This window comes from Dyella flava (assembly GCF_016904955.1).
Classification (GTDB): domain Bacteria; phylum Pseudomonadota; class Gammaproteobacteria; order Xanthomonadales; family Rhodanobacteraceae; genus Dyella_B; species Dyella_B flava.
On sequence record NZ_JADIKE010000038.1, the window covers coordinates 395,859 to 453,529 of the forward strand.

Annotated in this window: 49 protein-coding genes (2 of these 49 cut by a window edge); 20 read left to right on the top strand and 29 right to left on the bottom strand. The window is 61.9% G+C overall.

Annotated elements, in window-relative coordinates; genetic code table 11:
- Positions 1-267, top strand: partial view of a c-type cytochrome gene (locus tag ISP19_RS17620; protein WP_204683703.1) — the final stretch only. Its footprint begins 1,026 nt before the window's first position; only the last 267 of its 1,293 coding nucleotides appear in the window; its start codon lies beyond the left edge, outside the window; it ends in the stop codon at positions 265-267.
- Positions 268-271: 4 nt separating this feature from the next.
- Here ISP19_RS17620 and ISP19_RS17625 read toward each other — a convergent pair whose 3' ends face one another.
- From ISP19_RS17625 to ISP19_RS17635, 3 genes are all read right to left on the bottom strand, one after another.
- Positions 272-1,456: an efflux RND transporter periplasmic adaptor subunit gene (locus ISP19_RS17625; protein ID WP_204683704.1), complete on the bottom strand. Its 1,185-nt coding sequence runs from the start codon at positions 1,454-1,456 to the stop codon at positions 272-274.
- Between the two features lie 10 nt (positions 1,457-1,466).
- On the bottom strand, positions 1,467-4,649 hold the full coding sequence (locus ISP19_RS17630) for an efflux RND transporter permease subunit (RefSeq protein WP_204683705.1): 3,183 nt from the start codon (positions 4,647-4,649) through the stop codon (positions 1,467-1,469).
- A 217-nt stretch (positions 4,650-4,866) separates the two neighbouring features.
- Positions 4,867-5,421, bottom strand: coding sequence for a mismatch-specific DNA-glycosylase (locus tag ISP19_RS17635; RefSeq protein WP_204683706.1), 555 nt, complete (start codon positions 5,419-5,421; stop codon positions 4,867-4,869).
- A 168-nt stretch (positions 5,422-5,589) separates the two neighbouring features.
- Here ISP19_RS17635 and rng point away from each other — a divergent pair, with 168 nt between their 5' ends.
- The 4 genes from rng (at position 5,590) to ISP19_RS17655 (ending at position 13,113) form a co-directional block, all read left to right on the top strand.
- The gene (gene rng, locus ISP19_RS17640; RefSeq protein WP_204683707.1) at positions 5,590-7,095 is read left to right on the top strand and encodes a ribonuclease G; all 1,506 of its coding nucleotides are present in this window, start codon (positions 5,590-5,592) and stop codon (positions 7,093-7,095) included.
- Between the two features lie 18 nt (positions 7,096-7,113).
- Complete coding sequence (locus tag ISP19_RS17645) at positions 7,114-11,004, top strand: YhdP family protein (RefSeq protein WP_204683708.1); 3,891 nt, start codon at positions 7,114-7,116, stop codon at positions 11,002-11,004.
- Positions 11,005-11,089: 85 nt separating this feature from the next.
- Positions 11,090-12,529 carry a metalloprotease TldD gene (gene tldD, locus ISP19_RS17650; protein WP_204683709.1) on the top strand — a complete coding sequence of 480 codons (1,440 nt, stop codon included), beginning with the start codon at positions 11,090-11,092 and terminating at the stop codon, positions 12,527-12,529.
- A 59-nt stretch (positions 12,530-12,588) separates the two neighbouring features.
- Positions 12,589-13,113: a Rossmann-fold NAD(P)-binding domain-containing protein gene (locus tag ISP19_RS17655; RefSeq protein WP_204683710.1), complete on the top strand. Its 525-nt coding sequence runs from the start codon at positions 12,589-12,591 to the stop codon at positions 13,111-13,113.
- A gap of 1,444 nt (positions 13,114-14,557) precedes the next feature.
- Here ISP19_RS17655 and yjgA read toward each other — a convergent pair.
- Positions 14,558-15,088 carry a ribosome biogenesis factor YjgA gene (gene yjgA, locus ISP19_RS17660; protein WP_204683711.1) on the bottom strand — a complete coding sequence of 177 codons (531 nt, stop codon included), beginning with the start codon at positions 15,086-15,088 and terminating at the stop codon, positions 14,558-14,560.
- Positions 15,089-15,100: 12 nt separating this feature from the next.
- Positions 15,101-15,340, bottom strand: a complete 240-nt coding sequence (locus ISP19_RS17665) for a DUF1653 domain-containing protein (RefSeq protein WP_204683712.1) — start codon at positions 15,338-15,340, stop codon at positions 15,101-15,103.
- A gap of 108 nt (positions 15,341-15,448) precedes the next feature.
- On the opposite strand from ISP19_RS17665, the gene pmbA reads away from it, so the two are divergent.
- The 3 genes from pmbA to ISP19_RS17680 all read left to right on the top strand — a co-directional run bounded on the left by pmbA (position 15,449) and on the right by ISP19_RS17680 (position 17,777).
- Positions 15,449-16,819 (top strand): metalloprotease PmbA, encoded by a 1,371-nt coding sequence (gene pmbA / locus ISP19_RS17670; RefSeq protein WP_284385214.1) that lies wholly within the window; start codon positions 15,449-15,451, stop codon positions 16,817-16,819.
- An 88-nt stretch (positions 16,820-16,907) separates the two neighbouring features.
- Positions 16,908-17,333 (top strand): DUF4870 domain-containing protein, encoded by a 426-nt coding sequence (locus ISP19_RS17675; protein ID WP_239556893.1) that lies wholly within the window; start codon positions 16,908-16,910, stop codon positions 17,331-17,333.
- Positions 17,334-17,405: 72 nt separating this feature from the next.
- The gene (locus ISP19_RS17680) at positions 17,406-17,777 is read left to right on the top strand and encodes a DUF4870 domain-containing protein (protein ID WP_239556894.1); all 372 of its coding nucleotides are present in this window, start codon (positions 17,406-17,408) and stop codon (positions 17,775-17,777) included.
- A gap of 74 nt (positions 17,778-17,851) precedes the next feature.
- Here the strand turns inward: ISP19_RS17680 and ISP19_RS17685 are convergent, their stop codons facing one another.
- Positions 17,852-18,736 (bottom strand): polyprenyl synthetase family protein, encoded by an 885-nt coding sequence (locus ISP19_RS17685; RefSeq protein ID WP_338082391.1) that lies wholly within the window; start codon positions 18,734-18,736, stop codon positions 17,852-17,854.
- The gene (locus ISP19_RS17690; RefSeq protein WP_204683715.1) at positions 18,720-18,977 is read right to left on the bottom strand and encodes an exodeoxyribonuclease VII small subunit; all 258 of its coding nucleotides are present in this window, start codon (positions 18,975-18,977) and stop codon (positions 18,720-18,722) included. The genes ISP19_RS17685 and ISP19_RS17690 overlap by 17 nt, the downstream gene beginning before the upstream one ends.
- A 198-nt stretch (positions 18,978-19,175) precedes the next feature.
- Between ISP19_RS17690 and ISP19_RS17695 the strand changes: the two genes are divergently transcribed.
- On the top strand, positions 19,176-20,465 hold the full coding sequence (locus ISP19_RS17695) for an MFS transporter (protein ID WP_204683716.1): 1,290 nt from the start codon (positions 19,176-19,178) through the stop codon (positions 20,463-20,465).
- Here ISP19_RS17695 and tilS read toward each other — a convergent pair.
- From tilS to pyrH, 17 genes are all read right to left on the bottom strand, one after another.
- Positions 20,407-21,720: a tRNA lysidine(34) synthetase TilS gene (gene tilS, locus ISP19_RS17700; RefSeq protein ID WP_284385213.1), complete on the bottom strand. Its 1,314-nt coding sequence runs from the start codon at positions 21,718-21,720 to the stop codon at positions 20,407-20,409. The two genes, ISP19_RS17695 and tilS, sit on opposite strands and share 59 nt — an antisense overlap.
- Positions 21,713-22,471: an NYN domain-containing protein gene (locus ISP19_RS17705; RefSeq protein WP_204683717.1), complete on the bottom strand. Its 759-nt coding sequence runs from the start codon at positions 22,469-22,471 to the stop codon at positions 21,713-21,715. Before ISP19_RS17705 ends, tilS begins: the two co-directional genes overlap by 8 nt.
- Positions 22,472-22,516: 45 nt before the next feature.
- A complete protein-coding gene (locus ISP19_RS17710; RefSeq protein ID WP_204683718.1) occupies positions 22,517-24,061 on the bottom strand; it encodes an adenosine deaminase family protein in 1,545 nt (514 codons plus the stop codon).
- Between the two features lie 61 nt (positions 24,062-24,122).
- Entirely contained in the window at positions 24,123-25,079 is a 957-nt protein-coding gene (locus ISP19_RS17715; protein ID WP_204683719.1) for an acetyl-CoA carboxylase carboxyltransferase subunit alpha, read from the bottom strand.
- 304 nt (positions 25,080-25,383) lie between these two features.
- The gene (dnaE, locus tag ISP19_RS17720; protein WP_204683720.1) at positions 25,384-28,932 is read right to left on the bottom strand and encodes a DNA polymerase III subunit alpha; all 3,549 of its coding nucleotides are present in this window, start codon (positions 28,930-28,932) and stop codon (positions 25,384-25,386) included.
- A 259-nt stretch (positions 28,933-29,191) separates the two neighbouring features.
- Entirely contained in the window at positions 29,192-29,851 is a 660-nt protein-coding gene (rnhB, locus tag ISP19_RS17725) for a ribonuclease HII (RefSeq protein WP_204683721.1), read from the bottom strand.
- A gap of 56 nt (positions 29,852-29,907) precedes the next feature.
- Positions 29,908-31,119 carry a lipid-A-disaccharide synthase gene (lpxB, locus tag ISP19_RS17730; protein WP_204683722.1) on the bottom strand — a complete coding sequence of 404 codons (1,212 nt, stop codon included), beginning with the start codon at positions 31,117-31,119 and terminating at the stop codon, positions 29,908-29,910.
- A gap of 55 nt (positions 31,120-31,174) precedes the next feature.
- Positions 31,175-31,948 (bottom strand): acyl-ACP--UDP-N-acetylglucosamine O-acyltransferase, encoded by a 774-nt coding sequence (gene lpxA / locus ISP19_RS17735; RefSeq protein WP_204683723.1) that lies wholly within the window; start codon positions 31,946-31,948, stop codon positions 31,175-31,177.
- Positions 31,945-32,418, bottom strand: coding sequence for a 3-hydroxyacyl-ACP dehydratase FabZ (gene fabZ / locus ISP19_RS17740; RefSeq protein ID WP_204683724.1), 474 nt, complete (start codon positions 32,416-32,418; stop codon positions 31,945-31,947). The genes lpxA and fabZ overlap by 4 nt, the downstream gene beginning before the upstream one ends.
- Entirely contained in the window at positions 32,411-33,439 is a 1,029-nt protein-coding gene (lpxD, locus tag ISP19_RS17745; protein ID WP_204683725.1) for a UDP-3-O-(3-hydroxymyristoyl)glucosamine N-acyltransferase, read from the bottom strand. Before lpxD ends, fabZ begins: the two co-directional genes overlap by 8 nt.
- Before the next feature lie 138 nt (positions 33,440-33,577).
- On the bottom strand, positions 33,578-36,013 hold the full coding sequence (gene bamA, locus ISP19_RS17750) for an outer membrane protein assembly factor BamA (protein WP_204683726.1): 2,436 nt from the start codon (positions 36,011-36,013) through the stop codon (positions 33,578-33,580).
- 223 nt (positions 36,014-36,236) lie between these two features.
- Entirely contained in the window at positions 36,237-37,577 is a 1,341-nt protein-coding gene (gene rseP, locus ISP19_RS17755; RefSeq protein WP_204683727.1) for an RIP metalloprotease RseP, read from the bottom strand.
- A 35-nt stretch (positions 37,578-37,612) separates the two neighbouring features.
- Positions 37,613-38,770, bottom strand: a complete 1,158-nt coding sequence (locus ISP19_RS17760) for a 1-deoxy-D-xylulose-5-phosphate reductoisomerase (protein ID WP_239556895.1) — start codon at positions 38,768-38,770, stop codon at positions 37,613-37,615.
- Positions 38,771-38,780: 10 nt separating this feature from the next.
- A complete protein-coding gene (locus ISP19_RS17765) occupies positions 38,781-39,605 on the bottom strand; it encodes a phosphatidate cytidylyltransferase (protein ID WP_204683728.1) in 825 nt (274 codons plus the stop codon).
- 33 nt (positions 39,606-39,638) lie between these two features.
- Positions 39,639-40,376 (bottom strand): polyprenyl diphosphate synthase, encoded by a 738-nt coding sequence (gene uppS, locus ISP19_RS17770; RefSeq protein ID WP_204683729.1) that lies wholly within the window; start codon positions 40,374-40,376, stop codon positions 39,639-39,641.
- A 296-nt stretch (positions 40,377-40,672) separates the two neighbouring features.
- Positions 40,673-41,230, bottom strand: coding sequence for a ribosome recycling factor (gene frr, locus ISP19_RS17775; RefSeq protein ID WP_204683730.1), 558 nt, complete (start codon positions 41,228-41,230; stop codon positions 40,673-40,675).
- A gap of 109 nt (positions 41,231-41,339) precedes the next feature.
- Positions 41,340-42,059: a UMP kinase gene (gene pyrH, locus ISP19_RS17780; RefSeq protein WP_204683731.1), complete on the bottom strand. Its 720-nt coding sequence runs from the start codon at positions 42,057-42,059 to the stop codon at positions 41,340-41,342.
- Positions 42,060-42,214: 155 nt separating this feature from the next.
- Between pyrH and ISP19_RS17785 the strand changes: the two genes are divergently transcribed.
- On the top strand, positions 42,215-42,625 hold the full coding sequence (locus ISP19_RS17785) for a VOC family protein (RefSeq protein ID WP_204683732.1): 411 nt from the start codon (positions 42,215-42,217) through the stop codon (positions 42,623-42,625).
- 129 nt (positions 42,626-42,754) lie between these two features.
- On the opposite strand, the gene tsf is transcribed toward ISP19_RS17785, so the two are convergent.
- On the bottom strand, positions 42,755-43,633 hold the full coding sequence (gene tsf, locus ISP19_RS17790) for a translation elongation factor Ts (protein WP_204683733.1): 879 nt from the start codon (positions 43,631-43,633) through the stop codon (positions 42,755-42,757).
- Between the two features lie 64 nt (positions 43,634-43,697).
- A complete protein-coding gene (gene rpsB / locus ISP19_RS17795; protein ID WP_204683734.1) occupies positions 43,698-44,591 on the bottom strand; it encodes a 30S ribosomal protein S2 in 894 nt (297 codons plus the stop codon).
- Positions 44,592-44,898: 307 nt separating this feature from the next.
- On the opposite strand from rpsB, the gene map reads away from it, so the two are divergent.
- The 8 genes from map (at position 44,899) to ISP19_RS17835 (ending at position 52,954) form a co-directional block, all read left to right on the top strand.
- Positions 44,899-45,663: a type I methionyl aminopeptidase gene (map, locus tag ISP19_RS17800; RefSeq protein ID WP_204683735.1), complete on the top strand. Its 765-nt coding sequence runs from the start codon at positions 44,899-44,901 to the stop codon at positions 45,661-45,663.
- Positions 45,664-45,787: 124 nt separating this feature from the next.
- Positions 45,788-48,439 carry a [protein-PII] uridylyltransferase gene (glnD, locus tag ISP19_RS17805; protein ID WP_204683736.1) on the top strand — a complete coding sequence of 884 codons (2,652 nt, stop codon included), beginning with the start codon at positions 45,788-45,790 and terminating at the stop codon, positions 48,437-48,439.
- Between the two features lie 128 nt (positions 48,440-48,567).
- A complete protein-coding gene (locus ISP19_RS17810) occupies positions 48,568-49,071 on the top strand; it encodes a PepSY domain-containing protein (RefSeq protein WP_204683737.1) in 504 nt (167 codons plus the stop codon).
- Between the two features lie 81 nt (positions 49,072-49,152).
- On the top strand, positions 49,153-49,980 hold the full coding sequence (gene dapD, locus ISP19_RS17815; protein WP_204683738.1) for a 2,3,4,5-tetrahydropyridine-2,6-dicarboxylate N-succinyltransferase: 828 nt from the start codon (positions 49,153-49,155) through the stop codon (positions 49,978-49,980).
- An 8-nt stretch (positions 49,981-49,988) separates the two neighbouring features.
- On the top strand, positions 49,989-50,762 hold the full coding sequence (locus ISP19_RS17820; RefSeq protein WP_204683739.1) for a hypothetical protein: 774 nt from the start codon (positions 49,989-49,991) through the stop codon (positions 50,760-50,762).
- Complete coding sequence (locus tag ISP19_RS17825; RefSeq protein WP_204683740.1) at positions 50,759-51,118, top strand: arsenate reductase; 360 nt, start codon at positions 50,759-50,761, stop codon at positions 51,116-51,118. Before ISP19_RS17820 ends, ISP19_RS17825 begins: the two co-directional genes overlap by 4 nt.
- Positions 51,119-51,123: 5 nt before the next feature.
- Positions 51,124-52,275, top strand: coding sequence for a succinyl-diaminopimelate desuccinylase (dapE, locus tag ISP19_RS17830; protein WP_204683741.1), 1,152 nt, complete (start codon positions 51,124-51,126; stop codon positions 52,273-52,275).
- Between the two features lie 28 nt (positions 52,276-52,303).
- Complete coding sequence (locus ISP19_RS17835) at positions 52,304-52,954, top strand: MAPEG family protein (RefSeq protein ID WP_204683742.1); 651 nt, start codon at positions 52,304-52,306, stop codon at positions 52,952-52,954.
- Between the two features lie 58 nt (positions 52,955-53,012).
- Here ISP19_RS17835 and ISP19_RS17840 read toward each other — a convergent pair whose 3' ends face one another.
- Together ISP19_RS17840 and ISP19_RS17845 are read right to left on the bottom strand one after the other, a co-directional pair.
- Positions 53,013-55,421, bottom strand: a complete 2,409-nt coding sequence (locus ISP19_RS17840) for a penicillin acylase family protein (RefSeq protein WP_204683743.1) — start codon at positions 55,419-55,421, stop codon at positions 53,013-53,015.
- Complete coding sequence (locus ISP19_RS17845; RefSeq protein WP_239556896.1) at positions 55,418-56,230, bottom strand: phosphodiester glycosidase family protein; 813 nt, start codon at positions 56,228-56,230, stop codon at positions 55,418-55,420. The genes ISP19_RS17840 and ISP19_RS17845 overlap by 4 nt, the downstream gene beginning before the upstream one ends.
- 92 nt (positions 56,231-56,322) lie before the next feature.
- Between ISP19_RS17845 and ISP19_RS17850 the strand changes: the two genes are divergently transcribed.
- Both ISP19_RS17850 and ISP19_RS17855 read left to right on the top strand, forming a co-directional pair.
- Positions 56,323-56,811, top strand: a complete 489-nt coding sequence (locus ISP19_RS17850; protein ID WP_204683744.1) for an NUDIX hydrolase — start codon at positions 56,323-56,325, stop codon at positions 56,809-56,811.
- Positions 56,808-57,227 (top strand): NUDIX hydrolase, encoded by a 420-nt coding sequence (locus tag ISP19_RS17855; protein WP_204683745.1) that lies wholly within the window; start codon positions 56,808-56,810, stop codon positions 57,225-57,227. Before ISP19_RS17850 ends, ISP19_RS17855 begins: the two co-directional genes overlap by 4 nt.
- 111 nt (positions 57,228-57,338) lie before the next feature.
- Here the strand turns inward: ISP19_RS17855 and ISP19_RS17860 are convergent, their stop codons facing one another.
- Positions 57,339-57,671, bottom strand: the 3' portion of a protein-coding gene (locus ISP19_RS17860; protein WP_204683746.1) for a beta-ketoacyl-[acyl-carrier-protein] synthase family protein. 885 nt of this gene lie beyond the right edge of the window; only the last 333 of its 1,218 coding nucleotides appear in the window; its start codon lies off the right edge, out of view — the gene reads right to left on this strand; the stop codon is at positions 57,339-57,341.

The following is a 57,671-nucleotide window of genomic DNA, read 5'->3' on the forward strand; positions in this document are numbered from 1 at the left end:
GTGCCGGGCGTTTACCCGCCGCTGGATGGCAATGCGACCGTGGTCGAACCCACCGGCATCAATGCAACGCGCGCCGTGCTGCTGGGTGGGTTCGCTCCGGTTACCGCGGGCAATCCACGCCCATATTCCATGCCACCTTATGCGCAGCAGTTAAGCGACGCGGATGTGGCCGCCGTGGTCACCTATATCCGGCAGGCGTGGTCCAATCATGCGGCGCCGGTTCTAGAGCGTGATGTAATCAAGTATCGGCATACGCCGATCGACTAAACGCTCACTTGGCCATCGTTTGCTGCAGCGCCTTGCTCTGTTTGGCGATGCTCACCTGTTGCCCTTCGTACAACGAATCAGGCGGGCTGAGTACGATGTGATCGTTATCGTTCAAGCCTTCGATGACTTCGACCGTGCTGCCAAAATCGCGACCGAGGGTTATCGGTTGCAGATGAATGTGCTGGGTAGCATCCACCAGCGCTACACGCAGGCCCTCGGCGCGGAACAGCAGCGTGTTGGCCGGCACGATGAAGTTTTGCGTGGAGGTAGACACCGCCAGTTTCACATTGGCATAGACGCCGGGCACCAGTTCCTGTGCCTTGTTGTCGACGTCAATTTCCGTGCGCAGCGTGCGGGTGTTCGGATCAATCGCATCGGCAGTGCGAGCGACCGTGCCGGTAATCGGCTTTGCGCCGTAGGTGTTAAGGCTTACCTCAGCCGGCATGCCGATATGCACGCCGGCCGCATAGGTTTCCGGTACGTCGATAAAAACGCGCAGCGTGCTGGTGTCGGCAATCACAAACATGTCGGCGCCGGTGGAGCCCGCATCGACCAACGCACCTATGTCCAGATTGCGCTGGGTGATCACGCCGTCAAAGGGCGCGATGATGTATTTGAAGTCTTCGAGATTTTGCAGATGGGCCACGTTGGCTTCATCCGCCTCGACCGTAGCGACATCCGCCTTGTACTGCGCGACGTATTGGTCACCTGTCTGCGTGGCCACCAGACCCTGCGTCACCAGCTTCTCATAGCGGTCGGCGGTGACCTTCGCGAAGTTCATGTTCGCGATGTCCGTGCGCATCTGCGCCTTGCCCTGCAACAGCTGGTTATCGACATCCGGCGTGTCCAGATCAGCCAACCGCTGGCCTTTCTTCACCTTGGTGCCGATATCGACGTACCACTTCGCGACATAGCCGGTGGTGCGCGCGTAGATCTGCGCGTCCTGCCAGGACGTGACCGTGCCAGGCAACGTCAACGCCTGATCTTTCGGTGCTGCTTTGGGCGCCACCGTGGCGACCGTCGCGATCGCGTTGCGGTCGGTTTCCTGGGTCAACTCGTGCCGCGCATGCACCCGCTTGGCGATGCCAAATGCGGCCAGGCCGACCAGCACGACGCCGAGTCCGATAAGAATGAGCCGTGCCCCATGGGATGGCTTGCCGGGATACCGCTGAACATTTGTGCTGGACATGTTCGTGATCTCACGCTGTTGCTGCATCGCCGTTCACATTATGGCTGCGATGCATCAAACTGAAGAAGGTTGGGACAAAGAACAAAGTGGCTGCCGTTGCCAGCAACAGACCTCCGATCACCGCACGGCCCAACGGCGCGTTTTGCTCGCCACCTTCGCCGAGGCCGAGCGCCATGGGCACCATGCCGATGATCATCGCGAAAGCCGTCATCAATACCGGACGGAAGCGCTGGAAACCCGCTTCGACAGCCGCCTTGACCGGATCGTCATGCAGGGCAAGCCGTTCACGCGCAAAACTGATCACCAGAATCGAGTTGGCCGTCGCCACGCCCATGCACATGATCGCGCCCATCAAGGCGGGGACCGACAAAGGCGTGCCGGTGAGGAACAGCATCCACACCAGGCCGGCCAATGCCGCCGGCAAGGCCGCGATGATGATCAGCGGATCGAGCCAGCTCTGGAAGTTCACCACGATCAGCAAATACACCAGCACGATCGCGAACAGCAGTCCGCCGATCAAGCCCTTGTAGGACGACTGCATGGTTTGCACCTGGCCGCGGATATCGATGTTGACGTCACGCGGCAAATGCTTGGAATGCGCATCCACGATCTTTTGTACATCGCGCGCCACGCTGCCCAGATCGGTGTTGTCGACCGAACCGTACAGATCCATGGTGGGACGAGTGCTGTAATGGGTCACGACGGCCGGCCCATCGCTGCGCGAGAAGCTGGCCAGGTTTTCCAGGATCTGGCTTGCCGCGCCGCCGGAGCTGCTGCTGCTGGCGGGAGCGCTGCCGGTGCTGGTGATCGGCAGATTCTTCAACTCCTGCAGCGTATCGATGCGGTACTGCGGCGTCTGCGTGGCAATGAAGTAGCTGATGCCGGTTCTCGGATCGACCCAGAAGGTGGGATTGACCTGGGTCGAACCGGCCAGCGCGGTAAGCAGGTTGCTGGCAACGTCATTGGTCGTTAGTCCGACCAGGCTGGCGCGCGTACGATCCACGTCCACATTGATCTGCGGCAGGTTGAGCGCCTGCTGGATGCGCAAGTCGACCAGTCCCGGTACCTTGATCAGATCGCGGTAAAGCTCCTTGGCGACCTTGGCCGAGGCATTGGCGTCGTGGCTGGACACCTGCACGTCGATGGGTGCCGGTGCGCCAAAGTTGAGGATCTGGCCCACCATGTCGGCGGGCAGGAACGAAAACACGACGCTGGGATACTTCTGTCGCAACTGTTCACGCAAGCTGCGCACGTAATTGATGGTGGGATGGTGATCCTCGTTGAGGGTCACGAAAATATCGCCGTCCGACGTGCCGATGACGCCGGTATTGCTGTACGACAAATTGATACCGCTGTAAGGCAAGCCCAGTGTGTCGACGATACTTGCGAGCTCACTCTTGGGAATGGTTTGTCGAATCACGCTTTCAATGCCATCGGCAAGGCGTGCGGTTTCTTCGATGCGCAGGCCGGTCTGCGCCCGGAAGTGCAACTTGATCTGGCCACCGTCCACGTAGGGGAAGAAGTCGCGTCCGAGCCACGGAACCAGCAGGCTGATCGACAAGGCGCAACTGGCGAAGAACAGGATCGCAAACAGGCCGCGATGGCGCTCGGTCGTTTCAAGTGCGCCGCGATAGCCTTCGCGAATGCGTTCAAAACGGCGTTCGAAGCCGCGCTGGAAATGACCGAGCGGGCCGTTGGGCTGGGCATCGTGCTCGTGTTTCTTCAACCAGAACAGCGATAGCGTCGGCACCAGCGTTCGGGACAGCACGTAGGAGGCCATCATCGCAAACACCACGGCTTCGGCCAGCGGCGCGAACAGGTATTTCGCGACGCCGCCCAGGAAGAAGATCGGCACGAACACGATACAGATCGACAGCGTCGATACGAAGGCGGGCACCGCAATCTGGTGGGCGCCCTCCATGATCGCGTCGTAGACCTCCTTGCCTTCTTCCAGGTGCGAGTTGATGTTCTCGATCGTCACCGTGGCATCGTCGACGAGAATACCCACGGCCAGCGCCAGGCCGCCGAGCGTCATGATGTTGATCGTTTCGCCCAGCGATGACAGGGCGATGATCGAGGCGAGAATGGACAGTGGAATCGAGATCGCGATGATCAGGGTCGAACGCCACGAACCCAAAAACAGCAGGATCATCAGACCGGTCAGGCCGGCCGCGATCACACCTTCGCGGATCACCCCGGAAATCGCCGCGCGCACGAACAGCGACTGATCGGAGAGCGCGTTGATGTGCAGGTTCTCCGGAATTGCCGCGCGAATTGCCGGCAGCATGCTTTTCAGGGTGTCCACGATATCCAGGGTGGACGCGTCGCCGATCTTGAGGATCGACATCAGCACCGCGCGTTGGCCATTCACGCGCACGATATTGGTTTGCGGCGGCGAGCCATCGTGCACATGGGCGACGTCGCGAATATAGGTGGTGATGCCGTTGACGGTCTTGATCGGCGCGTTGTTGAGTTCGTTGATCTGCAGTGGACTACCGTTCAACACCACGCTGTATTCGGTATCGCCGATTTTCTCCGTGCCCGCCGGCAGGATCAGGTTCTGATTGCTGATCGCCGTCACCACGTCGCTGGGCGAAAGACCGTGCGCCAGCAAAGCCTGGGGATTGATATCGACCTGCACCTGGCGCTGCTTGCCGCCGTAGGGATAAGGCGTGGCGGCGCCGCGCACGGACGTCACAAAGGTGCGCACGATCTGGTTTGCGTCATCGAAGATCGTGGTTTCCGATAACTCATGCGACGACAGAGCGAACTGCAGTACCGGCACGGTCGATGCGTTGTAGACCAGGATCAGCGGCGGTGTAGTGCCTTGCGGCATCGATTTCAGCACAGTCTGCGAAATGGCCGTGACCTGTGCCACCGCCATATCGATTTTCACGTTCGGCTGGAAGAACACCTTCACCAGGCCAACACCGTTGAGCGACTGCGTTTCGGTGTGCTCGACATCGTTGACGGTGGTGGTGAGCGAACGCTCGAAGCCGGTCACGATGCGGTTGTTCATGTCCTCGGCAGGCAGGCCGGTGTACTGCCACACCACCGAGACCACCGGAATATCGATGTTTGGGAAGATATCGATCGGCGTGCGAAGAATCGCCAGCGGACCAAGGATCAATAGCAGCAGCGCCAGAACGATAAAGGTGAGCGGCCGCTCAAGCGCGATTTTGACGATCCACATAACCGATGTTTTCCATCAGCCTGACGGATGGCGTGGCCATCGTTACAGGCTGACATAGGGGTTGCCGGGAAAATAGAAGCCTAGACAATTTTCGTGATGGCAACCATATGCCAGAGGGAATGCGTTTTTTCGTAGGTAATTGCGGATTTTTGCGGCCCAGTGATGGCACTCATAAGCAAATACATTTGCTGTCGCCGTTGAGACGGAGTGAGCCTCATTACTTGATGCTTGATACGTTATTGTGATGAAAGCGGGCCGGTCTTGTTGTTTCTGACACGCATTCGGCGAGCTTCATCCAAGGTGCCATGTCCCAGTGGCCGCGTGCCTGCCCGGAAGGCGAGGGCAGCACAAAGAATTGGGTGCGCCCAACGGTCTGCGATTGCAGCCCATAAGCCGCCGCCACACCCAGCGCCGCGCGCGCTGCATTCTTGCTGGTGAAGGCCACCACCCCCGGCGCATAGCGTTTGATTTTGGCGATCAAGCCCGGCACATCGAAGGCGTCCTTGGGTAGTTCGTCGTCATTACCGGCGTGGCGTTTGGCCAGATCGGTGAGGCCGATGCCGAACTCGGGCAGCAGGGGAAATTCCGCTGGGGCCAATAGCCGCGGGGTCAGTCCGGATTGGAACAGGGCACGCCAGAACAGGTTGCCTGGGTGGGCGTAGTACGCCCCTTCCGCGGCGGAACGCTTGCCGGCGGCTGTTCCACAGAACACCAGTTTCAGGCCGGGCCGCAGTACGTCCGGCAGGATCGGGCTGGCGGGGGTTCTCGGCATGGTCCAGGCAACGGGGGCAACGGGAGTGGCCGTCACTTTACCGAACGCGGGAGTACAGCAGGAGCTGTGCGTTGCGCATCGACAGCTCTCGCGTGCAGCCGCTATAAAGAACGACATTGGGACACCCGGCGCGTTGGCTGGGGTGTCCCCGAAACTTCGGGGAAGTCGGTGAGCGAAGAAATTCTGATCAATATGACCCCACGCGAGACTCGGGTCGGCGTGGTGGAAAACGGCATGCTGCAGGAACTGCATGTCGAGCGGACCTCCCGGCGGGGCTACGTGGGGAATGTCTACAAGGGACGGGTGCAACGGGTGATGCCCGGCATGCAGGCCGTGTTCGTGGATATCGGCCTGGAGCGCGCGGCGTTCCTGCATGCCTCGGATATCGTCCGGCCACCGCTGCCGGAGGCGGCCGAGGTGCCTTCCGCAGGTGGCGGCAATGGCAACGGACACATGCCATCGATCAGCGAGCTGGTGCACGAGGGCCAGGAGATCGTGGTGCAGGTGGTCAAGGATCCGATCGGCACCAAGGGCGCCAGGCTTTCCACCCATCTGTCGATTCCCTCGCGCTACCTGGTGCTATTGCCGCACGCACGCACTTTGGGCATTTCGACCCGGATCGAGGACGAGCCGGAGCGCCAGCGTCTGAAAGATGTGCTCACCCCATTGATCTGCGAGGACGTGCCCGGTAGCCCCAGGCTCGGTTACATCGTGCGTACCAACGCCGAAGGGCAATCGGCCGAATCGCTGGCGTTCGATGTCACCTACCTCGGCAAGGTGTGGCGCGTGGTGCAGGAGAACATTGCCAAGGCCAAGGTTGGCGAGCGCGTCTACGAGGAACTTTCGCTGCCGTTGCGCGCACTACGTGATCTGCTCAACGACGATATCGAGAAAGTGCGGGTGGATTCGCGCGAGACCTTCGAGAAAGTGGCCAAGTTCGTGCACAAGTTCATGCCGAGCCTGGACGATCGCGTAGAACATTACGCCGGCGAACGGCCCATCTTCGATTTGTATGGCGTGGAAGACGAAATCCAGCGCGCGTTGCGCAAGGAAGTGCCGCTGAAATCCGGTGGCTACCTGATCGTCGACCAGACCGAGGCGATGACCACCATCGATGTCAACACCGGTGGCTATCTCGGTACACGCAATCTGGAGGAAACCGTTTACCGAACCAATCTGGAGGCGGCGCAGGCGGCGGCCCGGCAGCTCCGTTTACGTAATCTTGGCGGCATCATCATCATCGACTTTATCGACATGACCGACGAGGAGCACAAACGCCAAGTCATACGCATGCTCGAAAAGGGTCTCGCCCGCGATCATGCCAAGACCACGGTGTACCCCATGTCGCAGCTCGGCCTGGTGGAAATGACCCGCAAGCGCACCACCGAAAGCCTGGAGCGACAGCTGTGCGAGCCGTGCCCGGCCTGCATGGGGCGCGGTACGGTGAAAACATCCGAGACGGTCACCTACGAAATCTTCCGCGAGATCACGCGTGCGGTGCGCCAATTCAATGCGCAGAAACTGCTTGTGATGGCCAGCCCGAAGGTGGTCGGCCGCATCCTCGAGGAAGAGTCCACGGCGGTGGCCGAGTTGGAAGAATTCATCTCCAAAAGCATACGCTTCCAGGCCGAGGAGCATTACTCGCAGGAACAGTTCGATGTTGTACTGCTTTAAAACGACGATGGGCGCTTGGTGAGCGTCCGACGGCGACATTGGGCGCACCGCATTGCGCGCGGCCTCGGTTGGGCGCTTGGCGTGCTGGTCATTACGCTTGCGCTGAGTGCCGCGCTGGCGCAGGTGCTGTTGCCGTTGCTGGCCAAACATCCGCAGTGGGTGGCGGCGGAACTTAGCAGTAGATTCCAGCGCCAGGTCACCTTTACCGCGCTGGAGGGGCGTTGGGAGCCATCCGGTCCGCGGTTCGTCATGAAGGACTTTACGGCGGCAGCGGAAGGTTCCGGCAGTCCGCTGCGTATACCCGAAGTCGACCTGAAGCTGGATTTCGGCGGTTGGCTGTTTCCGTCCAGGCATCTGCTCAATCTTGAAGCGCGTGGCCTGGAACTGGATCTGAGCCGTGATGTGGATGGCAGCTGGCACATCAACGGCTTTGGCGTGGCAGGTGCTTCCCAGCGGCAGAATATTTCGTTTGGCCATCTTTCTGTCGAGCTGTGGCTGGACGATCTGCGCGTCGATATCACTGATGCGCTCCAGAAGCAGCAGTACACCTTGCTGGCCGATCAACTGCGCATTACTCATCAGGGCAACCACATTCACGTCGGAGCACGTTTGCACCGGCTGGGTGCCAGCGGCGAATTGCAGGCAGCCGGGCGATTCCGCGATGACGGCGCCACCGGCCAGTTCTGGTTTGCCACGCAACAGGCCGATCTGCACGGCATGCTCGCGGGTGTCGATTTGGGCGGCTATACCGTCAATAGCGGTAGCGGAGATGTCGCGGCGTGGCTGGGTTGGCAGGGCGGCAAGATCGTGCGTGATCTGCTCCAGTTCGATCTGAAAGATCTGGCCATCACCAATCCCGCAGGCGTGAAAGTAAGCGTGCCGGCGTGGAGCGGCCTTGGCGAACTGGCGCGCAATGACAGGGGTTATACCGTTCGTTGGGCGGGCGATGATGGCGGCGCATTGAGGGCTGAGCTGGACGGCTTTGGCACCCCGCAGGCACGTCTGGCGGTCGTCGCCAACGATCTGCAATTGGCGCCGCTGGTGCCGTGGCTGGGCTTGAAGCCGGGACTGTCACCCGGCGTTGCGCAATGGCTCGCCGCAGGACAGCCGCATGGCCAGGTGCAGCACGCCGTGGTGCATTGGAGCGCCGCCGCCGGCTTGCAATCGCTGGATGCGACGTTCGACAACCTGGGCATCACCTCAGTCGGCAAACTGCCGGGCATTGGTCAGTTGCACGGCGAAGTGCTTGGCGATGCCGAGGCGGTTTCGCTGGAGCTGCCGGCTCAGGCAACGTCGATCAGCCTTCCGCATACGTTTCGTCAGCCGTTCGTGCTGAGCAATCTCGCCGGCGACTTCGCTTTCTGGCATGACCAGGATGCCACTCATATCGGTATCGCCAACCTGGATTTTGCAGGTCAGCAATACGGCGGCAACGCGCAGGGCGAAATCCAGCTGCCCAATGATGGCGGGCGTCCGTTCCTGGACGTCTATGTGGCCCTGGGGCCAACCGATCTCTCGGCGGCCAAATTGTTCTGGCCGGTCGACTCGATGCCGCCATCGGCCGTGGAGTGGCTCGATCAGGCTTTTGTCACCGGCAAAATGGATAGTGCCGCGGTGCTGATCCGTGGCAGCCTTGCCGACTGGCCGTTCCATCACAACGAAGGACGCTTCGAGGCGCGCGCCGAGATCAGCGATCTCACCCTCAGCTATGGCAAGAGCTGGCCGGTGGCCGAGCACATCCAGGCCGTCGCCAACTTCATCGACGCCGGCATGCTGGTGCAGGCCAGCAGCGGCGATTCGCTGGGCGTGAAAGTAAACAATGCCGTGGCGGTGATTCCCGAGCTCGCGCATACCGTACTCGACCTCAATGTCAGCGGCGGCGGCAATGCGGCGGATCTGCTCAACTTTGTGAGCAAGAGCCCGATCGCGAGCAAGCAGGCGGATGTCCTGGCCAAGTTGCAGCTGGGCGGCACCGGCAGTTTTGATTTTCATCTGTCGCTGCCCACGCACGACATGGCGCATACCTTCCTGCTCGACGGCAATGCGCAACTGAAAGACGTCGACCTGAGTGCGCCGCAGTGGAATCTGCAACTGAGCAAACTCAACGGTCCGGCCACGTTCGATGGACATGGTTTTCATGCCGGTCCACTGAACGGTGGATTCCGTGGCGAACCGTCTCAGCTTGATATGTCCATCGCGCAAGCGACCGGCGATCCCAACACCGTGTTCGCCGCCACGATGACCGGCAGCTACAGCGTGCCCGAGTTGCTGCAGGGGTATCCGGACTTGAAATGGCTGGGTGATATTGGCAGCGGACGCAGCCAGTTCACCATCGGCTATCAGATTGCGCACGCCAGCGACGGTGGTCCCGACGAGCAGACCCTCAGCATCGATTCGCCCATGTCAGGCATTGGCCTGAATTTCCCGGTGCCGCTGAACAAGCCTGCCGACAGCACCATGCCGTTGCACCTGTCGATCAACGTGCCGACGGCCGGCAGCATCATGCAAGTGGCATTGGGTTCGATCATGCGCGGGCGTCTGCGCTTGCCGGAAGACGGCCAGTCACCGCTTGCCGCCACCTTCGCGTTCGGCGATCAGATGCCCGACAGTCTGCCGGTTCGAGGCATGCGCATTCGCGGCGACGCTCCCGAGCTGGATGTGACCGGCTGGGTCAAGCAATCCATCGGCGGCAGCACGGCCAATAATGGTTTGACCCTGGAGACCATCGACGTCAGCACCAGGCATGCGGAAATGTTCGGTCGCGATTTCGACCAGATGCATATCTCCGCCGCACCGAAGGCCGACACGCTTGAACTCGACGTTGACAGCAAATCGGCCGCAGGTCATTTCAGCGTACCGACCAAAGACCTGAACAAGCGCGGCATTACCGCACGCCTGCAACGCATGTATTGGCCGAAGGAGCCCACCGTGCCCCTGAAGCCCGGCGCCGCGCCGGTGTCGGTGCCTGTGCCGGTGACCGATCCGGCCAATACCGGCATCGATCCTTCCAACATGCCGCCCCTGCATATCTGGGTGCACGATCTGCGCCTTGATCAAGCCAACCTCGGCGAAGCGCGCCTGGAAACGTGGCCCGAACCGAACGGCATGCATATCGACCAACTATCCACACAGTCCAAGAGTGTGCAGATCAATGGCCGCGGCGACTGGAACGGCACGCCCACCAAGAGCAACACGCGCCTGCGTGTAGACTTCAGCGCGGACAACATCGGTGACATGCTCAAGGCCTTCGGCTACGAGGGACTGTTCGAAGGCGGCAAGACGCGCGCCGATCTCAATGCGAGCTGGCCGGGTGGTCCGTGGTCGTTCGAGCTCGACAACATGGATGGCAACCTGAATGTGAATGTCACCAATGGCCGCATTCCGAAAGCGTCGCCAGGCGTGACCGGGCGTCTGTTTGGTCTGGCTTCCATCGCCGAACTCCCGCGTCGCATGTCGCTGGATTTCGGCGATGTGTTCGGCAAGGGTTTCGGCTTTGATTCGATCACCGGCGATTTCAAGTTGAAGGATGGCAACGCGGTCACCCGCAACCTGAAAATCGAGGGACCGGCGGCGGAGATCACCATTACCGGGCGTACCGGTCTGCGTGCCAGGGATTACGACCAGCAAGTGGTCGTGCTGCCGCACGTCGGCAGCAGCTTGCCGGTGGTGGGGGCGGTTGTTGGCGGTCCCATTGGCGCAGCGGCTGGCTTCGCCATACAGGGGGTGCTGGGCCGGGGCTTGAGCCATGTCGCCACGCAGCGTTATCACATTGGCGGCACCTGGGATAAACCGGTGGTTACCTCGGGTGGTGGCGACAATGCCGCGGCACCCGCATCGGCCAGTTCCACCGCGGCGCCGGCGCGTGCCACCTCGGTTGCGCCGGCCGCCAGTTCATCGGCGGCGCATTAAGGCGGCGCTTGTCGCACGGCTCTTTAAGCCCCAGGATTCGCCCTCACTTTTATCAGTTCAATCGCACTATCACGGTAGCCAACACATGAATTCCCTGATCGCACAGGCCGAGAGTCGCCTGCTTAGCCCCGGTGGCCTGGCCACCGGCGACCTCGATCGCGTGTTCACGCAGCTCATGGGGCCCGCCATTGATGCCGCCGACCTGTATTTCCAGCATTCGCGCAGCGAGGCCTGGGTGCTGGAAGAGGGCATCGTCAAGGACGGCAGCCACTCCATCGAGCAAGGCGTGGGTGTGCGGGCGATCAGCGGCGAGAAAACGGGTTTTGCCTATTCCGACGAGATCGTGCTGCCGCAGTTGCTGGAAGCCTCCAAGGCGGCCCGCGCCATCGCGCACGGCGGCAACGGTGCCGGCAAGCCGCTGGCGCTGCATGGCGCCAAGTCGCTTTATCCGGCGATTGATCCGGTCGACAGCCTGCCCAATCCCGACAAGATCGCCGTGTTGCGCGAGGTGGATGCGTATGCGCGCGCACGCGATCCGCGCGTGAAGCAGGTGATTGTCAGCTTGAACGCCACGCTCGATACCGTGCTGATAGCCGCTTCCGACGGCACGCTAGCCGCCGACGTGCGCCCGCTGGTGCGCTTGAGCGTACAGGTGATCGTCGAGCAGAGCGGTCGCCGCGAGCAGGGCTATGCCGGCGGCGGTGGGCGCTACGGTTATCGCGAGCTGCTGGAAAACGGTCGTGCGATGGCCTTCGCTGATGAGGCCGTGCGTCAGGCCCTGGTGAATCTGGATGCGGTGGATGCACCGGCCGGCACGATGACCGTGGTGCTTGGCCCAGGCTGGCCCGGCGTGTTGTTGCACGAAGCCATCGGTCACGGGCTGGAAGGCGATTTCAATCGCAAGGGCAGTTCGGCGTTTGCCGGCCGCATCGGCCAGCGCGTGGCCGCACCGGGCGTCACCGTGGTGGACGATGGCACGCTGCCGGGACGCCGCGGTTCGCTCAGCATCGACGACGAAGGCACGCCGACTGAATGCACGACCCTGATCGAAGACGGCATTCTCAAGGGCTACATGCAGGACAAGCTCAATGCGCGCCTGATGGGCATGGCACCCACCGGCAACGGTCGTCGCGAATCCTTCGCGCAATTGCCGATGCCGCGCATGACCAACACCTATATGCTGGCCGGCCAGCACGATCCGCAGGACATCATCCGCTCGGTGAAGAAGGGGCTGTATGCCGTGAACTTCGGTGGCGGCCAGGTCGACATCACCAACGGCAAGTTCGTGTTCTCCGCCAGCGAGGCCTATCTGATCGAAGACGGCAAGGTCACCGCGCCGGTGAAAGGCGCGACGCTGATCGGCAGCGGCCCGGATGTGCTCACGCGGGTGTCGATGATCGGCAACGATCTCGCGCTTGATGAAGGCATCGGCGTGTGCGGCAAGGATGGGCAGAGCGTGCCGGTGGGTGTGGGTCAACCGACGCTGCGCGTGGAAAGCATGACGGTGGGCGGCACCGCATCCTGAGTTGATACTGGGAACGCCGCATGAGGTGGCGACACGCGATGATTATTGGAGGCACCGGCATGCTTGCTGGTGCCTCGCGTTTTATAGCGGCACGCGCCGGTGCCGTTTCGCTGTTCGCGCACACCGAAGCCTCGTTATTGTCGCTGCGACAAGGTTTGCCGGATGCGCTTGAGGTCGCGACGACCGCGGTCGACTACCGATCGCAGCAGGCCTTCAGTGCAGCCATTCGCAGTAGCGTAAAGAAGTTCGGTGTGCCGGAGATGGTGCTTGCGTGGGTGCACACGGAAGCGCCGGCGCTGGCGCTTGCTGCGCAACTGGCGGCGTACGGTCAACCCGTGCAGTTTTTCCATGTACTGGGCAGTGCGAGTGCAAGCCCAAGCGCATCATTGGTGCAACAACGCCGTTATTACGATGCATTGCCCGAGCTTGCTTACCATCAGATCGTGCTTGGCTTTGTCGCCGATGAGCAGGGTTCGCGTTGGCTGCATAACGATGAAATCGTCAACGGTGTGATCGACGCTGTGCGGGAGAACGCCGCCTGCCACGTGGTCGGAACAGTCGAGCCCTGGCATGCGAGGCCTTGAGTTGATGGGGTGAGGCTGCACTCACGCAACGTGTGCAAGGATGCCTTTTCCGGTAGCGATCGTCATCGCACTTCAACCATTCCAAAAAAGCGGCACGTTGTTGTCACTCAACGTGCCGAAAATGGCGCACTGTCCTGACTCAGCGAACCAACATGGCCGCCCTCATACGTACACGCGTTAATCCACCCTACGCTGGGGTGTGCGTGTCGACGCGGTGATGCAGGAAGTGAGGGGCGGCGTGCAGGCCGTTGCGTTCGCCAGTGCGATGGGATGTGAAGGCGTTGTCCACCCGGCCTTTGCCTTCAGCCACAAGCACCGCTAGCGCAATGTCAGCCTGCCTGGATGTGGGGATTTGCCGCATTTCCCGACCCGAACTCCGCGGTGGGAGCGTGCCGTCGAGGTTTAAGGTGGGGCCAGATTCGGAATCGTTGCAATCCGAGGGGCGCGGCGGTGCCGTATGATGTTGGGAGATCATGAGCAACTCTCTTTCAGTTGTTTGTGATTTAGCGGGTCGTGGGAGCGTCCACTCTCACGATCCGCGCCTCCAAGCATGGCTGCCTGGGTCACCAGCGTTGGCTGTTTCGCTAACTGCGTTGATGACCCCAATAGAGTAATGAAGTGGCGCGTTCGCTGTATGTAGGGGTTGGATGATGTTTGTTGTGCGAGAGGCGCCATTTGTTGTCATCAACAGACAATCACTGCTCGCTGGAAAACGGGCGTCTTCGAAAGTTGTCTAGATGTCTTCCATTGGCGCCGTGTCGTCCGTTCCGACCGCGATGGCCTGCTTCAATAGCCGGAAGATTTTTCGCGCGATGAGTAGATTGGGTAGGTTGGGTTAGCGCGGCGTAACCCAACGGATCTTCTAACCCAACCTCAACTCAACAAGTGCTTGAGCTTGGTGTTGAGTCGCATCGCTGTGCATTTCGTCAACTGAAACATTGCCTGCGGCGCTTTCGGCCTAAAGGCCGAGTCACTTTTCTTTGCTGGCCCAAAGAAAAGTAACCCAAAGAAATGGCCTGAAAGGCTCGTGCGCGGGAGGGATAAAAGCCTGAGCGATGGCGGCGATGGAATAGTTAATCGCCAATGGTTATGCGCTCCCGCTATACCGCGAGCATCGAGGCGCTGAGGGCTTAAAGCTCGCGCGGCGATAAGTCGAGCTTTCCCGTCTTTGTTTTATCGCCTCACCGCTTCGACGCCTCGCGGTATAGCGGCACTGTGTAAGCGTGGCCTGTTAACCAACAGGGCATGGCGTAATCGTTCAGGCTTGTAACCTGCACCGTGCCACGAGTTCTTGAGGCCATTTCTTTGGGTTACTTTTCTTTGGGCCAGCAAAGAAAAGTGACTCGGGCCCTTTAGGGACCGAAAGCGCCGCAGGCAATGGTGGCATTCACGAAACGCACAGCCATGCCAAAAACAGATCGGACGCTACGCTAACCCAACTAGCTCATGCACCGTCAGCGTCGGCGCTAAGCTGCTTCAGCAACTGGAATATTTCGCGATAAGCCCGCGGCGCCTTGTTGCCATCGCGTTCGGCGCGTGCCTGGCGAATCAGCGCGCGCACATGCTGGCGATCGATATCCGGGTGCTGATCGATCAACTCCTGCAAGGCATCGTCGCTATCGAGCAGCTTGTCGCGCAGCGCTTCCAGCCGATGCATCGCCGCGGTCTCTTTGCGCTGCTGGTCGCGGTTTTCGCCAAGCAGTGCCTTGGCCGTCTCGAAAGCTTCGTCATCGTGACGGCGCATCACCTTGGCCAGGAAGCCAAGCTGGCGCTTGCGCGCGATGTGCGAGGTGATGCGGCGCAGGTTGTCGATTTCGCGCAGTACGTCTTCCGGCAGATCGGCGCGCGCGAGTTTGCTTTGCGGCAATTCCGATAGCTGGGTGGCGAACGTCAGTACCGCCAGCGCATCGCGGCGCTGTTGTGTGCGGGTGGGGCCGTAGTCGTGATCGGGGTCGTCGGTGTAAGTGCGGTTCACGGGATTATCCGGTCAGAGTCTGGGTCTGGTTTCGCCGGGCTGGGCTTCGACCAGGGCGAAGCGCGGGATCGGTTCGCCATCCAGTTCCACGGTTTCGGCAAACATGGTGGCTGGGCGTACCCAGAGGCCGAAGTCGCCGTAAAGCGCCTGGTAGACGACCAGTTCTTCCATCGTTTCGCTGTGATAGGCGGTGCCCAGCACGCGATAGCTCTGACCTTTGTAGTGACGATAGATGCCGGTGGCTATGGACATGGCCGCTCCTGTGGCAACCTTTACGAATGAGCATTGGCAATGGGTCTGGGCGGCCCCATGTCGGGTTATTGTACCCGTTTGTCACCGTCAGTCCTTCAGGAAAACCACGTGAGCGAAGTTGCGATCAGCCAGGACGCCAGCCGGCGCGAACTCGACCGATTGGCCGAACTGGCCGAGGACGTTATCCGCCGTGCTCGCGCAGCGGGCGCCAGCCAGGCCGAGGTGTCGGCCAGCATCGATACCGGCCTCAGTGTGAATGTGCGCCTGGGTGAGGTGGAGACGGTCGAACATACGCGCGATCGTGGTTTTGGGCTGACCGTGTACTTTGGCCAGCGCAAGGGTTCGGCCAGCACGGCCGATCTGAATGCCGATTCGATCCAGGCCACCCTGGACCAGGCCTGCGCCATTGCGCGTTATACCGAGGAAGACCCGGCCGCCGGCCTGGCCGATGCCGCGCGCATGGCCACGCAGTTTCCGGAGCTTGACCTGTGGCATCCCTGGGCCATCGATACCAGCGAAGCGATTGCACTCGGACAGCAGATTGAAGCGGCGGGCCGTGCGCATGCCGGCATCACCAATTCGGACGGCGCCGGTGTGCAGATGGGCGAGAGCGTTTCCGTCTACGCCAATTCGCATGGCTTTGTCGGGCGCGAACGCGGGACACGGCATTCCTTGTCGTTGTCGCTGATTGCGGGCGACGAAGCCGGCATGCAGCGTGATTACTGGTACGACAGCGTGCGTAGCGCGAATGACTTCATGAGCGCCCGGGAGCTTGGTGACAAGGCGGCGGAGCGCACCCTGGCGCGTGTCGGCGCGCGGCGCCTGTCGACCCGGCAAAGTCCGGTGCTGTTTGCGCCGGAGATCGCGCGCGGACTGATCGGACATATGGTCGGCGCGGTGAGCGGTGGCGCACTTTACCGTCGCGCCAGTTTCCTGGTCGACCATGCGGGCAAGCAGATCATGCCGAGCTGGCTCTCGATCATGGAGCTCCCGCATCTGCTGCGCGGGCAAGGCTCTGGCGCGTTCGACGCCGAAGGTGTGGCAACCCGCGATAGGGTCCTGGTCGAAAACGGCGTGCTGGCGCGTTATGTCCTTGGCAGCTATTCCGCCCGCAAGCTGGGACTGGAATCGACCGGCAATGCCGGCGGCATTCATAACCTGGTGGTCGCTCCCGGTCATGCCGATGGCGGTGTTCCGCTTGATTTCCAGGGCATGCTGCAGCGGCTGGGCACCGGTCTGCTGGTGACCGAAGTGATGGGGCAGGGCGTGAATGCCATTACCGGTGATTACTCGCGCGGCGCCTCGGGCTTTTGGGTGGAAAACGGCGAAATCGTCTATCCGGTGGAAGAGATCACCATCGCGGCGAATCTGCGCGAGATGTTCGCGGGCATCCAGGCGGTAGGTAGCGATGTGGACAAGCGCTCGCATCTGCTTACCGGCTCGATCCTGCTGGGCAGCATGACGATCGCGGGCGAGTAACCGGCTTCACAACAGACTTCTGAACGCCCTGCTAGGATGCGTCCATGCGGCACAAGAGAGTGCTTGCGTGACTTGAAAGGAGGTGCGTATGAGCATTCCGCCCGAGTCTGTTGTACCGCCACCAAGCGATACCAGTGATGTTCCGGCGCAGGAACGCACGTGGGCGATGGTGGCTCATCTTTCGGCCCTGCTGGGTGCTCTGGTGAGTTCGTCGCACGGTGGCGGCTTTGCCTGTTTCGTCGGTCCGTTGATCGTCTGGTTGATCAAGAAAGACAGCATGCCTTTCGTCAACGATCAGGCGAAGGAAGCGCTGAACTTCAATCTCAGCGTCGCCATCACCACGCTCGCACTGGTGTTTTTGTCAGCCATTACGTTCGGTATCGGTTTGATCATCGCCATTCCCATGTGGGTGGTGATTGGCGTTGGCTGGCTGGTGTCGACCATCGTGGCGGCGGTCAAGGCCAATGACGGCGTGCGTTACCGCTATCCGTTCACGTTGAGGTTGATCAAGTAACGGCACTTGACACGCTCGCCGCGGACTGCGGAGAGTGGAAAGGCAAGGTTTAGTCACCAAGGAGGTAGCTTTATGAGCACACCGTCCGACCAGGTCACACCCTCGTCCGAACCTGTTGCATCGAGTAATGACCGCAACCTGGCGATGCTTACGCATCTTTCGGGTTTTGTGCTTTACATCATCGTGCCGCTGATTGTGTGGCTGATGCACAGGGATCGCCCTGACAAGACCTATCTCGCCGGCGAAGCCAAGGAAGCCCTGAACTTCCAGATCACCATGCTGCTGGCATGGGTGGTGTGCTGGGTGCTGCAGATCATTCTTATCGGCTTCCTGCTGATGGGAGTGCTGTGGCTGGTCAACCTGATCTTCTGCATCATCGCTGCGGTGAAAGTCAGTTCGGATGGACATTACCGCTACCCATTCGCGCTGCGACTGGTAAACTGAGCTGTAATTGTTGTGCCCACTGCCAATGAAAAAGCCCGCGGCGACGCGGGCTTTTTTTATGTGCGCGGGAGAGGCTAACGAATGCGGTGCGCGACGTAACGCGCGAGCTCTTCCAGCCATACGCCGGCTTCGCCGAACGGCGCAATGGCGTCGAGTGCCATGTCTGTCAGCTCGGCAAGACGTGTATGCGAGGCCTGCAAGCCGATGATCGACGGAAACGTGGGTTTGCCCGCAGCAGCATCTTTCCCGACGGTTTTGCCGATCACGCTGGATTCGCCTTCCACATCGAGAATGTCATCGCGGATCTGGAAGGCGAGCCCTGCGGCACTGGCATAACGATCCAGTGCTTCCTGTGCACGTGCGTCAGCATGCGCGGTCAATGCGCCCAGGCGAACCGCAGCGCGGATCAGTGCCCCCGTCTTGCAGGCATGCATGTGTTCGAGTTCGGCGAGGCTGAGCACACGTCCGGTCGCGGTCAGATCAAGCGCCTGGCCACCCGCCATGCCTTCCGCGCCGCAGGCGTGGCCGAGCACGCTGAGCATCTGCATGCCGCGCAACGTGTTGCCGCGGGCGAGTATCTCGAAGGCAAGCGCTTGCAGGGCGTCGCCGGCCAGAATCGCCATCGCCTCGCCGAACACGATGTGACAGGTCGGACGGCCGCGGCGCAGCGCGTCGTCGTCCATGGCGGGCAGGTCGTCATGCACCAGCGAGTAGGCGTGGATCAGTTCCACCGCGCAGGCCGGTGCATCCAGTTCGGGGCCGTCGTAGCCCAGGGCGTGACCGGCGGCGTAAGTGAGCAGCGGGCGCAGCCGCTTGCCGCTGCCCAGTGCCGCATAGCGCATCGCGCGGTGCAGTTCGATCGGCGGCAGATCTTCCGGGGGCAGTACGTCGGCGAGCGCTCGCTCGGCGCGAGCGATCAGGGTTCGCAGGGCTGGGCTAAGCTCAGGCTTCTGGTTCAAATGGCTCGGCGGCGTCAGGAGCATCGGGGTCGAGCAGCAGGCGTACGCGGAGTTCCGCTTGGTCGAGGGCCTGCTGACAATGGCGATACAGGCCGATGCCGCGTTCAAAAGCGCTCAGTGATTCGTCGAGGCTCATGTCGCCGCCTTCCATGCGCGCGACCAGTTGCTCGAGTTCGTCGAGCGAATGCTCGAAATCGGCGACGGGTGCGGTTTCAGCGGGAGCGGAAGAGGACTTGGCCATGGGCGGCAACGCTAGCGCAGCGCAGGGTCGGAATCAATCGCTGCACGGGGCCAGCCGGCTGTCGCAAGACATTGTGTCAGGTATGTTTCTGCGGCCCGATGCCTGGCAGGCACTTGAAATCGATATATCGAAATTATATCTTGCGATCATTCCCCAATACTGTGCGGACCTCGCTAGCTGTTCGCCAACGGAGTCTTTGTGAGCAGTGTTTCGTCGTTGCATGCCGCTGAGCCGGGCGGCACGGGTTTTTCCGGCTATCAGAAATTCGTCGTGGGCGTCCTGGCGTTCCTGCAGTTCACCATCGTGCTGGATTTCATGCTGCTGGCGCCGCTCGGTGCGATCGTCATTCCAGCCTTGAAGATCACGCCTGAGCAATTTGGCGAGGTCGTGTCGGCCTACGCGTTCAGTGCCGGTGTGTCAGGCATTCTGGCGGCGGGGTTTGCCGACCGTTTCGACCGCAAGAAACTTTTGCTGTTCTTTTATACCGGTTTCATGGCCGGCACCTTGTGCTGCGCCCTGGCGCACAGCTATACCGCGCTGCTGCTGGCGCGCATGGTAACCGGGCTTTTTGCGGGCGTGGTGGGTGCGGCATCGATGGCCATCGTCACCGATCTGTTTCCGCTGTCGATGCGTGGCCGCGTGATGGGTTTCATTCAATCGGCGTTCGCGGCCAGTACCGTGCTGGGTCTGCCATTGAGCCTGGCGTTGTCCAGCCGTTGGGGCTGGAATGCGCCGTTTTTCCTGATCGTGGCGGTGTGTGCGGTGGTCGGATCGACGATCCTGGGGCGGCTGCGCCCGGTCAATGCGCATCTGACGCTGCACCCGGATAGAAGCCCACTGCATCATTTGCTGCAAACCCTCACCACGCGTTCCTACCTGGTGGGGTTTGTCACCACGGCACTGCTGACCATGGGTGGCTTCCTGTTGATGCCGTACTCCACGTTGTTCGTGGTGCATAACGTCGGCATTTCGATCGATCAGCTCTCGGTGGTGTACCTGATCACCGGGTCGGTGTCAGCGATCATGGGGCCGGTGATCGGCCGCGCCAGCGACACATTCGGCAAGTTCCGCGTGTTCGCCTTCGGCTGCGCGGCAACGATCGTGATGGTGCTGATCTATACGCGCCTGTCCAACGTGTCGTTGTGGACCTTGATCACGATAAGCGCGCTGCTGCAGATCGGCATTTTCTCGCGCATGATTTCTTCGTCAGCGCTGATGTCGGCCTTGCCCAAGCCGGCGGATCGCGGCGCGTATATGTCGATCAGTTCGTCGTTGCAGCAGATGTCGGGCGGGCTGGCCGCGATGGCGGGGGGCATGGTGGTGAAGCAGCTCGATGACGGCCGGCTGCTGCATTTCGATGTACTGGGCGACGTGCTGGTGTGCACGACCTTGATGTCTTTCGTGTTGATGTATTTCGTCAACCGCCGCGTCACCGGGGCGGCCGCGAAGGGACCCATCGTGGACGCGCGCCAGCCTGACGGAACATAAGCTCGGCGCGTTCGCTCAGCCAGCGGTCGGCGACGGCAATCAGCTCTTCGCCTTGGTAGAGCAGCGGGCAGGTGTCGCGCTGCCATGGCGGAATGGCGCCGGTCTGGAATAGTGAACGCAGGTCGCGGGTATGCCGGTCGGCAAAAGGTTTGATCCGCTCGCCACCCTGGCGGCGGCGCAGGCTGAGCGCGACCGGCAGCCGCGCATCAGGTTCCAGCGTGAGCGAGCCGCCACCGGGCAGCGCCAGTGGCTCGCCTTGCCAGCGCAGTTCGCCGGGCCACTCGGCCGGGTTACGCGGCGCCATCGCCCATAACCGGTTTTTCCACACATGCAGCTCGGCGCCGGGCCACTGGATACAAGGCAGCTGGCCTTCTTGCGCAGTGCATTGGCGCTCGATCTGCTGGCGTTGCGCGGTGGTCGGCGCAGGCAGGCCCTGCGTGTGCAGCCAATGCGCCAGTAACGGATCGCGCAAGGCGGCCGGCAGGGCCAGCCAGCCCGGCGCGTCGAGGCTGTTGGTGACTTTGTCGTGCAAGCTGCGGAGCGCAGTCAGCCATTCTTGCTGCAAGGCGTCGGCGGCTGCTCGGCACAGTGCGGCGCTATGCGTGATGGACACGGGGGCTTGTGGCCAATGCGATGTCAGTAGCGGTATGACGTCATGGCGCAGATGGTTGCGCGCCAGCCGCTTGTCGTCGTTCGAAGGATCGTGGATGAACGGTAATGCATGCGCATCGACGTAATCGCGCAGCAGCTGTCGCGGCAAGCTCAGCAATGGCCGCCAGAGCATGCCGTTACCCAGTGCACGCTCTTCGCGCATACCGCCCAGACCTTCCGGGCCGGCACCGCGTAGCAGCTTCAGCAGCACCGTTTCGACCTGGTCATCCTGATGATGGCCAAAAACCAGGCGTTCGCCAGCTTGCAGGTACCCGGCGAAGATCGCATAGCGAGCGTGTCTTGCGGCAGCTTCCAGGCCGATGCCGCCATCAAGCGCTACCTTGGCGACATGTACATCGCAGTGAAGTCCAAGCGTTGCGCTGAAGGCACGGCAATGAGCTGCCCAGCGGGCACTCTCCGCATGCAGCCCATGATCGACATGCATGGCGCGCAAGCCGCGCGCGCGCGCTTCGGGCAGGCTGGCAAGTGCGTGCAACAAAGCGGTGGAATCGGAACCGCCACTGTAGGCGACGCAGAGCAGTCCATCGGGGTGCGCACGCAGTGCGCGCCTCAAGGTATCGAGCAGAGTTGCGCTGCTATTCACGCGCCACCGGCTTCTTCTTGTTGCGTACGTAGATCGCCTTGGGGCGGCCGTCGCCGGGACTGCGGCGATCCACCTCGAACAGTTTGATCGCGTCGATCAATTCACTCAGCTTGCCGTAGCCGTAGCTGCGCGAGTCGAAATTGGGGCGCTGCTTGGTAATGATGGAACCCACGCCGCCCAAACCTGCCCAGCTGTCGTCGTCGTCATCGGAAGCAGCATCGATGGCATTGCGCAGCAAGTTGATCAGCCCGCTGTCCTGTTTCAGCTGTGCAGTGGTGCGAGGTTTCAGCGGCTGTTCTTCATCAGGCTTGGCGCTGAGGATTTCGGTATAGATGAACTTGTCGCAGGCCGCGACGAAAGGTTCCGGTGTTTTGCGTTCGCCGAAGCCGTAGACGATCAGGCCCGATTCGCGAATGCGTGCTGCCAAGCGGGTGAAATCGCTGTCGCTGGAGACAATGCAGAATCCATCGAAACGCCCGGAATACAGCAGATCCATCGCGTCGATGATCATGGCCGAATCCGTGGCGTTCTTGCCGCTGGTGTAGCCGAATTGCTGGATGGGCTGGATCGATTGCTTGAGCAGCTGATCTTTCCAGCCTTTGAGGTGATTACTGGTCCAGTCGCCGTAAGCGCGCTTGACGTGCGCGGTGCCGTATTTGGCGACTTCGGCCAGCAGGCCTTCGGCGATCGTCGGCTGTGCGTTGTCGGCATCGATGAGCACGGCGAGCTTGGTGGTTTGACCGTTGGCCATGGATGCGCGCTCCGGTGAGGTTGGCCGGATGGTATCGCTAATCCATCAAGCTTGGTGAGCTTCCTCAAAGGTCTGGAAACGGTGCTCCAGCTCCCATTGCGCTGCCGCTTTGGCGCTGCCGTCGAGGAAGCGCTGGCAAGCGGTGGCGGGGTGACTGGCGCCAGGCGTCTGGCCACGGCATGCGCTGGACGTCCACAGGCTTTCACCAGGCAGGAAGCTGTACGTGAGGCTGTTGCGCGCCATCTGTTTCAGGATGGGATAGTCGAGTCCGAAATCTTCAGCGGCGCGGACGTATTCGTGTGTGAGGTCGATGCGCGAGACACCTTCGTCGTCGGTGGACAGGGCCACGGGCACCCCGTGCTTGAGGTAGGTTGGCAAGGGGTGATCTGCGCCGTGCACGCCCAGGATTACGTCGTTGCTGGTCAGGTTGATTTCCACCATCACATGACGTGCGGCCATCTCATCCAGCAGTGCCTCGGGCCGATCTTCGTACATCACGTCCACGCCATGGCCGATGCGTTCGGCATGGCCGATTTCCACGGCCTGACGGATGTGGAAACGCAGGCCATCCGGAGGCACCAGGCCGGGCGCCAGTTCGCCGGCATGCAGACTGATATGCACCTTTGGGTAAAGACGATGCAGGTAGTCGAGCATGTGCATCTGCAAGGTGTAGTCGCGCATCGACAGATAGCCGTCTTCGGGCATCACGAAGTTGATGCCGACCCAGCGCGGATCGGCCGAGGCGAGTTCGAAGCCGAGCAGGGTCTGCGCGAACACGCGCTCCGGCGCCGCACCACGCAATACCTGGTACAGGAAGTGGATCTGCACGCTGCATCCATCCGCGGCCTTGGCCTTGCCGCACTGTTGCTGGCGACTGCGTTCGGTCAAGGCTTGGGTGAGCAGTTGCTCATCGACAGCCATTTCGTCTTTCAAGCCGTGCGCAAGCAACTGGCGGCGCAAGGTATCGAAGTTGTCTTGCCAGCCTAGTGTGCGTGCGAGTTGCGCCGCGTGCGCAAAGGGCGGCGTGACCATCAGCTCCAGATACTGTTCGTTCTGCGTGGCAGCGCGTGTACTGACTTCGTTGAGCCAGTCGCCCATGTGTTGTTGCGGACTGACGGCCTCGAAGCGGCCGAAGCTGTCGAAGAACTGGTCGTGGCCAGAGCGGCCGGCCGAAGGCACGAAGCTGCGCATGGAGAAAGCGTCCACCAGCGTGTCGTAGAAGTGCTGGTCGCTGAGTGCATCCGCGGCGGGACGTCGGCCTTGGCCGCAGTTGGGTGCGGCAGCCGTTGGCTTGTCGAGCAGGCTGGAAGTGGCGATGTCCACGCATAAGCCATCGGCGGCGGCCTGGGCGATCCACGATTCGGCATAGACCGCACCACTCAGGTGGTTGTGCAGGTCAGCGCCCTTGGGCATGGCGGCGAGAAAGGCGTGCAGTGCGAGTGGGCCTTGCTGGCGCGCCGCTTCGAAGGCCTTGCTGGTACGCGCCTCGGCGTTGCCGGCTTGCATGGGTGCGGCTTGTGCTGAAACCTGGGCCGCAAAGACCATGGTCGCGACGGTAACGACGCGGCGCAAAAGGGAGCAAGCTTGCATAGGAGGAATCGCGTGCGTGGAAGGTCGCGCGATTCTTCAGCAAAAAGCGAAATGCTGCCAGTTACTCCTGGTAGGCGCCGTAGCCGCGCAGGCGGCGATAGCGCAGTTCCAGTAGTTCCGGCATCGGAATCGCTTCGAGCTTGTCCAGCTCGTTCAACAGAACCGCCTTCAGGCGTACGGCCATCGAATGCGGATTGCGGTGCGCCCCGCCCAAGGGTTCGCGCACCACCTTGTCGATCAGTCCCAGTTCCAGCAGGCGTGGGGCAGTCATGCCCAGCGCTTCGGCGGCGTCCTTGGTCTTTTCGCCACTCTTCCACAGGATCGAGGCGCAGCCTTCCGGGGTGATCACCGAATAGGTGGAGTACTGCAGCATCATCGTGCGGTCGCCGACACCGATCGCCAGCGCGCCGCCGGAACCGCCTTCGCCGATCACAGTGCAGATGATCGGGGTTTTCAGCTCCGCCATTTCCAGCAGGTTGCGGGCGATGGCTTCGCTCTGGCCGCGTTCTTCGGCACCGATGCCGGGGTAGGCGCCCATCGTGTCGATGAAGGTGAACAGCGGCAGTTTGAAACGTTCGGCCATCTTCATCAGGCGCAGCGCCTTACGGTAGCCCTCGGGACGAGGCATGCCGAAATTGCGCTTGAGCTTGCCCTTGGTGTCGCGGGCTTTCTGGTGGCCGATGATCATCACCGGCCGGCCGTTGACGCGGCCCAGGCCGCCGACGATGGCTCCATCGTCCGCAAACGCGCGGTCGCCGGCCAGCTCGTGGAACTCATCGCACATCACGCTGATGTAGTCGAGCGTGTAGGGGCGGGCTGGGTGGCGAGACAGCTGGGTGGTCTGCCAGGAATCCAGGTTGCGGAAGATGTCGGCCGTCTTGAGCTTCAGCTTTTCCCGCAGGCGCCGGATCTCGTCATCGATGTTGACGGCCTGGCCGCTGCTGGCATAGCGCAGTTCCTCGATCTTGGCTTCCAGATCGGCAATCGGCTGTTCAAAGTCGAGGAAATTGGGATTCATTCCAGTCTTGGGATGGCACAGAAGCGGGGCAGTATACCGGGGCGGCCAAAAGCGGGGGAACGGGGGCGTATGGGCTGACCGTGGCGGCCGCCAACCCGCATCCGGCAAGCTTCGGCGGGTGCCGGTTCTGGGCGGGCTCCCCACCCGGGATGACCATTTTTTCTCAGTCGGCTTTCAATGATACGGAACGCGGCAAGTCAGCATCAATTTGATGCGCGGGCCGGGCAAACGTATCTGGGCGTCCGATTGAGCGGCCGGGATGGCACACGGATGTTCAAGCAGGCAAAGCCGCTGGCTTGACGGGCTATTCGCCGTTGCCAGTCTTGACGATGCGCACCCCGGCGCCGATGACTCCCGACATGCCGCGCACGGCGCGCAACAATTCCGGAATGGCGTTTACGTGCCAATCTTCGCCAAGCTCGAAATCGGCTTGCGCAATGGCATTGCGGTAGCCGCTGAGGATGACGGCGGCGCGGCCGCCGCGATGACCGGCAAGGGCCTGGCGCAGCTGCGGGATGAAATCCGGGCCGATGCCGTTGACCTTCACCCGCAACAGACGTGCGAAGCGGCGGCAGGCGTCGCCCAGGGTATAGGCGCTGCGGGCGCGCACCTGGAAGCCACCGCCGGAGAATTCGTCGATGCGCAGGCCTCCTTCGACCACCAGCAGCTCATCGCGCGTCAGCAGCGGCGCGACCTGTTGGTAGAGCTCGCCGAAGAAACTCACTTCGATGATGCCGGTGCCGTCTTCAAGTCGGACGAACGCATCGCTGTCGCCGCGTTTGCGCACGGCGGTGACCATACCGGCGACCGTCCACGGTGTATCCGGACCGCGACGAAAGCGGTTGCCGTCGTCCCCTTCGTTCTTGCGCGGGCGCGGCGGCTGGTAGCGGTCGGCAATCTCGCCGAGCGGGCAGGTGGCGAGCTGCGCCAGCTCCTCGCGCCACGGGTCGGTGGGATGGCCGGAGAGGTAATGGCCGAGTGTCTCGCGCTCGCCTTGAAGCCTCTGTTCCAGCGGCCACTCGGGCGCAGTGGGCAGCTCAACCTGCACGACGGGTGCGGCGGCTCCCATCATCGCGCCGAACATGTCGTTCTGACCGGACTGGCGATCGCGCAGATGCTGTTCGGCGGCTTTGATCGCATCCGGCAATTGCAGCATCAGGCTGGCGCGGTTGGGCGCCAGCGCATCGAGTGCGCCGGAGAGAATCAAGGCTTCCAACACGCGGCGATTGAGCTTGGTGGGATCGACGCGGCGGCAGAAGTCGGCCAGATCCTTATAGGCGCCACCTGCACGCCGCTCGTCCGCGATGGCTTCGCAGGCGCCTTGTCCGACGCCTTTGATCGCGCCAAGGCCGTAGCGGATGACCTTGGGCTCGACCGCCACGAACATGAATTCGGATGCATTCACATCCGGCGGCAGGATCGTCAGGTTGATCGCGCGCGATTCGTCGAGGAAGGTCACCACCTTGTCGGTGTTGTCCATGTCCGACGAGATGGTCGCGGCCATGAACTCGGCCGGATAGTGTGCTTTCAGCCATGCGGTCTGATAGGAAACCAACGCATAGGCCGCAGCGTGCGACTTGTTGAAGCCGTAGCCGGCGAATTTTTCCATCAGGTCGAAGATGGCGTCGGCCTTGTCGCCGCTGAGTCCATCCTTGGCGGCGCCTTCGCGGAACTTGGCGCGCTCCTTCGCCATTTCCTCGACTTTCTTCTTGCCCATCGCGCGGCGTAGCAAGTCGGCGCCGCCCAGCGAGTAGCCGCCGACGATCTGCGCCATCTGCATCACCTGCTCCTGGTAGACCATGATGCCGTAGGTCTCTTGCAGGACAGGCTCGACGCGCGGGTCGGGATATTCCACTTCTTCGCGGCCGTGTTTACGCGCGACGAAGCTGGGAATCAGGTCCATCGGGCCGGGACGGTACAGCGCCACCAGCGCAATGATGTCTTCGAAGCGGTCGGGCTTGGCATCCTTCAACATGCGTTGCATGCCGGAGGATTCGAGCTGGAACACGGCGACTGTCTGCGCCTTTTTCAGCAGTTCGTAGGGCGCCGGATCATCCAGCGGCAAGGCGGCGATATCCAGCGGCGGTTCGCCCACTTTGGTGAGGCGTTCGTTGATCGCCTTGACCGCCCAGTCGATGATGGTGAGCGTGCGCAGACCAAGAAAGTCGAACTTGACCAGGCCGACGGCTTCCACGTCGTCCTTGTCGTACTGGGTCACGACGCCGGTACCGCCGGCTTCGCAATACAGCGGCGCGAAGTCGGTGAGCGGCGTGGGTGCGATCACCACGCCACCGGCGTGCTTGCCGGCGTTGCGGGTCAGGCTTTCCAGCTTGAGCGCGAGATCGATCAGCGATTTGGCTTCTTCGTCCTGCTCGTAGAGATCGCAGAACTCCTTCACCACGCGCTCGGGTTCTTTCTGCGCTTTCTCCGAACGGCCGAGCGCGCAGGACAGGGTGAGATCGAGCGGACGCGCCGGAATCAGCTTGGCGATGCGGTCGACCGCGTTGTAGCCCATGCCCAGCACACGGCCGGAGTCGCGCAGCACCGCCTTCGCCGCCATCGAACCATAGGTGATGATCTGGCTGACGTGGTCGCGGCCGTATTTGCGCGAGACATAGTCGATCACCTCGTCGCGGCGGTCCATGCAGAAGTCGATGTCGAAGTCCGGCATCGACACGCGCTCGGGATTGAGGAAGCGCTCGAACAGCAGGTTGAACTGCAACGGGTCGAGGTCGGTGATCTTCAGCACCCAGGCCACCAGCGAGCCGGCGCCCGAACCGCGCCCCGGCCCGACCGGAATGCCGTTCTGCTTACCCCAGTTGATGAAGTCCGCCACGATCAGGAAGTAGCCGGGGAAGCCCATCTTCACGATGACATCCAGCTCGCGTTCCAGGCGCGCTTCGTAATCGGCCAGGGTATGGCCGGGCGCCAGCGGTGCGGCGGCGAGGCGTTCCTTCAGGCCTTCGCGCGCAATCTCGCGGATATAGCTGGCTAGATCGTGGCCTTCCGGCACCGGGAAATTGGGCAGGTAGTAGGTGCCGAACGACAGTTCCAGGTTGCAGCGCTTGGCCAGCTCGACGGTGTTTTCCAGCGCTTCGGGAATGTCGGCGAACAGCATCGCCATGTCTTCCGGCGTTTTCAGGTATTGCTGGTCGCTATAGTCGCGCGGGCGCTTGGGATCGGCCAACACGCGTCCCTGGTGAATGCATACGCGTGCTTCGTGTGCTTCGAAATCATTCTGCTTGATAAAGCGCACGTCGTTGCTGGCGATGACGGGCAGATCCAGCGCGGTCGCCAGCATCAGCGCCGCGTTGTTCCACACTTCTTCGCCTTCGCGGCCGCAGCGGGTGAGCTCCAGGTAGAGGCGGTCAGGAAACAGCCGCATCAGCGATTGCAGATGCACAGCGCCCGCGTCCGTACCCTGGTTGACGGCAATGCGCCCCACTTCACTTTCGCGACCGAGCAGGGCGATCAGGCCCGCCGTCGCATCGGGCGTGAGCCATGCCGCATCCACCAGGGCGCGGCCGCCTTGCTGGCCTTCGCGCCAGGCGCGCGACACCAGGCGCGAAAGGTTCAAGTAGCCATCGCGGTTCTGGCACAGCACGGTAAGGCGCCACGGGCGCGGGTCGTCCGGGGCACTGATCCACAGGTCGCAGCCACCGATCGGTTTGATGCCCGCCGCGCTGCACGCCTTGTAGAACTTCACCAGGGCGAACATGTTGCATTCGTCGGTCAGCGCCACCGCGGGCGCACCCGCCTGCACGCTGGCTGCCACCAGCGCCTTGATGCGGATGGTCGAGTCCACCAGCGAATACTCGCTGTGCAGGTGCAGATGAGCGAAACGGAGGGACATGGCGCGCGCGCGGATGCAATGGCTCAGCCTAGCGGGGTGGTCCGGAGTGGGCAAGCATTGACAAGCGCAAGGGAGCAGGGAAAACGGGGAACAATGAACTTGATGTGTCCTGATCCCCATCCCTGTGTTTTTCAACGGGCATGTCAGAGCCGCTGTGGCTCGCTGCAGTGCGTGCAGATGATCTGCGTGCAACTTCCCTCTACCTGCGAAGCAGGCGCATTGTGCGAAACAAAGAAGCCCCAGGTGGGCGTAAAGATGCTTAGAAAAGCCGCCCCTGATCCAGCAAATTCTTGACCGGAGCAAAGCTGCGGCGATGTTGGCTGCACGGGCCAAGGCGCTCCAGTGCTGCCAGGTGAGCTGGCGTGGGATAACCCTTGTGGACTGCAAAACCGTAACCGGGATGCTGCTGTTCCATCGCAATCATCAATCTGTCCCGACTTACTTTTGCCAGGATCGACGCGGCACTGATGGCGGGCTCCAGTGCATCACCGCCGACGATCGCGCGGCCGGGGCAGGGGAGATCCTTGGGCAGCTTGTTACCGTCGATCAACGCTGCGGTGGCGGCAGGTATCAAACCGGCAACGGCGCGGGTCATGCCGGCCATGGTGGCCTGGAAGATATTCAGGCGATCGATTTCTTCGGCTTCGACCACGACCACGCAATGGGCGAACGCACGTTCGATGATCAGCGGGTAGAGTTTTTCGCGGCGTGTTTCGCTGAGCTTCTTGGAATCGTTCAGTCCATCGATCGGCTTGCGCGGATCGAGTACGACGGCTGCGACGACCACCGGACCGGCAAGCGGGCCGCGGCCTGCTTCGTCAACACCGGCAACACGAATAACGTGCTCGTCTCCTTCGCTTCCGCTGCCGTTTGAGGAACGGATTGAGGTGAGAGTGGGAAGGTTTGCCTCAATGCTCATGCAAAGCACGCTCGGATGGATTGGCGGTGGCGAGATTGCCTCTCACTTCAGCTCTCTCACCGGGGCGTGCGGGGTGTGTCGATCAGCTCCACAATGGCCGCCGCAGCGTGATCGCCGGCGTGACCATGCAGATTGCCGCGCAGTGTCTCGTGCAGTTGCTCGAAGGCGGAAACAATCGCGCCACGGCGCTCGCTGTCACGGAACAAGGCCAGGGTGGCTTCGGCCAGCTTGGCTGCGGTGCAGTTGTCCTGCATCAGTTCGGGCACCAGCATCGCGTCTTTGCCCATGCCGCAAGCGCGGGCAAGGATGTTGGGCAGCGCGTAGACATCGGTCTTGAGCATGTTGAGCATGCGCGCAATCCGATAGCTCACCGGCGACACGCGATAACCCACCACCATCGGCCGTTTGGCGAGCATGGCTTCGAGCGTAGCGGTGCCGGAGGCGAGCATGACCACATCGGCTGCCAGCATGGCGTCATGGGCGCGGCCGTCAAGCAGGATCGGCATCATCTCGTCATGCGGCCCATGGGCAAGCATTGTCTTGAGCGTGCCGAGCGCCCGTGAATTGGCGGCTGGAATCACGATGCGCAAACCTGGCAGCGCCGACGCGACGCGCCGCGCTGCATCCAGGAATGGCCCCGCCAATCGCTCCAGCTCGGAATGGCGGCTGCCGGGCAGCAGTGCGAGCACCGGCACATCCAGTGGCAGCTGCAGGCTGCGGCGTGCCGGAATGCGGTCGGAAACCAGCGGAAAACGATCCGCCAGCGGATGACCGACGAAGCGCGCATCGATGCCGTGCCGGGCGTAGATCGGCGGTTCCATCGGAAACAGGCACAGCACACGGTTGGCACTCATGCCAATCTTGTCGGCGCGATTTTCACGCCAGGCCCAGATCGAGGGGCTGACGTAATGCACGGTGCGCAAACCCGCTTCTTTAAGGCGACGCTCGACGCCGAGATTGAAATCCGGTGCATCGATGCCGATCACTACCAACGGCTTTTCAGCGATAAGCCGTGCGACCAGTTCCTTGCGCAGCTTGAGCAGGCGCGGCAGATGGCCGACCACTTCGGCGAAGCCAAACAGCGAAAGCTCGCGCATGTCGTACCACGACTCGAAGCCCTGCTGCTGCATGCGACTGCCGCCAATGCCGGCGAAGCGTGCGTGCGGATAGTGCCGGCGCAGAGCAGTCAGGAGGTCTGCGCCCAGCTGGTCGCCGGATTCTTCGCCGGCAATCACGGCGATCAGGGGGCTTTGATTGTCATCAGACATGATGGGCTCCCCGAGCAAAAGCCCGTATCAGGTTGGTTGATATGCGGGATGCATATCAACGAGCCAATCCGCGCTCACTACGTTCCAGAAATTCCAGCATGGCGCGTACGTCTTCGCTTTCCTTGGCCTGTGCGGACAGTTGTTCGCGGGCCTCTGCCAGTGACAGGCCCGAGGTGTAAATCGTGCGATAGGCGCGTTTGATGGCCGTGATGCGTTCGGGCTCGAAGCCGCGGCGTTTCAAACCAGTGGTGTTGAGGCCGCGCGGACGTCCGTTTTGATCGTTGGCCATCATCAGGAACGGCGGCACGTCCGCACCGAGCAGACAGCCCATGGCGATAAACGCATGCGCACCGACCTTGCAGAATTGATGCGCACCCGAATAGCCGGAGAACACCGTCCAGTCACCCACTTCCACGTGACCGGCAAGCGCCGAATAGTTGGAGAAGATGGTGTGATTGCCGATGGTGCAGTCGTGCGCCACATGCACATAGGCCAGCAACCAGTTGTCGTTGCCGATGCGGGTGACACCACCACCGTCGCCGGTACCGCGATTGATGGTGACAAATTCACGAATGAGGTTGCGGTCGCCGATGACCAGTTCGGTGCGCTCACCTTGAAACTTCATGTCCTGCGGGTCGCCACCGAGGGAGGCGAACTGTGCGATGCGATTGTCGCGTCCGATGCGCGTGGGGCCTTCGACAACCACATGCGGGCCAATGACCGTGCCCTCGCCAATGTGCACATCGGCGCCGATGACGGTGTAGGCCCCGATGCGGACATTGGCGCCAATAACAGCAGTGGGATCGATTTGCGCGGTCGGATGGATCATTTCTCTGACCTCGCGGCGCACATCAGCTCGCAGCTGGCCACTTCCTTGCCGTCCACCAGCGTGCGGGCTTCGAACAGGCCCATGCTACGCAGCAGACGCTTGAGGCGCACTTCCATGCGCAATTGATCACCCGGCACCACCGGCGCACTGAAGCGCGCGTTGTCGACCTTGGCCAGATAGAACAGGGCGCTGGGCGAGCCGCCCTTCATGCGCGCACTGAGCTGCGTCAACAAACCGGCCGACTGGGCCATGGCCTCCACGATCAGCACGCCCGGCATCACGGGATGGCCAGGGAAGTGGCCGTTGAAGAAGGGCTCGTTGATGGTCACGTTCTTCAGCGTCACCACGCTCTGATCCTGCACGATCTCGATCACGCGATCGACCAGCAGGAACGGGTAGCGATGCGGCAGCAGTTGTTGGATCTGCTCCACGTTCACCGGCAGCGTGACCGGAGCGGTGTTGTCAGTCATCGTTCTTATCCTTTTCCAGCGCCGACACGCGGCGCGCGTACTCGTCCAGGTGCTTGAAGCGCGCAGCATTGCGGCGCCACTGACGGTTTTCCTGCAGCGGCACGCCGGAGGAATATTCACCGGCCTCCCGAATCGAATGTGTCACCAGGCTCTTGGCCGTAATGGTAACCCGGTCAGCCACTTCAAGATGGCCCAGCACACCGGCGTTGCCGCCGATCATGCAATAACGGCCGATTTTCGCACTGCCGGCAACTGCGGCACAGCCGGCCATTGCCGTGTGCGCGCCGACATATACGTTATGGGCGATCTGGATCTGGTTATCCAGCCGCACATCCTCTTCCAGCACCGTATCGTCCAGTGCACCGCGATCGATGGTGGTATTGGCACCGATTTCGCAGTCATCGCCGATGCGCACGCCGCCCAGCTGCGGCAGCTTCACCCAGTGATCACGATCGAAGGCGAGGCCAAATCCGTCCGAACCGATCACCGCGCCGGGATGCGCCAACACGCGTTTGCCCAGGGTCACCCGCGTAACCAGGGTGACGCGGGCGACCAGGCGCGACTGCGCACCCACTACGCACTCGGTGCCGATAATGCAGTGCGGGCCCAGCACAGCGCCGTCTTCGACGACCGCGCCGTCTTCGATCACACAGCAGGGACCAATGCTTGCGGTGGGGCTTACCCGCGCGCCAGCGGCGACGACGGCACTCGGATGAATGCCTGGCGCGGCGGCAGGTAGACGCTCAAACAGGGCCGCGATATGTGCATAAGTGACGTAGGGGTCGCGTGCGATCAGCGCGGCGGTCGGACAGCTTTCCGCTGCATCGCCGTGGAGTACCACCACACCCGCGCGGGTTGTGCCGAGCTGCGCGGCATATTTGCTGTTGGAGAGGAAGCTGAGCTGCGTTGGACCTGCGCCCGAAAGCGTGCCCACGCCGTCGATGATGCGTGCGTCATCGCCCTTGAACGAAAGGGCAAAGCGCTCGGCGAGTTCGGCCACGCTATATTGGATTTTGCTCATGCAGGCCTCCACGACATGCGCCGCATTGTAGGGGGTGAGTCCGCACAGCGCGCATCATTTTGCGGATCCAAAAGAAAGCGCGGCATGGCCGCGCTTTCTTTAGCCAGGTCCTTACGGACCTGATCAGGACAAGCCGGTTTAGAACTGGCTGCCGAAGGTGAACTGGATGCGCTCCTGGTACTGGCTATCACCCGGCTGCGAGCGGATCGGGAAGCCCAGGCTGATGATCAGCGGGCCGATCGGCGCCTGCCAGTGCAGCGACACACCGGCGGAAGCATCAAGCTGCTTGGCGTCGAAGGCCTGGAGGTTCTGGTAAGCCTGGCCGACGTCCATGAACAGCGAGACGCGTGCCGTGTTGATGTCCTTCAGGAACGGCAGCGGCAGATAAATTTCCGCCGTGCCCAGCACCTTGAACGCACCACCGATCGGCTGTGCGTAGTTATACGTGCTGCCCGCGCAGTAGCCACTTGCTGTCGGAACGATCGGCAGGCCATTGGATGTCGCGCCGGCGCAAGCGCGCGGACCGAGCGTGTTGTCCTGCCAGCTGCGCACGTCGGTCACACCGCCGGCGTAGAAGTTCATCCAGAACGGGAAGGTGACCGGCTGACCGGCCTTGTACCCATACTGGCCATCGGAGAGGGTGTAGTCGGCGGTGGTGTCTTCAAAGGTCTTGCCGCCATAGGTGTTGCCGTAACCCACCTTGCCATCCAGGTAGAGCACGAAACCGGCACCGATCGGCCAGTAATGGTTGGCCTCGCCGTTGAACGTCCAGTACTGCACGGTGGAGCCGGGCAGCGCCGCCGTGACCGTCGCCGAGAGCTGACCACCGTGGGTCGGGGCCCAGTACGAGTTACGCGTGTCATGCGTCCAGCTCAGCGAACCGGTCCAGCTATGGATGGTGTCGTGACCCAGCGCGTTGATGTAGTCGACCAGGACCTGCGGGGTGTAGCCCACGTAGGTGTTGATCTTGGTACTACCTATGCCCAGGCTGCCGCTCAGGCGATCGAAGTCGGTCACCGGGAAGCCCAGCGTGGTGGAGAAGGACTTGGTGCTGTTCGAGTAGCTGGCGTACTCGCTACCCAGGTCGCTGTAGTCCGCACGCGAGAACGTGGCGTTGTAACCGATACCGATGTTGTTGTCGGTCAGGTACGGGTTGTAGTAACCGGCGTTGATCTGCGTCAGGTAGTCGCTGCGCTCCGCACCGATGGTGAAGCGGTCACCGGTACCGAGGAAGTTGTTCTGCGACACCGAGCTCGACAGGATGATGCCCGAATACTGCGAATAGCCCACGCCGAAGGTCAGGCTGCCGGCGGACTGTTCTTCCACCTTTACGGTCAGATCGACTTCGTCGTCGCTGCCCGGCACCACCTGCTTGTCGATGGTGACGGTCTTGAAGAAGCCCAGCTGCTGCAGGCGGATCTTGGAACGGTCGATGGCCGCCTGCGAATACCAGGAGCCTTCGAGCTGACGCATTTCACGGCGCAGCACATCGTCTTCGGTGCGCGTGTTGCCCTGGAAAATCACGCGACGAACATACACGCGCGGACCCGGCTGGATGTACCAGGTGATATCCACGGTGTGGTTCTGCTTGTCGAGCTTGGGTACCGGGTTGACCTTGGCGAAGGCGTAGCCGATGTTCGCCAGCAGAGCCTTGATGGCGTCCGAGGTTGCTTCGATCGCGCGGCGGTTGAACAGGTCGCCCTTCTGGACGAAGACCAGCTTGCGCAGCGTGTCTTCCGGCAGGATCAGCTGGCCGAGCAGGTGGGTATCGGAGATGTGGTAGATGTCGCCCTGGGTGACGTCGGCAGCGATGTACATCGAGCGCTTGTCGGGCGAGATAGTGACCTGGGTGGAGTCGATGCCGAAGTCGGCATAGCCGCGATCCATGTAGAAGGACTGCAGCTTCTTCAAGTCGCCCGACAGCTTGTCCTGCGAATACTGGTCGTTCTTCGAATACCAGGACAGCAAGTTGGGGGTGCCCGATTCGAAATCTTTTTCGATCTCGCGGGTGGTGAACGCCGTGTTGCCGACGATGTTCACTTCCTGCAGCTTGGCCACCTTGCCTTCGCGGATTTCGATGTCGATCGCCACGCGGTTGCGGTCCAGCTGCGTCACGTGCGGAGAAACCGACACGTTGTACTTGCCGCGGTTGTAGTACTGGCGGATCAGTTCCTGCTGCACGCGATCGAGTGCCAGGCGATCGAAGGTTTCACCCTCGCTCAGGCCGATGTCCTTCAGACCCTTCTTCAGGTCATCGGTCTTGATGTCGCTGTTGCCGCGAATGGTCAGCTTGGCAATCGATGGCCGTTCAACCACCTTGACCACCAGGATGCTGCCGTCGCGCTCCAGCTCCACGTCACTGAAGAACTTGGTGTTGTACAGCGCACGAATGGCCTGTTGGGCTTCTTCGTTGGTAAGGCGGTCGCCCTTGTTGATCTGCAGGTAGTTGAACACCGTGCCGGCGGAGATGCGGCTGAGGCCTTCAATGCGGATATCGGAAACGACGAATGGTTCGAGAGCGAAGACGCTCGTAGAAAGGGAGGCAAGCAGGATCAGGGCGGCGATACGCTTCATCGTCGATTCCGTTGTGTTATTCGGACGAGTCGGCCTTACGACCGACTCGCTGTATTTTTTTCCAAAGACCGGTATCACTCCGGCCCCATTTTTTTCTACCGCAGTCGCGCTGGGCCTGACCGGTAGGACAGCCCCGGGTGCCGCGCGCTGCGGGTGGGTTGCCACGCGATAAGGACGCAGCGGCCAGCATCCAACACAAGGTTGTCAGCGGCGCGCATCCGACTCACGAGGGCAGGATGATGCGATGGATGTCGTTGTAAAACGCCAACCCCATCAGCGTGAACAACAAGGCGATCCCCACATACTGGCCCGCGATCATGGTCCGTTCGCTGACCGGGCTGCCTTTGATCAGCTCGATAAGGTAATACAGCAAGTGCCCGCCGTCCAAGATTGGAATCGGCAGGAGGTTGAGAATGGCCAGACTGAGCGACACCAGACCGAGGAATTCCAGGAAACGGTCCAGCCCCGCCTGTGCCGACATGTTGGCGGCCTGGGCGATGCCGATCACCCCGGACAGGTTCTTGGTCGATGCCTGGCCAGTCAGCATCTTGCCCACCATACCGAAGGTATCGACGGTGCGCTGCCAGGTGAGATCGAACGACTCGGCCAGCGCCTTGAGCGGGCCATAGTGCTGGATGGCCATTTCCGGTGTGACGCCGATGACCCAGCGTGGCGTGCCGCCGTCCGGGGACTCCATGCGTGCCATCACGGCGAGCTGCAGGGTCTTGCCTTGGCGTTCGACGTCCAGCGCGAGCTTCGGCGACTTGGCCGCCGCAGCCACGATCTGCTTACTCAGATCGTTGAAATCCTTCACGCCATTGCCATCGACGCGAACGATCTTGTCGCCTGCCTGCAGACCAGCCAGTGCAGCCGGGTCGCCCGGTGAAACCGTGCCCACAATCGCCGGGGCGGCCCCAAGTTGCAGACCCAGCTTGTCCATGTATTGGCCGATGTCTTCGCCTGCGGGCAAGCGATTGAGCGGAAGCACCAGTGAGCGCTGCGCGCCATCGCTGCCACGCACGGTGACGGCGATGGGGGTGCGACCCAGCAGGGCGTTGGCGATCACATCCAGTGAGCCGCTCCAGGTCGTGACAGGTTCGCCGCCAACGGTGAGCAGACGATCACCCGGTTGTATGCCCGCTTCGGCAGCGATGCTCTGTGGCGCCGCGGTCACGATCGGTGGGTAATCGGTACGCCCCAGCACGAACATCAGCCAGAACGCGGCGAGGGTAAAGATGATATTGAAGCCTGGACCGGCGGCGACGATCGCGATGCGTTTCCAGATCGGCTGCGCCGTAAATTCCTGATGACGCAGCGCGGGATCCACATCGCCTTCGCGCGCGTCGAGCATCTTCACGTAGCCACCGAGCGGAATCGCTGCGATCTGGTACTCGGTACCGTCGCGACCGATGCGCTTCCATAGGGCGTTACCAAAGCCGACCGAGAAGCGAAGTACCTTCACACCACAGCGGCGTGCGACCCAGTAGTGTCCGAATTCGTGAAAGGTCACCAGCACGCCAAGCGTGACCAGCAACCAAAACACCGAGCCGAAAAAGGGATTCATCAAGTCAGGTACGTCTCTAGGGAACTCAAAGCTTATCAGCAAGCGTTGCGAAGTACCCGTCGGGCAGCCGCTCGGGCGGTCCGGTCGCGTTCGCTCAGTATCTGAATATCGACCACGGGCTCGGGCGGCAGTTCCATCAAAACCTGCTCAATCAGATCGGCAATCGAGAGGAAGGGGCGGGCTCCGGTCAGAAAGGCCTCTACGGCGACCTCGTTGGCGGCATTCAGGATGGCTGGTGCATCGCCGCCGGCCTGCGCGGCCTGATAGGCGAGCGCCAGGCAGCGGAAGGTGGCGATGTCTGGCCTGTCGGGGGGCGTTGGAGCGTCACTGAGGCGCTCCAGTGGGCCCATGCCGGTTTCCAGTACGAGTGCCTGGGCGATGATTCGGCGGCTGTCCGATTCGCCGGACTGAGCTTGCAGGGAGCCATTGTTGCGTTCGATCAGTGCGTAGGCCCGCTCCTCGGTATGCACCAGCAGGTCGACTCTCTCCGGAGCCAGCTGGAACAGCTGATGGGCCGCGATGACGTGCAAACCCTGATCCATGAGGCTGGCGATATTTACGGCTGTCCGACGGCGGGTCCCTCGATCAGACGGTGTGCAGAGCCGGTCCGGGAGCACGGTCATCAGCTCGGCTCGACGGCGGCCCAGAAACGGTCCTCCGGGCGTAACCAGCGCCAGCCGTGCCACATCATCACTGACCCGTTCGCCGGACAGGCATTGATAGGCGGCGTGCAATGCCGGGGACAGCGGAACCCATTCGCCACCGCCTTCCGCAAAGGCTTGCTGTAGTAGCGAGCCCGCGACGGCGGCCGATTCCTGATGGGCCAATAGCAAACGCTTGCCGACGCGGGCCGCGGCCAGGGTCACTGCCACGCCGGCCAAGCCGGGGATCGCAGCGATAACGGTATCGCACAGGGTGGATGCCGCCCCCTGGGTCACGGCCTTGGAACCGCTGGCTACCTCGCACTGCACACCCGCGGCAGCAAGTCGGCGCGCCAGCTCTGCTTCAAGTGCGGGGTCGGCGACGATGGCGAGATCAGGTCGATGCAGCGCACACAGTTTCACCAGCGCTTCGACATTGCGGTGCGCGCTCAGCACGCTTGCGCGGTATCGATCCGGATAACGAAGGACGACATCAAGCGCATCGATGCCGACCGAGCCGGTTGCACCGAACACAGCAACCCGGCGAATCATGCTGGCAGACTCAAAAGCCCAGCAGCAGCTTGCCCAGCGCAAATACCGGCAAGGCCGCGAAGACGCTGTCGAGACGGTCGAGCAGGCCGCCATGCCCAGGGAACAGCGCGCCCGAGTCTTTCACATTGGCGTGACGCTTCATCAGGCTTTCCAACAGATCGCCGACGATGGAGCTGGCTACGGTCACGACCGTCACGACGATCAGGCCGAGCAGGCGTGCATCGCGTACGCCTAGCAGCCATCCGCCGACCCCAAGCACCAATGCACTGGTGACGAATGCACCGTAGACCCCTGCCCATGTCTTGCCGGGGCTGATCTGCGGGGCGAGCTTACGCTTGCCGAAGAAGCGGCCAGCGAAATAGGCGCCGGTATCGGCGGCCCACACCAGCAGCATGGCAAGAAAGGTCCAGACATGGCCATGCGGTTGGTGGCTGCCGTGGATGCTTACGGCGGCCACCCAGGCCGGGAACACCACAAATGCGCCGGCCAGCAGTTTCAGATTGCGATTTTCAGGCGTGGGCGCGGCAGCAAAGGCGAAGTGACGTAGCCAGACACAGACCAGCAGCCACCATGCGACACCAGCGACCATCAATGCAGGCCATAACCATGTGCATGCGCGCAACAGCCAAAGCGCCATGAACAGCACCGCGGCGAAGCTGAGCGTCACGCCACGGTTGACGCGATTTTTCATGCCAGCCAAGCGCGTCCATTCCCAGGCCGCTGCCAGGAAGGCCACTGCCAAGAGGCAGGCGAAGATGCCCGTCGGCAGCAGCAGGATAAGCAGGATGACCAGTGGGGCGAGGAGCAGGGCCGTTAGGACGCGCTGTCGCAGCATGAATGCTCCTTAGTGGACAGGCCTGGTCAGTGATCAGGCCTGGGCGACCTGATCACCGGTGCGGCCAAAGCGGCGCTCGCGGCGGGCAAAGTCATTGATGGCGTGCTGTAGCGAGATCTGGTTGAAGTCGGGCCACAGGGTATCGGTGAAATAGAGCTCCGCATAGGCCAGCTGCCACAGCAGGAAATTGCTGACGCGGCGGTCACCGCCGGTGCGGATAAACAGGTCTAGCGGGGGCAATTCGGCCAGACTGGTCCAGCGGTCGAACTCGGCCTCGTCGATCGCTTCCAGCGGCAGCTCGCCACGTGCGGCGGCGATGGCGATCTTGCGGGCGGCCTGCACGATATCCCAGCGGCCACCGTAGTTGACTGCGATGTTCATGTGCAGCTTGTTGTTTTCGGCAGTGCGCTTCATGGCGCCCAGCATGCGTTGCTGCAGCGGCTTGTCGAAGGCGTCAATGTCGCCGATGAAGCGCAGGCGCACGCCATTTTCGTGCAACTCGTCGACTTCTTTGTCCAGTGCGCGCACGAACAGGTCCAGCAGCGCGCCGACTTCTTCTTGTGGTCGCTGCCAGTTCTCGCTGGAGAAGGCGAACAACGTAAGCGCTTCCACACCCTGGCGCAGGCAACCCTCCACCACTTCGCGCACGGCTTTGCGTCCGGCGTTATGGCCGAAGCTGCGCGGACGATGACGCGCCTTCGCCCAGCGGCCATTGCCATCCATCACGATGCCGATATGCCGAGGTACGTATTTTTGCGGAGTCGTGGTCATGGATGGAGAGTAGCGGTGGCGGTGCTGTTTGCCTCGCTGGAAGTGCGTTCGTCAGAGAACAGCCACTTCTGATCGCTGTTTCGCCTTTTGCGGAATGGGATCGGTTGCGGATGGGATGCGAGGACGCGGGCAGACGTAGTTTTCGACAGTCGTCTGCCTGGACTTCGCGATGGCGTGGTGTAGCCCTTCACCCGTTGCCCTCTCCCCGTTCGAGAGCGTGGAATGCGTCGTGCCGTCTGGTTCTTTGGTGCGATGAAGCTGGAGCCAAGACGGCAGGTTTGATCGACGGCGATGGATCACATCGCCATCAGTTCCTCTTCCTTAGCCTTTGCGACAGTGTCGACTTCCTTGACGAAGCGATCGGTGATCTTCTGGATTTCTTCGTCGGCCTTGCGTTCTTCGTCTTCAGTGATCTGCTTTTCTTTCAGCAGGTCCTTGATGTGTTGCAGGGCATCGCGACGCACGTTGCGAATGGCGATCTTGGCGTTCTCGCCTTCGTGCGATACGTGCTTGGCCAGCTCACGACGACGCTCTTCGGTAAGCGGCGGCATGTTCAGGCGGATAACGGTACCGGCGGTGGTCGGGGTGATGCCGATGTCGGAAGCCAGCAGGGCTTTCTCGATCGGGGCGACCATGTTTTTTTCGAACGGCGTGATGACGATCGAGCGCCCGTCCGCGAGGGAGACCGAGGCAACCTGATTCAGCGCCGTGTCCGAGCCGTAGTAGGGCACCTTGATGTGGTCGACCAGCGTCGTACTGGCCCGACCGGTGCGCAGGCGAGAAAGATCGTGCTTGAGGGCATCGATGCTCTTGCCCATGCGGGTTTGGGCATCGTTCTTGATGTCGTTGAGCATGAGGAAATCACCCGTTGGCGTGCAAGCCGCACATTATAGCAGGCGGCAAAAAGACCGGAATGAGGGGCAGGGCAGCCTTGGACGGCCATTGCTCCCCCGGCCCTGGGGTTTACGCGTCGACCAGCGTGCCGATCGCCTCGCCGCGCATGATGCGCATGAGGTTGCCGGGCACAGTCATGTCGTAGATGCGCAGGGGCATGCGGTGGTCGCGGCATAGTGCGATGGCGGCGGTATCCATCACGGCAAGCTTGCGCTCGATCACCTGGTCGTAGCTGAGCTGTTCGAAGCGCTCGGCATCGCGGTACTTGGCGGGATCGGCGCTGTAGACGCCATCGACCTTGGTGGCTTTGAGCAGCAGGTCGGCCCCCACTTCGATGGCGCGCAGGGCGGCGGCCGAATCGGTGGTGAAGAAGGGGTTGCCGGTGCCGGCGGCGAACAGCGCGATACGGCCTTTTTCAATATGGCGGATGGCGCGGCGGCGGATGAAATCCTCGGCGACATCGTGAATCTGGATGGCGCTCATCACGCGGGCGAAGCCGCCGCGCTTCTCGATGGCATCCTGCATGGCCAGCGCATTCATCACGGTGGCCAGCATGCCCATGTGATCGCCGGTGACGCGATCCATGCCTGCTGCCGCCAGGCCGGCGCCGCGGAAGATGTTGCCGCCGCCGATTACCACGCCAATTTGGATGCCAGCATGTTGTATTTCAATGATTTCATCGGCCAGACGGCCGATTACCTTGGGGTCGATACCGTAGTCGGCATCACCCATCAACGCCTCGCCGGAGAGCTTGAGCAGGATACGTCGATACTTTAGCTGGTCGCTCATGGAGGCTCCGGATTGTTAGATGCAAAACGCGCGCATTGTAGCGGAGCCCACCGCAGACGTCAGCGCGTCACAGTTTTATGCTGTAGCGCCAGTTGCTGTCATCCTTCCAGGTTGCGGTAGCGGGTTTTTAGCGCAGTCGCCGCCAGGAGTTCGTCATGAAGCACATCATCGCTGCGGTTGCACTGCTGGTGCGCGATTACGACGAGGCGATCGCGTTTTATACCCGCTGCCTGGATTTCGAGCTGGTCGAAGACACGCCACTGGGTGGGGGCAAGCGCTGGGTGCTGGTTTCGCCGCCTGGTGCGCGTGAAACCCGTCTATTGCTTGCCCAGGCGAGTACCGCCGAACAGGACGCCTGCGTGGGCGAGCAGGCGGGCGGCCGGGTCTTTCTTTTTCTGTATGTCGATGATTTCTATGCGCGCTATGAGGCGATGCGGATGCGCGGTGTGCGTTTTATCGAGCGGCCGCGTGAGGAACCGTATGGCACGGTGGCGGTATTTGAAGATCTATACGGCAATCGCTGGGATATGCTGCAGCCTCGTCAAAGCGCTGCGGGCACGGAGTAGCGGGCGCACCAGCATGCGCGCTTGCGCCAGAGCATGAGACAGCCTTGTCGTTACTCGGCTGTAGTGATTAGGTCATAAAAAAGCCGCGATTTCTCGCGGCTTTTTTGGGTTTCTGGAACGACTGCGGCGTTAGACCTGCATCGCCTTCTGCACTTCGGCCAGATAGTCTTCCTGCACCTTCTCGATACCTTCGCCAACCGCCAGGCGTGCCACCGAGATCACATCGGCTCCTTCCTTCTTGAGGGCGTCGGCAACCGTGGTGTTGGTGTCCAGCACATAAGGCTGGCCGAGCAGGGTGACTTCGGAAATGATCTTGCTGACCTTGCCGCCAACGATCTTTTCCAGGATCTCGGCCGGTTTGGCCTTTTCCTTCTCGGACATCTGGCTCAGCGCGATTTCCTTTTCCTTGGCCAGGAAGTCGGCCGGAACGTCTTCGGCGCGGACATAAGCAGGATTCATCGCCGCCACGTGCATGGCGATGCCCTTGGCCAGGTCTTCCGAACCGCCCTTCAGCGCCACCAGCACGCCGATGCGGCCGCCGTGGATATAGCTGGCGATCACGCCGTCATTCGACGCGCGCGCCATGCGGCGAACCTGGATGTTTTCGCCGATGGTGGCAACCAGACCTTTCGCAGCTTCTTCGATGGTGCCGCCAGCCGGATAAGCGGCGGCCTTCAGTGCGTCGATATCCTTGGCGCCGGACTTCAGTGCCACGTCGGCGACGTTATCGCTGAACTTGACGAAGTCGGGGTTCTTGGTGACGAAGTCGGTTTCGCAGTTCACTTCGACCAGCACGGCGCTGCCGTTGCCCTGGGCGCTGACGATGCGGCCTTCGGCAGCCACGCGGCCAGCCTTCTTGTCAGCCTTGGCCAGGCCCGACTTGCGCAGCCATTCCATGGCGACTTCGATATCGCCATTGTTTTCGACCAGCGCTTTTTTGCATTCCATCATGCCGGCGCCGGAGCGCTCGCGCAGTTCCTTGACCAGTTGGGCGGAAATATCAGCCATTGCAAAGTTCCTCGGGAATCTTGGATGTGCCGTGGCGGCAGTACCGCCACGGCAGCGGGGAGGCTTAGTCGGCGTCGCCGAGGTCCTGCGTGCGGCCACCACGGCCGCCGCGACCGCCGCGGCGGTCGTCACGCTCGCCACCGCGCGGGCCGCCCTTCTTGGCGGGCGCGTTGCGGCGCGGAGCGGCAGCACGACGCTCATCGTCCTTGGCGACTGGGTTGCCTTCTTCGTCGAGCTCGACGAATTCGTTGGCGTCACCCTGGGCAGCAGCCGGAGCGGCGGCCTTGCCTTCGAGGATGGAGTCGGCGGCAGCGCGGGAGTACAGCTGGATCGCGCGGATCGCGTCGTCGTTGCCCGGGATGGCGTAATCGACCAGCTCCGGGTTGTAGTTGGTGTCGACCACGGCGATCACCGGGATGCCGAGCTTCTTGGCTTCCTGCACGGCGATGTTTTCATGGCCGATATCGACCACGAACAGCGCGTCGGGCAGGCGGTTCATGTTCTTGATGCCGCCCAGCGAGTTTTCCAGCTTGGCGCGCTCGCGGCGCCGTGCCAGCACTTCATGCTTGACGAGCTTGTCGAAGCTGCCGTCGGTTTCGGCGGCTTCCAGCTCCTTCAGGCGGGCAACCGACTGCTTCACGGTGCGGAAGTTGGTCAGCATGCCGCCGAGCCAGCGGGCAGTGACGAAGGGCATGCCGGCGCGGCTGGCTTCTTCAGCCAAGGCTTCGCGGGCGGAGCGCTTGGTGCCGACGAACAGCACGGTGCCGCGCTTCTGGGCGATCGCCGACAGGAAGTTCATCGCGTCGGTGAACAGCGGCAGCGTCTTTTCGAGGTTGATGATGTGGATTTTGCCGCGGGCGCCAAAGATGTACGGGGCCATCTTCGGGTTCCAGTAGCGGGTCTGGTGACCGAAATGCACGCCAGCTTCCAGCATCTGACGCATGGTGACTTGAGCCATGGTAGTACTCCTGCAATGGGCCTTTTCAGGTGGCCCGGGGGTTGGGACCTCCACGTATCCCCGGCTTCGACCGCGATGTCCGCTGTTGGGAGAGGACGATCGCAGCACCCCGAAGACGGTGCCGATACGTGTGTGGCATTGGTTGGGGTTGTACCGCAGCGCGGTTACAATCCTGCTTCGCTTTGCACCGTGCGGGCCATTACTGGCCGGAAGCGGTCTGCAAAACCCGGAAAGTATAGCCGGGACCACCGCTTCGCGGCAAGTTGCTGGTTTTTGGGAACTTTGCCGCCATATCACGACGTTAGCCATGGCCATTACTCTCAAATCCGCCCAAGACCTCGAAAGCATGCGCGTTGCCGGCCAGCTGGCCGCCGAAGTGCTGGCCATGCTCAAGGAACACGTCAAGCCCGGGGTGACCACCGAAGACCTGGACCGGCTGGCCTACGAGCACATCGTCAACGTGCAGAAGGCGATTCCGGCCAACGTGGGCTACCACGGCTTCCCCAAGACCCTGTGCACCTCGGTCAACCATGTGATCTGCCACGGTATTCCCAGCCCGAGCAAGGTGCTCAAGGACGGCGACATCATCAATCTCGATGTCACGGTCATCAAAGATGGCTGGCACGGCGACACCAGCCGCATGTATTTCGTCGGCGCCCCCGGGGTGCTGGCCAAGCGTCTGGTGGACACCACCTATGAATCGATGATGCGCGGCATCCAGGCCGTGCGACCCGGCGCCACCCTGGGCGATGTGGGCCACGCGATCCAGAAGCATGCCGAGGCGGCCGGTTATTCGATCGTGCGCGAGTACTGCGGCCACGGTATCGGCAAGGTTTATCACGACGAGCCGCAAGTGCTGCACTACGGTAAGCCCGGTACCGGCGTAGTGCTGCAGAAGGGCATGACCTTCACCGTGGAGCCGATGGTCAATGCCGGCAAGGCGCAGACCAAGCAGTTGCCGGATGGCTGGACCGTGGTGACCAAGGATCATTCGCTCTCGGCGCAGTGGGAACACACGATTGCCGTGACCGACGATGGTTTCGAGATTCTCACGCCCTGGCCGGATGCCTGATCCGGATGACTCCCTCCCCTGGATCAGCTAGGGGAGCGCTGGGGTGGAGTGGTCCTTGTTGCGGCAAACTGACGTAACCGCCCCTGGCTTCTCTCGTGTATCGAGCGAGGAGTTGAAAGGAAATATGTCCTCAACTGTCGTTGCCGCACTTCCGCCCCTGCCTCGGTTACCGGTTGCCGTGCCGCGCTCCGGCGTATCTGGCGACGCCCGGCATGCGTTGCGGCAATTGCTGGGCGATTTGGATCGCGCGATTGCGGTTGCGTTCCGGGATGGTGCGGATGCCAGCGAATTGGCGCGCCGGCGTAGTGATTCGGTCACCCGCATCGTCGTGCATGTATGGATGGCCTGCCTCGGTGACGTGAATGACGCCGCACTGTTTGCCATCGGCGGCTTCGGGCGCGGCCTGTTGTTTCCTTATTCGGATATCGATCTGCTGGCGCTGGTCGAGCAACCTGATGCGTCGCGTTTGCGTGCGCTCGAGCAATGTTTCGCCACCTTGTGGGATATCGGCCTCAAGGTGGGACATGCCGTGCGCGATCCTGCGCAATGCCAGACCCTGGCTGCCGCGGAAGCGAGTGTGTTTACCAGCCTGCTTGATGCGCGGCGCCTGGCTGGCGATCCGGTGCTGGATACCCGGCTGCGCGCCATCATCGATGCGCCGAGCATGTGGCCACCCCACGAGTATCTGCTCGCGCGTCTCGCCGAACGCGATGCGCGGCATGCGCGCTATGACGACACCGCTTACAACCTCGAGCCCAATGTGAAAGACGGCCCTGGCGGTCTGCGTACGCTCGACTCGCTGCGCTGGCTGGGCAGGCGCCTGGCGCATGCCAACGATTTTCCCGACATGGTTACCGAAGGCCTGCTCGATCCGGCCGAATGCGACACGCTGTTGCAGGCCGAAGCTACCCTGCGGCGTTATCGCTTTGCCTTGCATCTGGAAGCGGGCCGGCCGGAAGAGCGTCTGTTGTTCGATTACCAGCGCGCGATCGCGGCGCGTCTTGGCTTTGAAGACGAGCATGAAAAAAATCTCGGCGTCGAGCAGTTCATGCAGGGCTATTACCGCGCGGCGAGCCAGGTCGAGCGGCTTGGTATCCAGATCGCGGAACGCTTCGAGGAAATGCTCGAGCCGCCCAGTGCGGTGCAATCGGTAGGCGAGGACTTCATCCGCTACGGCGCGCGCATGGCGGTGCGCGATCCTGACCTTTTCATGCATCGGCCCGCTGCACTGATCGATATCTTCATTGCGCGTCTGGATGAAAAGGGTGTGATCGGTTTTACCGCCGATACCATGCGCCGCATTCATCAGGCGACCGCGGCGCTGGATGGCGCACTTGCCGATGATCCGCAGGTGCTGGCGTCATTCCTGCGTTTGCTGCGACGTGGCGCGCCGGCGGTCGATGCGTTGTGGCGCATGAATCGCCACGGACTCCTGGCGGCCATCCTGCCGGCCTTCGGCAAAGTGTTCGGTCGCATGCAGTACGACCTGTTCCATGTCTACACGGTCGATGAGCACACCCTGCGCGTGCTGCGCAATGTCGCGCGCTTTGCCGATCCGGCCACCCAGTCCGAATTTCCGTTGGCCTGCGAAGTGTGGCCGACACTGCCCAGTCCGGAAGTGCTGCTGTTGGCCGCGTTATTTCACGACATCGCGAAAGGGCGGGGTGGCGATCACTCCGTGCTCGGTGAAGAAGACGCGCGCGCGTTTGGCACCAAGATCGGCCTGCCGGAAGAAGACACCGAGCGCGTAGCGTGGCTGGTGCGTTGGCACTTGCTGATGAGCACGACCGCGCAACGCCAGGACATCACCGACCCGGATGTGGTGCAGCGCTTTGCTGACGCTGTGGCGGGACGCGAGCGGCTGGGGCAGCTTTATCTGCTGACCATCGCCGACATCATCGGCACCAGCCCGCGGTTGTGGAATGCATGGAAGGATCGCTTGCTGGCGGACCTCTATACGGCTACCCGCTATGCCCTGCGACGCGACGCCAAGCCGTCGGCAGGCGCGGCAGCGCGGGTGCAACATTGCCGGGAGCAGGCGCTGTCGATGCTGATGGCTGATGGCGCCGACCCGGCAACCGTTGCGCAAGTCTGGGATACCTTCCCGATGGTGAGCTTCCTGCGTCATCGTCCCGAGCAGATCGCCTGGCAAACCAAGGCGATTTTGGCGGGCGAAGGCAAGTTGCCACTGATTGCGGTCAACCCTTTGTCGGTGCGTGGCAGCACCGAGCTGTTCGTCTATGCGCCTGACCGCGATGGCCTGTTTGCCAACGTCACGGCGATGCTCGACCGCCTGCATTTCTCGGTGATGGAAGCACGCGTGCTGAGTTCGCCGGATGGCCGGGCCATGGACACCTTCCTGTTGCTGGAAGCGGAAACCCAAAAGCCCGCCACGCCGGAACGCGCAGATGAACTGCATCAGCGGCTGCAGCGCGCGCTGGCGCAATCCGCCCCGATCATGCCGCCCCGGCGCAGCATGTCGCGGCATTTGAAGCATTTCCAGATGACGCCGCGGATCGACTTCAAGCAATCCGGTGGCCGCACCCAGATGGCGCTGGTGTGCAGCGACCGGCCGGGCCTGCTGGCCGCCGTGACACAGGTGATGATGACCTGTGAGGTCCGCGTGCACGATGCGCGCATCGCCACCTTCGGCGAGCGGGTGGAGGACTTTTTCCAGCTCACGGATCGTCGCAACGCCCCGTTGGGCGAGACACAGCAACAGCGTCTGTGGCACGCTTTGGCCGAGCGGATCGGACCACAGGGCTTGTCCGCATAGTCCCGTCCTAAGCACGGGCTGTGCGGTCGGCTGCCAGGGGATGATTTCCCGCCGGGTCGCGTCAGCGGCCTGTCATCGTCATCTTCTTTCCACCGTTTGGCTTATTTGGCCAAGAAGGCAGTGTGCCCATGTCCGCATCTCACGCGTTTCTCAAGATTGTTCGCCAGCTCCATCTTTATATCGGCGTATTCATCGCGCCCGCCCTGCTGTTTTTTGCGTTCACCGGCGGCTTGCAGGTTTTCAGCCTGCATGAAACCACTCGGGGTAGCGACTACCAGCCACCGGCCTGGCTGGTGACGATGGCTCAATTGCATAAGAAGCAGACTTCCGTGGTTCCCATGCGAAAGCCGCACCCGATGGATGCGGATAATCATCCGCCGGCCCCCGTCGCTCCGGCATCCGGTCCCGCGGCTAACCCGCCTGCATCCACGCCCATGAAATCGGAGATGCCGCGGACGGATGCGAAACATCCGCTGCCTTTGAAAATCTTCTCGGCCTTCGTAGCGTTTGGCTTGTTCATGTCGACCCTGATGGGTCTGTACATGGCCTACCGCTATACGCGCAGGCCGGGGCTGGTCACTGCCTTGCTGCTGGCCGGCATCGTGTTGCCGATCGTGCTTGCATTGATTTGAGCGCATTTGCGGCGCCTATACATCGTCGCGAGGTGCGTGGTTGTAATCTTGGCGTTTGATCCGAATAACGAGTCCTTTCCCATGCAGTCCATCGAAAGCCTGATCAACGACGCCTTTGAGCGCCGCAATGAGCTCACCCAGAGCGAAATCGAAACCCATCTGCGCCCGGCGCTGGGCCAGGTGATCGATCTGCTCGAATCCGGCGAACAGCGTGTTGCTGCGCCCGATGACAAAGGCGGCTGGGTCGTCAATCAATGGCTGAAGAAAGCGGTGCTGCTGTACTTCCGTATCAATGCCAACCGCGTGGTAGATGGCGGCCCGGCCATGGCGTTCGACAAGGTGCCGTTGCGTTTTGCGCCCGGCAACGATGGGGAGCTTCAGAACCTCGGTGCGCGCGTGGTGCCCGGTGCGCTGGTGCGCCGTGGCGCACATGTGGCGAAAGATGCCGTGCTGATGCCCAGCTACGTGAACATCGGCGCCTATGTGGGTGCGGGCACCATGGTTGATACCTGGGCGACGGTCGGTTCCTGTGCGCAGATTGGCGCGGGCGTGCATCTGTCCGGCGGTGTCGGCATTGGCGGCGTGCTGGAACCGCTGCAGGCCAATCCCACCATCATCGAAGACAACTGCTTTATCGGCGCGCGTTCCGAAGTCGTCGAAGGCGTGGTGGTGGAGAAGGGCAGCGTGATCGGCATGGGGGTCTTCCTTGGCCAGTCCACGCGCATCTACAACCGCGCCACCGGCGAGATCAGTTATGGCCGCGTGCCGGCAGGAAGCGTGGTCGTGGCGGGCAACCTGCCGGCGAAAGACGGCAGTCATAGTCTCTATGCCGCGATCATCGTAAAGCAGGTGGACGAAAAGACGCGCAGCAAGACCGGCATCAACGAACTGCTGCGCAGCGGCGAGTAAGTCAAGCCATGGCCGCTCGATCCCAGCCTGTTCGTGGTCGCGTGTATGCACTGGCCGTAATTGCCGCGGTGTTGGTGGTGCTCGCCTTTGTGTGGCCGCCGTTTGCGCAGCCGCAGGGCTATCACGACTTCGCGGATCAGCGCGCATGGCTGGGCATTCCCAACTACGGGAACGTCGCGTCGAATGTAATGTTTCTGGTGGTCGGGCTGGCCGGGCTTGGCGTGATGCGCACACCAGCCGTACGCGCGATGGAGTCTGCATCGCGCCACGCTTATGCACTGATGTTCATCGGCCTCGTATTCACCACCTTCGGCTCGGCGTATTACCACTGGGCGCCGTCGGACACGCGGCTGGTATGGGATCGCCTGCCGATGACCGTGGTATTCATGCCACTGCTCGCCGCTACTTACGCCGAGCGTTTGCGCTGGCGTTCGGATCTGCCCTTGCTGGTGCTGACACTGCTCGGTGTGGGCAGCGTGGCGTACTGGAAGTTCAGCGACAACCTGATGCCGTACCTGATCGCCCAGGGCGGCGCCATTTTGCTGATCGTGCTGGCATTGGCGATCCTGCCGACGCCCTGGACTGAGCGCCGCATGTTGTGGCCAGCGCTGGGTTGTTACGCCATCGCGTTTGTCTCCGAAAAGCTGGATATGGATATCTTCCGTGCTACCAAGGGCGTCATCAGCGGGCATACCATCAAGCATCTCGTCGCGGCGGCGGCGTTCTATTTCATTCTGCACATGCTGCGGCGACAGCAATTGAAGACGGATACCGATCGATGACAGTCCCTACGCTTTACGGTCTGCCGAACTGCGATACCTGCAAGAAGGCGCGCAATTGGCTGACGCGTTTCGAGATTGCCCACGAGTTTGTCGATTACCGCGCCAACCCGGTGCCGCCGGCAACTTTGAAAGGCTGGGCTGGACAGCTTGGCGGTTGGGAAAAACTGGTCAACAAATCCAGCACCACCTGGCGCAATCTGCTGCCACAGCGCAAGAATCCCGGTAGCGATCCGGAGTGGACCTTGCTGTTGAAGGAATATCCGGCGCTCGTTCGGCGTCCGGTGGTGGTGCAGACTGACGGTTCGGTGAGTGTTGGCTTTACCGACAACGGCTTCAAGAAACTGTTCGGGCGTTGAGTCTTATGTCTGACGTATTCGATCTCGCCACCAACCTGATTCGCCGTCGTTCGGTCACGCCGGAAGACGCCGGATGCTTGCCGTTGATCGGCGACCGCCTTTCACGGCTGGGTTTTCGCATTGAAGCGCTGCGCTATGGCGAGGTGGACAATTTGTGGGCGACGCACGGTGCGCATAACGCGCCGGGACAGGGCCCACTGCTGGTCTTCCTGGGGCATATCGACGTAGTGCCCAGTGGTCCCGAGGACACATGGCAAAGTCCGCCATTCGAGCCGTCCGTTCGCGATGGTCGCCTGTACGGCCGTGGCACGGCGGACATGAAGGGCTCGGTGGCGGCAATGGTGGTGGCCTTGGAGCGTTTCGTCGCCGCGCATCCGGATCATGCCGGCCGGGTCGGACTGTTGCTGACCAGCGACGAAGAAGGTCCAACCAATCTCGATGGGGTGCGGCGCGTTGCCGATCATTTTCGAGCAACCGGCGAGCGTATCGATTGGTGTGTGGTCGGCGAGCCGTCCGCGAAGGACAAGCTGGGCGACCTCATTCGCGTGGGGCGTCGCGGTTCCTTGTCCGCGACGCTTACCGTGCGCGGTGTGCAGGGACATGTGGCGTATCCGGAAAAAGCCCTCAATCCCATCCATGCTTTCGCGCCGGCCCTCGCGAAGCTGGCGGCAGAGCGTTGGGACAGCGGCAATGCGGATTTTCCGCCGACGTCTTTCCAGGTCTCCAATCTCAATGCGGGCACGGGGGCGAGCAATGTGATTCCCGGTTCGCTCACCGCGTTGATCAATTTCCGCTATAGCACCGCCAGCACGGCAGCCGATCTGCGGGAGCGTGCCGAGGCGATCCTTTCCAGGCATGGCCTGGATTACACCCTGGAATGGAATCTATCCGGTGAGCCGTTTCTGACTCAGGCGGGTGGTCATTTGCGCGAAGTGGTGGTGTCGGTGTGTCGTGATCTGTGCGGCCTCGATCCGGAGCAAAGTACCGGCGGCGGCACGTCCGATGGACGTTTCATCGCGCCGCTCGGCGCGGAAGTGGTCGAGCTGGGACCGGTAAACGCTACCATCCACAAGGTCGACGAGTGCATCGAGCTGACTCAGTTGGAACGGTTGCCGGATTTGTACCAGGCTATTTGCGAGCGCATGCTGTTGAGCTAAGCCAGTCCCATTCAAACGGGGGTGTGCCATGAACGTCGAGCACGGCTTCGATCACGTCGTTGACGTGCAGGCAGAGCGCAGAACCGTAATAGCAGGCGTGTTGATGGCGGCACCGATTGTCACCGGCTTGTGGTGGCTGATCGCTACCCAGGCGCCGCCCATCCCAAACATGGATGATCCGTGGAGTCGCTTGTGGTTCGCCATCAAGTGTTGCTGCGTGGCGACGCTGTTCTCTCTCGTGCTGGGCGTTGAAATGATTGCCCACTACCGTCTGAATACATCGGCGATCAACCCCATTGCCGGCGTTGAGTCGATGCGCATGAAGGTGAGCCGGCACTGCCTGCAGAATACGGTCGAGCAACTGCTGATTTTCATTCCCGGTCTGCTCGCGTTGGCGGGTTACTGCACAAATGGCTGGTCCATGCGCGTGCTACTGGCCTCAACGGTGGTATGGATTGTCACGCGTTTTGCATTCTGGATCGGCTATCACATTGCGCCACGCTTTCGAGCCCCCGGCATGTTGGGCATGGTGCAAAGCATGATTATTTTGCTTTACGTGGGCGATCGCTTCGGGCGTGAAGTAGGCGGAATGGCTGGCGAGGTGCTGGTCTGGACCATTTTTCTTGGCGTAGAGGCCTATCTGGTCTATCTGAGTTTCTGGCACAGCTCGGCAGAGTGAGAGATGCCGAAAACAAAAAAGGCCACATGTGGCGGCCTTTTTTGCGATGGCACGCGCGTCAACCTGAGGCGGGTTCCAGGGTCAGGGTGTAGCGATCACTGCCAGGCATCAGCGGTGTCGGCCGACCCTTGACCCAATCCTCGTGTCCGGCGCCATAGAACGGCGATAGCGGGTTATCGCTCTGTCCACCGGGCATTTCCAGAATGCCGTCGCTTTCGTGTCCGGGCGCAACATCGAGACGTTCGGACGCGCCGAACGCAGGTGCAGCGACACGCGGCATGTTGTGGTCGCCAGGGAGTTCATCATTCGGCATGTTGAGGAAGTGCGCGACGAAGGCGGGCAGGGCACGCGAAAGCGGGTGATTGATATCGGCGTGGTTCACTTCACCCCAGGTGCGTGCAGCCAGTCCGCCCGGTTGTTTGCCAAGCGTGTCGGCAACGTTACGCGCGGCCTGCAGCAGCAGCGCGCGCCAATCGTGATAGCTGGGGTCGAGCAGATTGGCAGGCTGTTGCTGGATCATCGCCCACACAGCGGCTTCCTGATCGCCGGGGCCGGGCCACTCGAAATCGGGGAAACGCTGCTGGATCTGCACGGCAAAAGGGGCGAGCACCAGCTTGTGCACTTCTTCGCGGAAGGCGTGGACAAGCCGGTAATCCACGCTGTCGGCTGCGGCTTCGTTGCGCCAGCTGGCGGTTAGCTGACGCAGTTGATTGAGCGCGGGATCATCAAGGCCCGACAAGGTTTGCTGCAGCAGTTGCTGCCAGCGGGTCAGGAACAGTGCGTGGTCGTCGAGCTGGATATCGAGTGTGTTACCGGGTCCGAAATCGGCGCGTGCATGCAAGTCGTCGCGAATCTGCTGGGCGCGTGCGCCGATATCCTGGCCACTGTTGCCGAGCAGGGCGAAATCGTCGCCGCCAACCGTGCGGTTGTTGGCTGTCCATAAGCGGCCATCGGCAGGATCTTCGATGCGCGGGTATTGCGATGGCACGGCCCAGCCGGTCCAGCCGGTATTCGGTTGCGACCAGTCCGCCGGTAACTGTGGATCGAAGCCGCTGCGCAGCGGGATGCTGTTGCTGGCGATGCTCCAGCCGATATGCCCGGCACTGTCCGCCACCAGGAAGTTCTGCGGCGGCATGCCGAGCGTCGGCGCAAGATCCAGTGCCGACGAGACGCTAGTGGCATGTTCGAGTTGCATCAGCGCCAGGTTGTAACCGTGTGGCCGATTGCCGATCCACGCCAGGGCCAGCGGCGTGCCATCGGTATCCTGGGTCAGGATCGGTCCCCAGCGCGTGTCTTCCACGTCCAGATGGTGCGGCGGCGCACCCTTGATGTCGATGACTTCGTCATGCTTCTCGATCGTGGCCCAGCCTTCCGGTACCTTGTAGCGGCTGGAATCGTGTGGATCGCGCAACACCCGCACCCAGTCCATCCAGTCGCCATAGCTGTTGGTGAAGCCCCAGGCGATTTGTCCGTTCGAACCCACCACCAGCGCAGGCGTGCCGGGCAGCGTTACGCCCACCGCATCGCGTTGTCCGTGAGGAGCGGAGGGATCCGGATACCGAAGACGCGCGCGGAACCAGATATCAGGCACGCGCAGCGTCAGATGCATGTCGTTCGCCAGGATCGCTGCGCCCGAATGCGTAAGGTTGCCTGCCAGCGCGAAGCTGTTGCTGCCGGGGTAGGCAACGTCGATCGGTGAGGTGGCAACGTGGGCCAGCTTCGCCGTTCCGCTCGGCGCATTCACGCGGCGAAGATCGTAGACATCTGCGTCGGGAACGGCCGGCGAAGGCGACACATCGCCTTTCAGCGGCGCTTCCCAGTTCGGATCGGGCGAGATCAGGAAATCCACAAGCGTGCCGGGCAGTACTGCATGCATCTGCGCGATGTGCAATTCGCGCTGATTGAGGCCGTCGCCGTTGAGATCCAGATACATCGCACCGATGACCAGCATAGTGTCTTCCGAACGCCAAGGTTTCGGCTGTGTGCCGAGCAGCAGGTACTCCCATGGCTTTTCGCGCAGATGCGCCAGGCCGGCGTTGACGCCGTCGCGATACATGTCGAGCGTGTGTTTCTGGTCCGCAGGCAGTGCGGCATAGGCTGTTTCGGCAACCGCGCGCAAACGCTGGCGTCGATGGTTGATATCAGTGTTCAGCGCCGCCGGGCCAACCAGTTCGGATAGCTCGCCCGCGGCCAGGCGTCGCATAAGATCCATCGGAAAGAAACGCTCCTGCGCATGCACGTAGCCCAGTGCATACGCGACGTCATCGCGCGATTGACCGGTGATGGTGGCCGTACCCAGTGCATCGCGACTGATCGTGACAGGATGCTGCAGGCCAGCCAGGGATTGCCTACCATCGAGCTGGGCGCGGCTGCCAGCCAGCAACCACCATCCGGTGATGCTGCTGCCGCCCACGATGATCACGATCAGAACGAGTACTGCACGGAACCAGCGGAAACGAGGTTTCATTGGTTGGCAAACACCGCGAAGATGCCCGCGTAGGGCTTGACCATGAAGGTGGGAGCGCCGGCGTAGCCGGTGCCGTCGATGTAGAACTGCGAAATAGTGCCATCCAGATACAGCGCATCGCGGCAACCGAGCTTGTCCCGGAACAGCGAGGCAAAAGTGTGGAAGTTGACCGGTGATTCGCTTACCGCAAACACCACCTGATAGGGGCCGCGCGCACAGACGCCACTGCGCCACTTGGTGCTGTTGGAATCATTGACGAACTGGCTGTTGATCTCGCCATCGATCACCAGCATCGGGCCCGATTGCGTGGCCCAATCGACCGGCTTGCCATCGGCTTTGAACTGCGTGCTGGTACGCACGGCGGCATGACCATCCGGATAGATCGCGAATACGCCGTTGGGCTGGATCGAAAAATTGCCTGCGGCCGGATTGCCGCGAAAAAGGTTCAACGGCACCAAGGTCTTGCCGTTTTCCACATACATGCCCAGCGGGGCAAAGGCCTGGTCGTAGATGCCCGCGTTGGCGGCGAACATCAGCCGCTTGCCATTGGCCGCGCCCCATTCGCGGAGGGTCTGGATATCGCCGAACGGCTGTCCGTTGTCGGGGTTCTTCCAATGCAGGCTCAGCGATTCGCGATGCAGATCCAGGCTGACGACGGTGAAATCCTGCCCCTGGAAAGTGACCTCGCGGCTTTCCATGGGCTGCACCTGATAGTTGCAGCCGCCCAGCAAGGCGCAAACCCCGAGCAGGGCAAGCAAAGAAAGCATCAGGCTGCGGCGCAACCGTTTGGCGGGCTTGGACGGGAGCATGCTGTGATGGTCGCCGCCCGGCCGTGATGGATGCAAGACCACAGACGCAGATCCAGGCCTTAAACTGCGACTTTCCGTCGGGATGGACCCGCATGCCCTACACCCCCATCGTTGCCACGCTTGGCTATGTGCTTTCGCCGGACCGGCGCCAGGTGTTGATGATCCACCGCAATGCCCGGCCCGACGATCAGCATCTGGGCAAGTACAACGGCCTTGGCGGCAAGATGGAGCCCGGCGAGGACATTGCCGAGTGCATGCGGCGCGAGATCCGTGAAGAAGCCGGCATCGAATGCGAATCGATGCATCTGCGCGGCACGCTCAACTGGCCGGGCTTTGGCAAACAGGGTGAGGACTGGCTGGGTTTTATCTTCATCATCGACAGCTTCCGCGGAGAACCGCTGACGCAGAACCCCGAAGGCACGCTGGAATGGGTGGCTATCGACCGGATCATGGAACTGCCCATGTGGGAAGGCGACCGGCACTTCCTGCCGCTGGTGTTCGATGGTGATACGCGGCCGTTTCATGGCGTGATGCCTTATAAAGACGGCCGTATGCAGTCATGGGCCTTCACCAGGCTATGAGTGCGGCCGCAGCGCCACGCATTGTCCGGATCGTTGCCGGGATGATCCGCAACGATCAAGGGCGCGTGCTGCTGGTACGCAAGCGCGGCGCGGAGGTTTTCCAGCAGCCGGGCGGGAAGCGTGATGCCGGTGATCAAGACGATCTGCACACGCTGGCGCGAGAACTGAAGGAGGAACTTGGCTGCACGATGCAGCGTGATGGCGCACAGCTGCTAGGTTGCTTCAGCGCATCCGCTGCAAACGAACCGGGATGCGTGGTCGAAGCCATCGTCTACGAAGTTCGGGCCAGCGGTCCATTTACGGCCTGTGCCGAAATCGAGGCCTTGCAGTGGGTTGATCCGGCGCAGCCGGGAGATTTGCCGATTGCGCAGCTGAGCCGTGAGCAACTGCTGCCTTTAATGATCCCCAAGCCGTAGCGTAGGTTGGGTTGGCGCAGTGTAACCCAACGATGTTTATCGCGCCGATCGAATTCCGTTGGGTTACGCTGCGCTGACCCAACCTACCTCAACCTGCGCGGTGCAAAGTGCTTATGGAGCCTGGCGCACCGCCACCACGGCATTGAGCCCACCGAAGGCGAAGGAATTGCTCAACGCCGCGCGCACGCTCATCGCACGGGCTTCGTGCGGTACATAATCCAGATCACAGGCGGGATCGGGACCGAGATAATTCAGCGTAGGCGGTACGATGCCGGTGCGCAGTGCGCCAAGCGTTGCAATCAGTTCCAGCGCACCACCTGCACCCAGCGCATGACCATGCATGGGCTTGGTCGAGGAAATCGCCAGGCGACGCGCATGTTCGCCGAAGACTTTGTGGATGGCACGCGTTTCGGTGCAATCGTTGGCGGCCGTGCCAGTGCCATG

Bases quoted from the DNA above. Each gene is read 5' to 3' on its own strand.
- ISP19_RS17625 (WP_204683704.1), bottom strand. From the start codon at position 1,456: ATGTCCAGCACAAATGTTCAGCGGTATCCCGGCAAGCCATCCCATGGG.
- ISP19_RS17630 (WP_204683705.1), bottom strand. From the start codon at position 4,649: ATGTGGATCGTCAAAATCGCGCTTGAGCGGCCGCTCACCTTTATCGTT.
- ISP19_RS17635 (WP_204683706.1), bottom strand. From the start codon at position 5,421: ATGCCGAGAACCCCCGCCAGCCCGATCCTGCCGGACGTACTGCGGCCC.
- tldD (WP_204683709.1), top strand. From the start codon at position 11,090: ATGAATTCCCTGATCGCACAGGCCGAGAGTCGCCTGCTTAGCCCCGGT.
- ISP19_RS17655 (WP_204683710.1), top strand. From the start codon at position 12,589: ATGCTTGCTGGTGCCTCGCGTTTTATAGCGGCACGCGCCGGTGCCGTT.
- ISP19_RS17665 (WP_204683712.1), bottom strand. From the start codon at position 15,340: ATGTCCATAGCCACCGGCATCTATCGTCACTACAAAGGTCAGAGCTAT.
- ISP19_RS17675 (WP_239556893.1), top strand. From the start codon at position 16,908: ATGAGCATTCCGCCCGAGTCTGTTGTACCGCCACCAAGCGATACCAGT.
- ISP19_RS17680 (WP_239556894.1), top strand. From the start codon at position 17,406: ATGAGCACACCGTCCGACCAGGTCACACCCTCGTCCGAACCTGTTGCA.
- ISP19_RS17690 (WP_204683715.1), bottom strand. From the start codon at position 18,977: ATGGCCAAGTCCTCTTCCGCTCCCGCTGAAACCGCACCCGTCGCCGAT.
- ISP19_RS17705 (WP_204683717.1), bottom strand. From the start codon at position 22,471: ATGGCCAACGGTCAAACCACCAAGCTCGCCGTGCTCATCGATGCCGAC.
- ISP19_RS17710 (WP_204683718.1), bottom strand. From the start codon at position 24,061: ATGCAAGCTTGCTCCCTTTTGCGCCGCGTCGTTACCGTCGCGACCATG.
- ISP19_RS17715 (WP_204683719.1), bottom strand. From the start codon at position 25,079: ATGAATCCCAATTTCCTCGACTTTGAACAGCCGATTGCCGATCTGGAA.
- dnaE (WP_204683720.1), bottom strand. From the start codon at position 28,932: ATGTCCCTCCGTTTCGCTCATCTGCACCTGCACAGCGAGTATTCGCTG.
- rnhB (WP_204683721.1), bottom strand. From the start codon at position 29,851: ATGAGCATTGAGGCAAACCTTCCCACTCTCACCTCAATCCGTTCCTCA.
- lpxB (WP_204683722.1), bottom strand. From the start codon at position 31,119: ATGTCTGATGACAATCAAAGCCCCCTGATCGCCGTGATTGCCGGCGAA.
- lpxA (WP_204683723.1), bottom strand. From the start codon at position 31,948: ATGATCCATCCGACCGCGCAAATCGATCCCACTGCTGTTATTGGCGCC.
- fabZ (WP_204683724.1), bottom strand. From the start codon at position 32,418: ATGACTGACAACACCGCTCCGGTCACGCTGCCGGTGAACGTGGAGCAG.
- lpxD (WP_204683725.1), bottom strand. From the start codon at position 33,439: ATGAGCAAAATCCAATATAGCGTGGCCGAACTCGCCGAGCGCTTTGCC.
- bamA (WP_204683726.1), bottom strand. From the start codon at position 36,013: ATGAAGCGTATCGCCGCCCTGATCCTGCTTGCCTCCCTTTCTACGAGC.
- rseP (WP_204683727.1), bottom strand. From the start codon at position 37,577: ATGAATCCCTTTTTCGGCTCGGTGTTTTGGTTGCTGGTCACGCTTGGC.
- ISP19_RS17760 (WP_239556895.1), bottom strand. From the start codon at position 38,770: ATGATTCGCCGGGTTGCTGTGTTCGGTGCAACCGGCTCGGTCGGCATC.
- ISP19_RS17765 (WP_204683728.1), bottom strand. From the start codon at position 39,605: ATGCTGCGACAGCGCGTCCTAACGGCCCTGCTCCTCGCCCCACTGGTC.
- uppS (WP_204683729.1), bottom strand. From the start codon at position 40,376: ATGACCACGACTCCGCAAAAATACGTACCTCGGCATATCGGCATCGTG.
- frr (WP_204683730.1), bottom strand. From the start codon at position 41,230: ATGCTCAACGACATCAAGAACGATGCCCAAACCCGCATGGGCAAGAGC.
- pyrH (WP_204683731.1), bottom strand. From the start codon at position 42,059: ATGAGCGACCAGCTAAAGTATCGACGTATCCTGCTCAAGCTCTCCGGC.
- ISP19_RS17785 (WP_204683732.1), top strand. From the start codon at position 42,215: ATGAAGCACATCATCGCTGCGGTTGCACTGCTGGTGCGCGATTACGAC.
- tsf (WP_204683733.1), bottom strand. From the start codon at position 43,633: ATGGCTGATATTTCCGCCCAACTGGTCAAGGAACTGCGCGAGCGCTCC.
- rpsB (WP_204683734.1), bottom strand. From the start codon at position 44,591: ATGGCTCAAGTCACCATGCGTCAGATGCTGGAAGCTGGCGTGCATTTC.
- map (WP_204683735.1), top strand. From the start codon at position 44,899: ATGGCCATTACTCTCAAATCCGCCCAAGACCTCGAAAGCATGCGCGTT.
- glnD (WP_204683736.1), top strand. From the start codon at position 45,788: ATGTCCTCAACTGTCGTTGCCGCACTTCCGCCCCTGCCTCGGTTACCG.
- ISP19_RS17810 (WP_204683737.1), top strand. From the start codon at position 48,568: ATGTCCGCATCTCACGCGTTTCTCAAGATTGTTCGCCAGCTCCATCTT.
- dapD (WP_204683738.1), top strand. From the start codon at position 49,153: ATGCAGTCCATCGAAAGCCTGATCAACGACGCCTTTGAGCGCCGCAAT.
- ISP19_RS17820 (WP_204683739.1), top strand. From the start codon at position 49,989: ATGGCCGCTCGATCCCAGCCTGTTCGTGGTCGCGTGTATGCACTGGCC.
- ISP19_RS17825 (WP_204683740.1), top strand. From the start codon at position 50,759: ATGACAGTCCCTACGCTTTACGGTCTGCCGAACTGCGATACCTGCAAG.
- dapE (WP_204683741.1), top strand. From the start codon at position 51,124: ATGTCTGACGTATTCGATCTCGCCACCAACCTGATTCGCCGTCGTTCG.
- ISP19_RS17835 (WP_204683742.1), top strand. From the start codon at position 52,304: ATGAACGTCGAGCACGGCTTCGATCACGTCGTTGACGTGCAGGCAGAG.
- ISP19_RS17840 (WP_204683743.1), bottom strand. From the start codon at position 55,421: ATGAAACCTCGTTTCCGCTGGTTCCGTGCAGTACTCGTTCTGATCGTG.
- ISP19_RS17845 (WP_239556896.1), bottom strand. From the start codon at position 56,230: ATGCTCCCGTCCAAGCCCGCCAAACGGTTGCGCCGCAGCCTGATGCTT.
- ISP19_RS17850 (WP_204683744.1), top strand. From the start codon at position 56,323: ATGCCCTACACCCCCATCGTTGCCACGCTTGGCTATGTGCTTTCGCCG.
- ISP19_RS17855 (WP_204683745.1), top strand. From the start codon at position 56,808: ATGAGTGCGGCCGCAGCGCCACGCATTGTCCGGATCGTTGCCGGGATG.